Genomic DNA, 57,472 nt, shown 5'->3' with positions numbered 1-57,472 from the left:
TGAGTAAAAGCTTTGCTAAATGATATGAACGACGATCATACTTATCGGCAATAGAAATACAAGATAACGGGAGAGATGAGTAAGATATTGCTGAATAAACCAGACACAAGGCCAAGCATGACTTAAAATAGTCGGCTTAGTGTTTTTGTGTTGGGCTGTGCCCGTGTGTTTACCTTTTTGGACCTTTCTATGCTGCGTTTAACTGATATAAAACTTCCCCTTGAACATCAAGATGCTGACTTAACCCAAGCTGTGCTGAATAAGTTAGGGTGCAAAGAGGAGCAGCTGAAACAGGTATCGGTGTTTAAACGTGGTTTCGATGCCCGAAATAAGTTTGATATACAGCTTATTTATACTCTTGATGTAGAGGTAGATGATCACGAAGCGTTACTGGTCCAGTTTGAAAATGACCCCCATGTGCGTATATCGCCAGATACGCGCTATCAATTTGTTGGTCAGGCGCCGCAGACATTAACGGAGCGCCCCGTGGTGATTGGCTTTGGGCCATGTGGTCTATTTGCGGGTTTGTTGTTGGCCCAAATGGGTTTCAAGCCGATTATTTTGGAGCGCGGTAAAGAAGTGCGAGAGCGCACCAAAGATACCTTTGGCTTCTGGCGTAAAAAACCACTAAATACCGAATCTAATGTGCAGTTTGGGGAAGGCGGCGCTGGTACGTTTTCAGATGGCAAACTGTATAGCCAAGTTAAAGACCGTAAGCATTACGGACGAAAGGTACTCACGGAGTTTGTCGAGGCCGGTGCGCCAGATGAAATCATGTATGTGAGTAAACCCCATATAGGTACGTTTAAGTTAGTGGCTATGGTTGAACGTATGCGTGCGCAAATTATTGCCCTGGGTGGTGAAATTCGCTTTAGCACTCGCGTAGATGATGTACATATTGAAAATGGTCAGTTAACGGGCTTGAGTTTATCTACAGGCGAACGCTTAGATAGCCGACATGTTGTGTTGGCGGTAGGACACAGCGCTCGGGATACATTTAAGATGTTGTACGATCGAAATGTGTATATCGAGGCCAAGCCCTTTTCTGTGGGATTTCGTATTGAACATGAACAGTCGATGATTGACGAGTGTCGTTTTGGGCCAAATGCTGGCCATCCTATTTTGGGTGCCGCAGATTACAAGCTGGTGCACCATTGTAAAAGTGGCCGTACCGTTTACAGCTTTTGTATGTGTCCTGGGGGAACCGTTGTTGCTGCAGCGTCCGAAGAAGGGCGGGTGGTGACCAATGGTATGAGCCAATACTCTCGCCACGAACGCAATGCAAATAGTGCCATTGTGGTAGGTATTGAGCCTGAAAAAGACTTTCCAGGACATCCCTTGGCTGGTATCGACCTACAACGACAGTTAGAAGAACAGGCGTATGCATTAGGCGGCAGTAATTACGATGCACCTGCTCAGCTTATTGGTGACTTTTTAACGGGCATATCGTCATCAACCTTGGGGGATGTGAAACCTTCTTATACACCGGGCATCAAACTAACAGATTTGTCTAACGTGTTACCCGATTATGCCATCCGCGCGATTCGCGAGGCGATTCCTGCGTTTGATAAACAGATCAAAGGCTTTGCCAAACCAGATGGCTTGTTAACGGGTGTTGAAACTCGGACGTCTTCGCCTATATCCATTAAGCGCGGGGCGGATTATCAAAGTGTGAATGTGAATGGGCTATATCCTGCAGGTGAAGGCGCGGGTTACGCCGGTGGTATTTTATCTGCCGGTATTGATGGTATTAAAGTCGCTGAAGCAGTTGCTTTGTCTATGTTAGGCAATTATGAACCTGATATTGACTAAGTATATTGCTTGGTCGATGCTTTATGCATAAAAAAAGCAGCCTTAGCTGCTTTTTTTATGCATATCGAGTGTAGTGATTAACACATCGATTATTTCATCTGCGCCGTTAAGCCTTGATTGATATCGGTAATATCTTCAACAGACAAAGTACCTGCAGCCAATTTAAGATTAAGCACACTGATAACATAACCGTAGCGAGCACTCGATAAGTTTCGACGGGCATCAAACAAATTACGGGTACTGTTTAATACATCGACTATGGTACGTGTACCCACATCAAAACCGGCTTCAGTGGCTTTTAATGCACTTTGCGCTGAAATAACGGCCTGTTCAAACGCTTTAATACGTGAAATGGATGCTTTCACATCGTTATAGTTTGAACGGATGCTGCGAATAACCGAGCGATGAATACGTTCACGATCTTCGCTGGTGGCAACAAATCTGTGTTTCGCAGATTCAACGTTGGCGGTGACGAGGCCACCAGTATACAAAGGTACATCAACGGTCAGTTGTACCCCGTAAGTATTGAAACGGTCACTACCACCCGCATCAGGGTTAGTGGTAAAACCATCAGTATCATTCGTGTTTGCAGTGCCACCTAAACTAACCGTCGGATAATGACCTGCACGGGCACTTTTAATATCGAATTTTGCAATATCAACACTGGCGTTTGACACCAATAGTTCTAAATTCTTTTCTTCTGCCATTTTCAACCAACTGTTCACGTTAGCAGGAGTTGGCATGCTGGCAGAGAATTGTTGGGTGTTAAGTACATTCAAATCAGGGTAATAAAAACCAGTAATTTCTCGAAGTGCTTCGAGATTAGTTTCCACTACGTTTTCAGCACTGATTTCAGCAGCTACCGAAGTATCGTATTGGGCTTGTGCTTCATGCACATCGGTAATAGCGGTTAAACCGACTTCGAAGCGTTGTTTTGTTTGCTCAAGTTGGCGCGCAATTGCACGTTTTTCAGCGCGGGCAAAGGCCAAATCGTCTTGGGCTTGAAGGGTATCGAAATAAGCGCTAACGGTACGTAAAATTAGGTTTTGCATGGTTAATGCAAGGCTTGCGTCAGATTGACTGGCAACCAATTCGGCACGGTCTAAACCAACCCAAAGTGAACGGTCATAAATCGATTGTGTTAGATTCAAGGTTGCGTCGTTGGTTGAGCGGTCTAAATCACCGTAGGTTTCTGCCACATCTAAGGTCAGTGAAATTTGCGGCAATAGACCAGCTCGACTGATTTCTATATCAGAAAAAGCGGCTTCTCTACTGGCTTGAGATTGCAATGTAGCGGGATCGTTTTGCAACGCTTGTTGATATACGCTTAGTAGGTCATCGGCAAGTGCGTGGGTCGATACGCCAAAGCTAATCAATAGCGAAAGAAGTGTTTTTTTCATGTGGTTTCCTTGATGAATTTGCTTGTGGCAGCGATACCGTTATTTTATGTTTATTATTTGTCGCATATTAAGGCGCTAAAGTTTAAAGACATTAGACGCGAACACGAAACATCCAGACGTAAAACTACCGTCTCAAGTGTAACAGAATATTATACTGGCTTTCGACTGATAAATGCTGCTCCACTATATGGTACTAGAGTTTAAAAATTAAAGAGGATTTATGTCTAAAATTCAGCAATTTTCCAGTAAAGACGTCGAAATTACCCGCAAAGAGCCGCTTTATGAGGGCTTTTTTAAAATGGTGAAATATCACTTCAAGCACCGATTATATGACGGCGGTTGGAGTAAAATCGTAGAGCGTGAGATATTTGAACGGGGTCATGCAGTTGCAGTATTGCCTTATGATCCCAAGTTAAAAGAATTCGTTATGATTGAGCAAATTCGTATCGGTGCTTTAGCTACTTCGAATTCACCGTGGTTGTTAGAGATTGTGGCTGGTATCATTGACCCTGGCGAGACAGCCGAAGACGTATGCTATCGCGAAGCTCAGGAAGAGGCCGGGGTCACGATCACGCATTTGATAAAAGCGCTTAGTTATTTGGCGAGCCCAGGCGGCACTACCGAAAGATTGCATATTTATGTCGCTCAAGTTGATGCAAGCCAGGCGAAAGGTGTGCATGGACTAGACTATGAAAGCGAAGATATTTTGGTACACCGAGTACCAGAAGCCCAAGCGATAGAATGGATTAATCAAGGAAAGATCGAGAATGCAGCCACGCTGATTGCGTTGCAATGGTTTGCTATGAATAAACAACGAGTACTTGATGACTGGAAACAATGAACACAACTTAAGACGTAAATATGTACCGCACTTGCCGAGTATTCAGCGAGTGTGCGCGTTGAACTATGTACGCTTGATTAAATTATTACCCGATTGCGACACTGAAGATCTTGAATATCAATTTGAGGTCAATAAAACCCTCAAATACAGCATAAAAATTGTTGAGTGTAGTCGCTACACCAGTACGGTGACCATGGCGCAAGAATCAGTGGTTGGGCCAGATTTTATGCGCCCCGTTGTACGTATTCGTTTATACCACGACGCACAATTGGCTGAGGTGATTGAGTCCCAACATATTGGGGCCTTAAAGCCGAGCTATGAATACCCCAATAGTAAAATGTTTCAAAAAAATGAAAAAGAAATGGTGAATCTATTTTTGAGTGAATGGTTATTGTTTTGCTCGAAACATAAAAATCAACTGCAAACGACGAGCGTTTAACCGTCATGAGATATGTGTGAGTTTTAAGATTGCCCAAATTTCTGATTGCCATCTGTTTGCAGATAAACAGCAAATCGGCTATCAAGAAATTAATCCTTATTTAAGCTTACAGAGTATCTTGAGTGATATTGCACTGAATTGTCCGGATCTTGTGGTGGCCAGTGGTGATATCAGTGCAGATGAAAGTCAAAGCAGTTATAAGCATTTTTCCCAGCTGTGGCGAGACAGCCAGATATCCGTGCCGTTACTTGTGATCCCGGGTAACCACGATCATCTTGCCTATTTAGATAACGTGCTCAATGCATCCGCGGGTTGGCCTGTATCACGCAGCGTTGGGCAGTTTTGGCAAGTGCATGGACTGAATACTAAATCCAAAGGATCTGGGGGGGCGCTTTCAATGATGCAACTCGATTATATCAGTCAGCAAGTAACAGCTAACCCCCACAGTCATCACTTGCTCGTGGTGCATCATCATCCCTATGCATGCGGTGGCTGGATGGACAACCATGCATGGGACAATGGCGACGAATTTTTAGCGCGAGTACGTGAACATAAGCAGATTAAAGCCGTTATTTATGGGCACATTCATCATGCAAGTAAGTTACAAAAAGGTCACAGTTTATATATGTCAGCCCCTTCTACTTGTTGGCAATGGGCCAATAGTGATAGCTTCGCTGCCACTGATGAGGCGCCGGGTTATCGGTTAATCAGCCTTGCTGATAATGGGCATCTCGACAGTAATCTCATCAGAATTTAACGGAAGATTCATGACGCAGAAAATACGCGAAAAAGTGGTTATCTATTTACATGGTTTTTTAAGCTCCCCTCAATCAGTCAAGGCACAGCAAACCAAAGCGTTTGTGACCGAGCATTACCCAGAGCTAATATTTTATATCCCTCAATTAGATAACCATCCTAAACCTGCGGCTAAGATGCTAGATGAGCTGGTTGCCCGTCATCCACATGCCGATTTCGGCTTTATTGGCAGCTCAATGGGTGGCTATTTTTCCAGTTACTTACTTGAGCGTTATGGTGGCAAAGCAGTACTTATTAATCCCGCGGTGCAACCATATAATTTATTGGCAGACTACATGGGTGAGCATATCAACCCCTATACTCAGCATCGTTTTTTTCTGGATGAATCCCATACTCGCGACTTAACGTCGTTTGATACTCCGATATTGGCAAATCCACAAAACTATTGGGTATTATTGCAAACGGCTGATGAAACCTTAGACTATCGTCAAGCACAGCAGAAATATGTGGGGGCGAAATTAACCATCGAACAAGGTGGTGATCATAGCTTTCAAGGATATGAGCGTTTCTTAGCAGATATTTTTCAGTTTCTACTGCACGAGTAAATGAAGATTGGTATAACATGAACCTAACGGCTCAAGCATATCGTCAGATAATTTTCGTAAACAGCCCACAACTATAATAAGAACTATGTCTAATCAATATAACGCAGATGCAATTGAAGTATTAAATGGCCTTGACCCGGTCAAACGTCGTCCTGGTATGTATACAGATACCACGCGACCTAATCACTTGAGTCAGGAAGTCATCGACAACAGTGTGGATGAGGCACTCGGTGGGTTTGCCAGTTCGATAAAAGTGGTTTTGCATGCCGACCAATCATTAGAGGTAACAGATGATGGGCGAGGCATGCCAGTGGATATCCACCCTGAAGAGGGGATCTCTGGTGTTGAATTGATCATGACCAAGCTGCACGCGGGTGGAAAGTTCTCCAATAAAAATTATCAGTTTTCTGGTGGTTTGCATGGGGTGGGAATTTCTGTTGTCAACGCGCTGTCTAATCGAGTGGAAGTCAGTATTCGCCGAGACGGAAACGTCTATCAAATAGCCTTTGAAAATGGCGATAAGGTTGAAGAGCTTAAAGTAATTGATACCTGCGGTAAGCGCAATACGGGTACCCGTGTGCATTTTTGGCCCAATGCGCAATATTTTGATTCGGCAAAATTCTCTGTCACCAAGTTATTACATGTGCTGCGTGCAAAAGCGGTGTTATGTCCTGGATTACGTATTCGTTTTGACGATAAAGTCAGCAAAGAAACCCATGAATGGTATTTTGAAGATGGTTTAAAAGATTATTTATATCAATCAGTTGGTGAAAGTATAACGCTGCCAGTTGAAACACCTTTTGTCGGCGCTGTAAGCGGTAATACTGAGGCGGTTGATTGGGCGGTTATTTGGTTGCCAGAGGGCGGTGAAATGATCACCGAGAGTTACGTCAACCTCATTCCTACTGCTCAAGGTGGTACGCACGTAAATGGTTTGCGCCAAGGTCTGCTTGAAGCGATGCGTGAGTTTTGCGAGTTTCGAAATTTGTTACCTCGTGGGATTAAGCTAACGCCAGAGGATATCTGGGATCGCTGCAGTTACGTTTTGTCGACCAAAATGCAAGATCCCCAATTCGCAGGCCAAATAAAAGAGCGCTTGTCGTCCCGTCAAGCAGCAGCATTTGTGTCAGGTATCGTTAAAGATGCCTTCAGCTTGTGGCTAAATCAGCATACGGATGTCGCAGAGCAACTCGCTGAGATGTGTATAAGCAATGCACAAACACGATTGCGCCAAAGCAAGAAAGTGGCCCGTAAAAAAGTTACCCAAGGCCCAGCGTTACCAGGGAAATTAACGGATTGTTCGACGCAAGATACTGGGCGCTCTGAACTATTCTTAGTAGAAGGAGACTCAGCTGGTGGTTCAGCGAAGCAAGCGCGGGACCGTGAGTTTCAAGCCATTATGCCATTGCGTGGAAAAATCTTAAACAGTTGGGAAGTAGATTCATCTCAGGTACTGGCATCACAAGAGATCCACGATATATCGGTGGCTTTGGGGATTGATCCTGATTCTGACGATTTAAGCGGATTACGCTACAACAAAGTCTGTATTTTGGCCGATGCTGATTCCGATGGACTACATATTGCGACCTTATTATGCGCATTGTTTGTTAGACATTTTAGGGCTTTAGTCGACAATGGCCACGCCTACGTTGCCATGCCCCCACTGTTTCGAATTGATATTGGTAAAGAAGTCTTTTACGCCTTAGATGAAGGCGAAAAGCAGGGCATTTTAGATCGTATTGCCGCTGAGAAAAAACGCGGTAAAGTGAATGTACAACGCTTTAAAGGCTTGGGTGAAATGAATCCGTTACAACTGCGTGAAACGACTATGGATCCGAACACGCGCCGCCTGGTGCAACTGACCATAGAAGATCCAGACGATATGATGGAAACCATGGATATGTTATTGGCCAAAAAACGGGCTGGTGATCGTAAGTCTTGGTTAGAAAGCAAAGGCAATATGGCGGACGTTTAGTTCGCTTTTAACTATTCATTTTTATATCTACAAGGGTTTGTTTTGCCGCGATTTCTGAAAGTTTTATTGCTTATTTTGCTGCTTATAATCGGCTTGATTATGGGGTTGTTTATTGCCAGCGTTGAAGAGCAGCCTTTGGTGGTAGCGACGAGCGCAACACAAGTCAACGACGCTGAATCTGTTAAAGAGCTTATCGAGCAGATAAAGCTAAGTGTAAAAGACCGCACGTTAGACCAGCAAATTCCTTTGAGTGAAAATCAGCTAAATAGCTTAGTTGGCTTCCTGCAACGTGCGAAAGAGCAGTTTCAGGGGCAGGTGAATATCACGCCACTGGCAAGCAGTATCTCTGCTAGTTATCAGTTACCGAATAACCCTGTTGGTCGTTATGTGAATTTCAGCGCCTTGATCCATCCTGGTCAGGGGCTGCAATTGTCGGAAGTGCGCTTGGGTAGCATAGTGTTACCAGGTAGAGAAACATTACGCACGCTAGTCTGGCTAGCTGATTGGTGGACAAATAGTAGTATCGCCAGCCAGTTTGTAGAGCAAATTGATAGTATTCGTATGTTCCAAGGCAATATGATTATTGCAATGCGTCCATTGGATACGTTTCTACGTAATTTGAAAGATCTGAAACGCGAGATTGGAGCAGATACTGATTTAAGTATTGCTACTGCACACTACTTGCGTTTCTTAGCGGATTTAGATGTGGGGAAAGAACAAGTATCTCACTCTCTGGCGCGTTATATTCAACCGTTATTCGCCGAGGCGCTAAGTCGGTCGACATTTGATAATGCAGATGAAGAAAACGAAGCAGCCATTATGGCGTTAGCAACCTACGCTGGGCACCATAGATTTTCCAGTTTTGTGGGAGATGTGCAGCCGCACCCGAAACACATCGCTGCACCGCGCAAAATGCCGACGTTAATGAACCGGGCTGATTTAAGTCAGCACTTTATTTTTTCAGCGGCCATTAAAGTGTTGTCTGAACAAGGTCTCACTGCTGCTATAGGTGAATTTAAGGAGCTAATGGATCGCGGGGAAGGAGGCAGTGGCTATAGCTTTGTAGATTTAGCAGCTGATCATGCAGGCGTGAAGTTTGCTCAGATAGCGACAGATACGAATACTGCATTTGCAATGCAACGTCTCTTAGCACAGTCGGGCAGTGAAGAGCCGTTTTTCCCAGATATGCAGTCACTACCAGAAAATATTGATAAGGCGAGCTTCACGCAACGCTTTAAGCAAGTTGATAGCCCTGAATATAAAATGTTGTTGATCGAAATTGACCGACGCATTGCGCTATTACCTATAAGCCAATTGGAGACTAATCGGTAATAGATTGCGCAAAGAATATTATTCTATGTAAAGTGAAATGATAGGACATCAAAATAGGGTCAGGCTAATGTCCCGTAGTCTTTGAAAAAACATTTATCACTATAACGCCAGCCAGAATAAGCAGTATGCCAAGTATAGCGGCCATGTCAGGTAAGGTTTTTGTCATAACAGCGCTGACTGTCGCGATTAACACAATCCCCATACCTGCCCAAATCGCATAAGCGATACCAACGGGCACGGTTTTAAGCACCAGCGACAAAAAATAAAATGCAGTTACATAACCCACCACGCACACCGTACTGGCGAAAGCATGGTTAAAGCCATCAGAAGCCTTTAACGCTAATGTGGCAATAACTTCAGCAATAATCGCTGCGCCAAGATACCAATACCCCATTCTATAATCCCTTAAACTGTGCGTTGATAAGAGCTTATTAAACTTTAACGCTGACCTGAAACTGATTGAGTGTAGTTAATAGCAATTCAATTTTTTTAACGACTTTTGGTAGGGCCTGTTTTTGCTGTTCAGTTTCGAGCTGACTCAAGTTGGCAATATCCTGAGCAAGTTCTTCTACGTATGGCTTGAAAAAACGACCGCTGGCAGTAAAACCAGAATCGCTAGGGAAAATAGCATTGAACTTGCCTTTTCCTGAGCTTTGAAGCTTGGCAATAATCGCGTCTGCGTCAATTGATTTACGATAAATTAGTTGCGCGTTCTCAGTTAGTTTTTCAATAATAGTTTGCATGTTTATTACTTAATCAGTTGAAGGGTTAAAGTTTTATACGTAGTGGTCGATACACCGAAGAGCGGGCGATTTTGCCTGCTTTTCAACTTTGCTACAAGCAATAGGGGTTCTGGTATGGACATTCAAGGAAGCGCTGCTTCTGGATCATCCGGTGCGACGCTTGAAATAAAATCGTTGCAGATGGCTAAATCCCAGCAGCAACAAGATGGTCAAGCGACGCTTCAGCTTCTCGAATCAGCAGCTGACGTACCATCTTCTTCATCAAATCCTAGCTTAGGTTCTGTGGTAAACACATTTGCCTAATTAGGGATGAAGATTTAAATCAATTGGTGTTTTACCGGGTTGGCCGCCTATCTCACGAACGAGCTTAGGTACCAGAAATCCCGGTAAGCGCTTTATCATTCCCGCCATAATACCTTTGGCTATTTCATCGTCTTGGTCAAAATGTTGTGCCCCTTGCACTTTATCCATCACGTGTAAGTAGTAAGGTAATACACCCGCATCGAATAACCGTTCACTCAACGCCACTTGAATCTCAATATTGTCATTTATGCCTTTCAGTAATACGCCTTGATTAAGCAGCGTAACCCCAGCATCTGACAGCTTTTTCAGGGCATTAGCCAACGGTTGATCAATTTCTTGTGGATGGTTGATATGTAACACCATCACAGGTTTAAGCCGCGTTTTTGTGAACCACTGAATCAGTTCAGGCGTTATACGCGACGGGATCACTACTGGCAATCGAGTGTGAATACGGATCCGTTTTATATGGTCAATATTGGCAATTTCTTGAGTTAACCAAGCCAAAAAGTCATCTTTGGCCATTAGTGGGTCACCGCCGGAATATATGACCTCATTGATATTTGTATCTTGCTTGATGTAATCCAAGGTTTCTTGCCACTCTCGTTTATTCAAATGGTTATCTGAATACGGAAAGTGACGACGAAAACAATAGCGACAATTGATCGCACAGCCACCGCGAACGAGCAACAAAACGCGGCTTTGGTATTTATGTAATACACCCGGTTTGTCGTTATTCTGTTCTTTTAGCGGATCAAGTAGGTAGTTTGGGTCAATTAAAAATTCTTTTTTACTGGGAAATACTTGACGAAAAAGCGCGTCGTTTGCATCGCCTTTTTTCATTCGCCTAGCAAACGGAAGAGGCACGCGCATAGGAAATAAGCGCCGTGCAGCGATATCGTCCTCGAATAGCTTAGGATCTAAATCCAAGTAAGTTAGCAGAGCAAGTGGATCTGAAAAAGCACTTGAAAGTACTTTTTGCCAGTTGTTCTCTACAGCAATGAGTTTTTTAGGTATTATTTGCGTCAACTAGATACTCTACACAGTTAATTGATTACGAGGAAACATGGCTACTATCAGCACTAATGAGTTCAAAGCGGGCGTCAAAATTATGCTCGACGGCGAACCTTGCAACATTCTTGAGAACGAATATGTTAAACCAGGCAAAGGCCAAGCCTTTAACCGCGTTAAGTTAAAAAAGCTCATCTCAGGTAAAAGCCTAGAAAAAACCTTTAAATCAGGTGAGTCGTTTGAAGCTGCAGATGTCATGGATGTTGAGCTGTCATATTTGTATACCGACGGTGAATTTTGGCATTTTATGAATAATGAATCATTTGAGCAAATCGCAGCAGATGAAAAAGCGGTTGGCGATAACATTAAATGGTTAGTTGAAAACGATAGTTGCACCATTACTTTGTGGAATGGTACACCGATTGTGGTTAGTCCTCCTAACTTTGTAGAATTGGAAATAACAGAAACCGATCCCGGCCTTAAAGGTGATACCGCAGGCACTGGCGGTAAACCAGCAACATTGACGACTGGCGCTGTTGTTCGTGTGCCTTTATTTGTACAAACGGGTGAAGTGGTTAAAGTTGATACGCGCAGCGGTGAATACGCTTCCCGCGCGCAGAAATAAGTAAACGCTAGTGTTTAAGAGCTCACGTAAATGTGAGCTTTTTTATGTCTGTAAAGGAAGTCATGATCAATAACAGCTCACACGTAAATTGGCGACCAACAGCCGACATCCAATCTTTACGTCAGCGCGCCGTAATCATTGCAAATATTCGACAATTCTTTGCGTTGCGAAATGTATTGGAGGTAGAGACACCCTGCTTGAGCAATGCCACAGTGAGTGACCTGCACATGCGGGCTTTTTGTACGCAGTTTAATGATCCAATGTCGCCGCAACAGAAGACGCTTTATCTTCAAACGTCGCCGGAATATGCTATGAAACGCTTACTCTGTGCTGGCAGTGGCCCTATATACCAAATTGCGAAGGCTTTTCGTAACGAGGAAGCAGGTAAGTACCACAATCCCGAATTTACCATGTTGGAATGGTATCGACCTGATTTCGATCATGTGCAATTGATGAACGAGCTAAACGAATTGGTGCAACAAATTGTCGGTTGTGAGCCTAGCGATCGAATGACTTATCAGCAGGCTTTTAAGGAGCATTTATCCTTAGACCCGCTAAGCGCGTCATTAGAAGAGCTGCAAACACGAGGATGCGCCTTAGGCTATGAACATATTTGCCGGGACGAGCAAGATAAAGACACTATTTTACAGTTGCTGTTTAGTCATGAAATAGAGCCTAATATTGCCAAGCAACGCCCCTGTTTTATCTATGATTTTCCTGCTAGTCAGGCTGCATTAGCGCGGATTAATTTGCAAGACGAACGGGTTGCCGAGCGGTTTGAGCTGTACTACAAAGGAATTGAGTTAGCCAATGGGTTTCACGAATTAGCCAATGTTAGTGAGCAACGCCAACGATTCGATGCGGACAACGCCCAGCGTCGCGCCTTCGATTTACCGCCAGTCGTCACAGATGAATTTTTTTTAGCCGCCCTTGAATCGGGATTACCTAACTGTGCAGGCGTTGCTGTGGGCATTGATAGATTAATAATGCTAGCGCTAAATAAAACAAAAATAGCTCAAGTCATTGCGTTCAATTATCAAAATGCATAAATTTATGTTTCAACGTACTCGTAAATTGCATATATCGACTATAGTTATTTGAAGGAAGCCGTATAGACGTAGAATTGAACTCGTATGCAGATAGTACCCAGTCCCCCTTCTCATCAAACCAAAGCTTATCAACAAACCTCAGTTGAAAATAATCTAACCTTAGTTTGGTACTTTTCAATTGTGGCTTTAATTGGCTTTGGTGTGCATTTGTTGCATCACTTACGTCTAGGAAATGACGCATTTAGTGAGCAGATGATGCCTTATCTGACGGTTTACGTTTCTAATGTGCTGTATGCATTACTCAATTTGTTTCTGTTGCCTTATGCTCGAGCAATATCTAGAACGTCGTGGCGAGTGACGTTACTCGAATTGATGTACCCAACATTCTTAGCTTTTATGGCGACTGTGCTATCTATTTATACCAGCATTCAAGGGCACGGTCCGGTACCTTTTATCATGGGTATGATGGTCATTGCCATGTTAGTACAAGGCCACTTGGCATTTTTGTTCTGTTTATTATTTCTGTGCTGGGTGACGGTCAGTCTCGGTTTGTTATATGAGCTGCCTATTGAGGATGCCTCGTCACCTATCTTGACTTGTTTTACCTCTATGCTGATTGCTATTTTTATCGCTCGATTAGCTGAGCGCTCTAGGGTCGATCAGTTTGAAATACTGCATGAACTGCACGAAAAAAATAGCTTGTTAGAAGAACTAGCCGTTCAGGACCCGCTAACAAAGTTAAATAACAGGCGTTATTTTGCCAATAAATTAGAATCAGAGACAGCTCGCAGCTTACGCTATCAGCATCCATTGGGGCTGCTGATAGTTGATGTAGATGATTTTAAAAAAATTAACGATAGCGACGGTCATTTGATCGGAGACGAAGTGCTTATCGAGATAGCTCGGCTAATCAGTCAACAGTTGCGTTCAGATGATATCGTTTGTCGGCTTGGCGGTGACGAATTTGTTATCTTATTGGTGGAAGCAGATGTGGAGCAGTCTAAGGAAATTGCGACGCGGATTTGTGATTCAATTAATGAGAATAAATTTGCTCGAACAAGTCACAAAGTCACTGTTAGCATTGGCTACGCTCAATATACAGGTCAGCCCTTGGGGAACTTTATGCAGCAAGCTGATAAAATGATGTACACCTCTAAAAAACGCGGTAAGAACCAAGTGGCGTTTTTTGGTTATGACTTCAATTCCCAATCTATCAAATAGTGAAGCAATGATGGGCCGTTTTATGTTTGGAATTTGATTCTGTGCATCAAAGTTCATACCATAGGCCTGTTATTAACCTCTTAAGATATTGCTATGCAACCAACACTTTGTGCACTTCAACAAGAATGGATCACTCTTCAAAATCAGTACGATAGCTACGAGAAATTTGCCTGTGTTATTAAGCTGGTATGTATTAGCCTTGTAGCGGTAATGCTGTTACTCAGCGCGTCTATCTTATTAGTCGTTGCACTCATCTTCGTTCTTTGGCTGCAAGAAGGGATTTGGAAAACCTTTCAAGCACGTATCGAAGTGCGTTTGTTATCGATCGAACAAGTATTATCCAAGCAAGAAGAGACGCAACACAGCAATCAACTTGCAATGCAATTCAATTCTACGTGGCTGAATACCAGACCCCGTGTGCTTGGATTGCTCAAAGAATACGTAACGTCAGCACTAAGACCAACGGTAGCATTGCACTATATACTGCTGATAGTGATTGTGATATTTGCCAATTTCGGAATGTTTGCGGGGAGCATTTAGCGTGCACCCTCCATTTGTTGGCATACAATCGCGTAGATTCAATTTGCGATTATTAAATGATGCTGACGCAAGTTTTATATTAGGGTTATTAAATGAGCCTGGTTGGTTGAAATATATCGGCGATCGCGGTGTGCATACCCTAGACGATGCTAAAGCATATATTCTTTCAGGGCCTCTAGCCATGATTAAAAAATACGGTTTCGGACTATATTTGGTTGAGCGACAGGAAGACCTTATGCCGGTGGGATTGTGCGGGTTATTGCAACGAGACGGGTTAAATTGGCCTGATATAGGTTTCGCTTATTGTGACCAGTTTCGCCGGCAGGGAATAGCATTTGAAGTTGCCCAAGCAACATTAGAATATGCGCAAAGTGTACTTAGGCTAACAAAAGTCGCTGCACTTACGGCGACAAATAACGAAGCCTCAATAGGACTGTTAAGAAAGCTTGGCTTCGCCTACGAACGTCAAATTGCGCTAAGTGGACAGGCTGAAGCCAGTAACTTGTATCTTAAAGCGTTGTAGTCCGGCTAGACCGGAGGTAAAACAACTACTCGCTTTATCAATACAGGTTTTATCGGAACATCTGCCCATCCCCACGTAGTGTCATAGTCTGTTTCGACTTGAGATATTGCATCAAGTATCTCATTACCTTCAACCACATAACCGAATACGGTATATCCCCAGTCACGACCAGGATCTAAACTGACGTTGTCGTTCATATTAAAAAAGAACTGACGATTCGAAGAGTGGGGGTCTTTTTGGCGGGCCATGGCGATGGTGTACATTTCGTTTTTTAAGCCATTACCTGATTCGTTTATGATATCGGCGAACGACGGTTTCTCCGCAAAATCCACATCATATCCGCCGCCCTGTACAATAAAATCAGCCACTACTCGGTGGAATATGGTGTCTTCATAGCTTCGTTTATCTACGTAGCGTAGAAAGTTGTTGACTGCAACTGGCGCACGAGAGCGGTCTAGCTCAACGGTAACGTCACCCATTGAGGTTTCTATTTTCACCCTAGGGTAAAAGTTATCGGTTTGAATTTGGCTGCCATCGTCTTTTTGTTTTGCAAAGACTGGGGCACTAATAAGAAAAATACTGATAAATAGGGCACGTAACATTATAAGCTCCTGACTACTTCTTGATAGCTGATAAAATACTGAATTTACGATCACTTGCAAGTACCTTGTAATGACCGAATAGTCGTTTAATCGTTTGCGGATAGTCTAAATGTCGATTGCCAACGACGCGCAATTCCCCGCCATGCTTGAGGATACGTTTACTGTCGCGGAACATTTGCAGCGCAATATGATCCGTAATGGTATTTTGTTGATGAAATGGCGGATTACATAAAACTATATCGACCTGCTGAATCTCTTTACCATTATGGCCACCAGAATGGTCACCAGATTGAGGATACTCATCTAAGCAGTTACTGACGATAAACTCACATTGAGATAATTTGTCAGGCATATTTTGTGCGATGTTTAGCTTTGCTGATGCAATAGCCATAAAAGACTCGTCAACAAAAACAACCTGCGCTTGTGGAGATTGCTGCAAAATATGTAGGCCCAAAACGCCATTTCCACATCCTAAATCAACCACCTTTTTATTATTAGCCTCAGGTAAGTGAGCCAACAATACACGTGCACCTATGTCCAGCTGTTGGCGTGAAAATACGTTGGCAAGGTTATTCATTATGAATTCGCTGCCGTCGATTTTCCACTGAGTAGGGTAAGGGCTGCTACTGTTTTTAATACCGTCATATTGGCAAAAAATCAAACGGGCCTTTTTCTTCGCGAGTGAAGTGGTGGTCAGGCCTAAATGCTTCTCAAATAGCGCTAAAGTAGACTTTTGAATGGCATTCGCTTTGCCCGTGGCGATAATTTTTGTGTCTGGGGTGACACATCTTTGTAAATCAATTAATTGCTGTTCCAGTAGCGCTAGGGTCTTTGGGAGTTTAATCAATACTAAATCAGCTTTCACGGCAGGTTGATAAAGGCTGTTGTGCGCGGTGACTTGTTTTTCGGGGACATTATTGCGCTCAAGATTGAGTTCAAGCGCCTTGTGTGCCACATATGAATCGCTTATCCACAACGGTGAACGGTTAGCAAACCAAACGCCAAGTGCACCAAAGTCATCGTTGTATATGAAGATGTTTAAATCTTGGCGATCTGCCATATTGTATTCAGCGTATTCAATTAAGTATTCGTCAGCGGCATCCCATGCTTGCCAACTGATATGTTGATTTTCCGCTGGATAGCGCAATAATTGATAGGTTTGGTCTAAAAGCGTGAATTCTGTTTTCATTTATTTCTTATATATTGGAGTTTACTTGCAACAATCTAGTTTATTTCCTTCGGAAGCATCGACCGAACCAGAAATACTGCCTTTACCTGATGGAAATATCCGCTATTTTAACCATTTTCTATCCACTGAAGAAGCGGACCATTATTGTACTCGACTGCTTGGTTCATTAGCGTGGCGTCAAGATCATATCAAATTGTACGGTAAACAGGTTAAAATCCCACGCTTACAAGCTTGGTACGGTGATAATGATGCGTTGTACCAGTATTCAGGGCTAAATTTACGGCCCAATTCCTGGAATGACGAGCTTAAAGAGTTACGTGAGCGCTGCGAAGCAGTGTGTAACGTTCGTTTTAATTCGGTACTGGCAAATTGCTATCGTGACGGCCAAGACAGTATGGCCTGGCATAGCGACAACGAACCCGAACTCGGGCGTTATCCGGTAATAGCCTCCTTAAGTTTGGGGCAAGTGCGTAATTTTGATTTGAAGCATCGTATAAGTGGCGAGAAACATCGTTTACCGTTAGAGCATGGTAGCTTGTTAATTATGGCGGGGGGCACCCAGCAATTTTGGCTACACAGTTTAGCTAAAACCAAAAAGTCATTGGCCCCACGGATTAACTTAACCTTTCGTTTGGTCACGCCAAATCTAAGGCGATAATCGATTTACGCTATCCATATTTGAACAATGAATGAGGAAAGAAAATGACAGTACAACAGACAATAGAAGATAAATTACAGACTGGTTTTTCACCTTCCCATTTACAGGTTGTGAATGAGAGCTTTATGCACAATGTGCCAAAAGGTTCTGAAAGTCATTTTAAAGTGGTTATTGTTAGTGATGAATTTACTGGTAAGCGTTTAATAGGCCGTCACCGTGCAGTGAATGAAGTATTAGCATATGAATTAGCGAATAGTATTCATGCTTTGGCTATCCATACTTACACTGAGCAAGAGTGGATTACACTACAAGAACAGTCACCAGACTCACCTAATTGTATGGGAGGAGCGAAGTTATAAGTGTCCACATTAAGGGGAAATATGACGAAAACGCAATGTTGATGTATGGTTACTCCGTAATATTCCAAAAAAACAATAAAATATAAGGTTCATTATTATGCAAAAAGTAAATCCATTAAATTTAATATTAGCTATTTTCCTACCGCCGTTAGGAGCCTTGTTACAAGTAGGCCTTAGTGCACATTTTTTCTTAAATATATTACTAACTTTATTTGGTTTTATACCCGGCGTTATCCATGCAGTATGGCTTGTTTTAAAAAATAAATAGTAAGCGTTCATCACCAAATCATCTGTTCAGAGTTGTTTAATCGCTCTGGGCAATTACAATGTACGCCGATCTTTTGATAGGAATAAATGAATATGGTTATTAAGCCAAAGATCCGTGGCTTTATTTGTACAAATGCGCATCCAGACGGTTGTGCCGCGAGTGTTGCCCAGCAGATTGAATATGTAACGTCTCAAGGTGACCTTGGTAATGGTCCGAAGAATGTACTGGTCATCGGTTCATCGACTGGTTATGGCTTGGCATCACGAATTGTTTCTGCCTTTGGCTATGGCGCAAATACGCTAGGGATATGCTTTGAAAAAGCGCCCAGTGAACGTAAAACCGCCACTGCTGGTTGGTATAATACCGCTGCTTTTCATAAACAAGCTAAGACTAAAGGTCTGTTCGCTGAAACGATAAACGGCGATGCGTTCTCTAATGAAATTAAAGCTCAGGCTATCGAAACCATTAAGCGTGAGATGGGACAAGTTGATCTGGTCATATATAGCCTGGCATCCCCTCGTCGAACTGATCCTGAAACAGGTGAAGTTTATAAGTCTACCTTGAAGCCTGTAGGGCAAGCCTATACCACTAAAACCTATGATACAGATAAAGACCGTATCCACGATATATCCCTTGAGCCTGCAAATGATGATGAGATTGCACAAACCATTAAAGTCATGGGTGGGGAAGATTGGGAATTGTGGTTAGCGGCGCTTGCTGATGCTGGTTTACTCGCAGATGGCTGCAAAACTACCGCTTATACTTATATAGGTAAAGAGCTGACTTGGCCTATTTATGGTCAGGCAACTATTGGTAAGGCAAAAGAAGATTTAGACCGAGCTGCAGCCGCCATCGTGAGTAACAATAAAGCTAAGCACGTTGAAGCCTATGTTTCCTCTTTAAAAGCCCTTGTTACGCAAGCAAGTTCTGCAATTCCTGTCATGCCTTTGTATATTTCGTTGATTTATAAAGTGATGAAGGAAGAAGGCACCCATGAAGGGTGTATCGAACAAATCAAAGGTTTATTTACCGAACGTTTGTTTGCTGATTCACCTCAATTGGATGAAATGGGTCGTTTACGCATGGATGGAAAAGAAACCAATGATGCGACCCAGGCAAAAATTAAGGCCTTGTGGGACCGAGTGACCCAAGAGAATTTTCATGAGTTAAGTGACTATGCTGGATATCATCATGAGTTCTTGAAACTCTTTGGTTTCGATATTGAAGGTGTAGATTACGAAGCGGAACAAAATACGTTAGCAGATTGGGAATAATCATCTCTCATATTTTCTAACGATACAAAACCGCCGATATTGGCGGTTTTTTTCTATCATCCCACACAATGTAAATACGAGTTATTCGCATGCATTGTGGCGGTGAATGTTAATATATTGTTGTTTTTTCTAGGTCTAGAGACAAGATGCGGATAATGACGATAAAATACACTAAAAAAATAGTGCTTAAGCACATTTGCCATGGCAGAACCGCTTCGGATAATGTTAAAATTCCGGAGTTAGATGAAGTGAAAATTTCATCACTATTTAATTTTTTCTATCAATAATAATAAAATATCGGGTCTAGCTACGCTTCCAGAGTGAGATGCTCAAGAGAGTCGTTAGGCAATTACATTTACAAAATAACATCCATAATACTCATCACGAATAGGTTTTTTGTCAGCAAGTCACCGCGATTGATGGCATGTAGCTGAAAGGCTAACCGTGATGTGTATTGACTTTAGAGTAGTGCTATTGCGTATGATTAAAATCAAGAAAGGGTTAGATCTTCCGATTACGGGAGCGCCAGAACAAAAAATTCACGATGGTCCAGTGATTACTAAGGTTGCTGTATTAGGTGAAGAATACATTGGTATGCGTCCAACTATGCATGTGCAAGTTGGTGATAAAGTGCAAAAAGGCCAAATGCTGTTCGAAGACAAAAAGAATCTAGGTGTGAAATTTACCGCCCCTGCTTCTGGTACTGTCATCGAAGTTAACCGTGGTGCAAAACGTGTTTTGCAATCAGTGGTTATCCAAGTGGAAGGCGATGACGCGGTAGTTTTCGACAAATATGCCGAATCTGAACTGTCATCTATCGCGGCTGATAAAGTGCAAAATAATCTAGTTGAATCTGGATTATGGACTGCCCTTCGCACACGCCCGTATAGCAAAATACCTGCATTGGATAGCAAACCCCATTCAATTTTCGTCAGCGCAATGGATACAAGTCCACTTGCGGGTGACCCCGCGGTTATTATTGCTCAGCGTAGTGCTGACTTTATCAACGGTTTACGCGTTATTTCGTGTTTGACCGAAGGTAAGGTCTTCGTGAGCAAAGCACCTGGTGCTGATATTCCAGTGGGTGACGTAAAAGTCGATGTAAACGAATTTTCTGGGCCCCATCCAGCAGGTTTGGTCGGCACACATATCCATCATTTGGATACGGTAGGTGTGGGCAAAAAGGTTTGGCATGTTGGCTATCAAGATGTGGCTGCTATCGGTGCTTTATTCACTTCGGGTACACTTAACAGTGAACGTGTTGTGTCATTAGCGGGTCCTGCGGCTAAAAAACCTCGCTTAATCAAAACGGTACTCGGTGCAAGTATCAGTGAACTTATCTCGGGTGAAACTACAGAAGGCGATGTGCGTGCTATTTCGGGTTCGGTTTTACAAGGGAATAATGCCCATGGTGTTCACGGCTATATTGGTCGTTACCATGTGCAAATTTCGTTGATTAAAGAAGGCCGCGAAAAAGAATTTCTAGGCTGGATTAAGCCTGGTGCTAATCAGCATTCAGTTACACGAGCTTATTTAGCACATTTCAGTCCCAAGAAATTATTCAATATGACCACAACGACTAATGGTTCAGACCGTTCTATGGTGCCAATTGGTAACTATGAGCGCGTTATGCCGTTAGACATTTTACCAACTTTATTGTTGCGTGATTTGATTTCTGGTGACACTGATGGTGCTCAAACATTGGGTTGTTTGGAGTTAGACGAAGAAGATTTAGCGCTTTGTACCTATGTTTGCCCAGGTAAATATAACTACGGGCCGATCTTGCGCGAGAGTCTAGACAAGATTGAGAAAGAGGGTTAACTCATGGGTTTAAAAGCATATTTAGAGAAAATTGAACCTAACTTTGAAGCGGGTGGTAAATACGAAAAATGGTATGCGCTTTACGAAGCTGCTGCGACTATTTTTTATACCCCAGGTAAAGTTAATAAAGCGGGTACTCACGTACGTGACAGTATTGATCTAAAACGTATTATGATTTTTGTTTGGGCTGCGACTTTCCCTGCTATGTTCTACGGTATGTACAACATAGGTCAGCAAGCTCATAGCGTTATTCTTAACGCTGGCGCAACAATGCCTGATACGTGGCAAGCAGCGCTATTTACTACGTTGGGCGGTCAAATTGGTCTTGAGTCTACGGGTGGTTTAGCCATGTTCCTTTACGGGGCATGTTTCTTCTTACCCATCTACGCAGTAACCTTCATTGTCGGCGGTTTCTGGGAAGTGCTCTTCGCTTCAGTACGTAAGCATGAAATTAACGAAGGTTTCTTCGTTACCTCTGTGCTGTTCGCATTGACGCTACCTGCCACTATTCCTTTATGGCAAGTAGCATTAGGTATCACCTTCGGTGTGGTAATTGCTAAGGAAGTATTTGGCGGCACTGGACGTAATTTCTTAAACCCAGCTCTTTCTGGTCGTGCATTTTTGTATTTCGCTTATCCTGCTCAAATTTCAGGAGATGCAATTTGGACTGCAGCAGATGGTTTCTCTGGTGCAACTTGGTTAAGCCAAGCCGCAGCCGGTAACGTGTCTGACTGGAGCTTGAATGCTGATTGGTGGGACGCCTTCTTCGGTAACATTCAAGGTTCTGTAGGTGAAGTTTCGACTTTAGCTATCTTACTTGGTGGGTTATTCATTATATATATGCGTATCGCCTCATGGCGCATCGTGTTGGGTGTTTTGTTGGGCGGCGCGGTATTTAGTACCTTGCTTAACGTCATTGGCAGCGACACTAACGCAATGTTTGCTATGCCGTGGTACTGGCACGTGGTTACCGGTGGATTTGCCTTTGGTATGTTCTTTATGGCGACAGACCCTGTATCGGCGTCATTCACCAATACCGCTAAATGGGCCTATGGCTTCTTAATCGGTTTGATGTGCGTATTGATTCGTGTGCTTAACCCTGCTTTCCCTGAAGGCATGATGTTGGCAATCTTGTTCGCGAACTTATGGGCTCCATTATTCGATTATTTCGTCGCTCAAAGCAATATTAAACGGAGGATGGCACGTGTCGGCTAAAAAAGAAACATTAGGCAAAACGGTCGGCGTTGTTATCGCCGTATGTTTAGTTTGCTCAGTTATTGTATCTACGGCGGCCGTTGGTCTTCGTTCACTACAAGAAGCAAACGCTAAACTAGATAAGCAAACAAATATTTTAGAATCAGCAGGTTTGCTTGAACCTGGTCAAAGTAAAGATCAGATCGCTGCTACCTATGCAGAGCGTGTTGAGCAAAAATTCGTAGATTTGGCAACGGGTCAATATGTCGAAAAAGATGCTGATTACGATATGTATAAAGCGGCACGCGACCCAGATAAAAGTATTAAACCAGTACCTGATACAGCGGGTATTCTGCGCCGACCTAATGTGGCAAGCGTATACTTAGTTAAGAATCCCGCTGGTGAAGTTACCCGTATCGTGCTGCCTATTAATGGCAGTGGTTTATGGAACCTAATGTACGCCATGCTTGCAGTGGACTCTGACGGCAACACTGTGCGTGAGCTGGTTTATTACGATCAAAAAGAAACTCCGGGTCTTGGCGGTGAAGTTCAGAACCCTGAATGGAAAGCGAAGTGGGACGGTAAGAAATTGTATAAAGATGGTGAAGTGGCTATCGACGTAACTAAGGGGGCTGATGCAAATGACCCTTACGAAGTTGACGCTTTATCTGGTGCTACGCTAACCAGTAATGGCGTGCAAAATACACTTGATTATTGGCTGGGTGAGAATGGCTTCGGCCCTTACCTTAAAAACCAACCATGGAAATCGTGAGAGACTAGATAATGGCTGATACTAAAGAAATGAAAAAGGTATTGTTTGGGCCAATCCTAGACAATAACCCAATTGCACTACAAATCCTGGGCGTATGTTCAGCATTAGCAGTAACCACTAAGTTAGAAACGGCATTAGTAATGTCACTCGCTCTTACCGCGGTAACGGCATTTTCTAACTTATTTATCTCTATGATCCGTTCACAAATACCGTCTTCGGTACGTATTATCGTACAGATGACGATTATTGCGTCTCTGGTAATCGTAGTGGATCAAATCCTTAAGGCATATTCTTACGAGATATCTAAGCAGCTCTCGGTATTTGTTGGTTTAATTATTACCAACTGTATCGTAATGGGTCGTGCAGAAGCCTTCGCTATGAAGAGCCCGCCTTTTATTAGTTTCCTTGACGGGATTGGTAATGGCTTAGGTTATTCTTTTGTATTGATTGTTATTGGTACAATTAAAGAGTTATTTGGTTTCGGTACTATTCTGGGTTTCGAAATTCTACCTCTTATACAAAACGGCGGTTGGTATCAAGGTAATGGCTTGCTTATTTTGCCATTCAGCTCGTTCTTCTTAATCGGTGGTTTAATTTGGTTCATTAGAACGATTAAACCTGAACAAGTAGAGCCTAAGGAGTAATTTCGTGGAACATTATATTAGTTTATTTATCCGTTCTATCTTCCTAGAGAACATGGCGTTGTTCTACTTCTTAGGGATGTGTACGTTTTTGGCCGTATCTAAAAAAGTGAAAACGGCTATGGGTCTAGGCGTTGCGGTTATCGTGGTATTGACTATCTCGGTTCCGGTAAACCAGTTGGTTTACGCTAATATTCTTGCACCTGGTGCATTGGCTTGGGCGGGTTTCCCTGATACTGACTTAAGCTTCTTGAGCTTTTTGACCTTTATCGGTGTTATCGCCGCGTTGGTTCAAATTTTGGAAATGACTTTAGATAAGTACTTCCCTGCGCTTTACAATGCGCTCGGTATATTCTTACCTTTGATCACTGTTAACTGTGCGATTTTTGGTGGTGTTGCATTTGCCATTCAACGTGACTACACCTTCACCGAAAGTATTTTCTACGGTGCTGGTAGTGGTGCAGGTTGGGCATTGGCGATCACATTGCTTGCAGCAGTGCGTGAGAAACTTAAGTATGCAGATATGCCAGAAGGCGTGCGTGGTTTAGGTTCCGTATTTATGATTGCAGGATTAATGGCATTGGGTTTCCAGTCATTTTCCGGCGTATCAATTTAATCGAAACCGAATAGGAGTATTTAGATGTTAGACATTTATCTTGGCGTAGGAATGTTTATTGCCATCGTTCTAGCTTTGGTTTTGATCATTATGTTTGCCAAATCAAAGTTAGTGCCAGAAGGCGAAGTGACCATTTCTATTAATGGTGACCCAGATAAAGCGATTACCGCTCAACCTGGTGATAAGTTATTAGGTGCCTTAGCAAATTCAGGTATTTTTGTATCATCAGCATGTGGTGGTGGTGGTTCATGTGGTCAGTGTCGCGTGGATATTAAATCAGGCGGTGGCGAAATTTTACCTACAGAACTTGATCACATCAGTAAGCGTGAAGCGAAAGAAGGTTGCCGTCTGTCTTGTCAGGTTTCTATTAAACAAGACATGGATATTGAGCTTCCTGAAGAAATTTTTGGGATCAAAAAGTGGGATTGCGAAGTTATTTCTAACGATAACAAAGCGACCTTCATTAAAGAGCTTAAGCTTCAAATTCCCAATGGTGAAAGTGTGCCTTTCCGTGCCGGTGGTTATATTCAAATTGAAGCACCAGCTCACCATGTTAAGTATAAAGACTTCGATGTTCCTGAAGAATATCGCGGTGATTGGGAACGTTTCGGCTTCTTTAATATTGAGTCTAAAGTGGACGAAGAAACAATTCGTGCATATTCCATGGCTAACTACCCGGAAGAAGAAGGCATTATCATGTTGAACGTGCGTGTGGCTTCACCGCCGCCGAACAACTTGTCTTTACCTGCAGGTAAAATGTCTTCATATATTTGGAGTTTGAAAGAAGGCGATAAAGCGACTATTTCTGGTCCATTTGGTGAGTTCTTCGCTAAGAAGACTGAAGCTGAAATGGTATTTATCGGCGGTGGTGCAGGTATGGCGCCAATGCGTTCTCATATCTTCGACCAACTTCGTCGTCTTAAAACAGATCGTAAAATTTCTTTCTGGTACGGTGCCCGTTCTTTACGCGAGATGTTCTATGTAGAAGATTTCGATATGTTGCAAGAAGAGAACGAGAACTTTAAGTGGCATGTGGCTTTGTCTGATCCCCAACCAGAAGATAACTGGGAAGGTATGACAGGTTTCATTCACCAAGTATTGTTGGAAAACTACTTGAAAGATCACCCAGCTCCAGAAGATTGTGAGTTCTATATGTGTGGTCCGCCTATGATGAACGCAGCTGTTATCAGCATGCTGAAAGACCTAGGTGTTGAAGATGAAAACATCATGCTTGATGACTTCGGTGGTTAATTAAGGTGTATTAGATAACTATCTAAGCCGAGTTAGTACAGCATATAAATAAGGGACTTCGGTCCCTTTTTTAATTTAGGTAATTCTATGAAAATGAGTGAAGGGTACATGGCAAGGTTTATTGGTGTAATTGCCTTTTTGTTGTTACTTTGTAGCTGCAGTCAGGCACCTGTAGAGACCCATTTGACCGGTCATACCATGGGCACAACTTACAACGTTAAATTTGTGAATAGCGGGAAAGTCGACGAACAACAATTGCACGATAATATTGATGCAGCGTTAGTCAAAGTAAATGAACTGATGTCTACCTATGACCCTGATTCAGAGCTATCACGCTTTAATCAATGGAACAGCGAAGCGCCTTTTCCTTTGTCACCAGAAACCCTAACGGTAATGCGCGAAGCTAAGCGTTTAGGCGAGTTAAGTCATGGTGTATTAGATGTGACCGTAGGGCCTCTGGTTAATCTTTGGGGTTTTGGTCCCGATGCCAAACCTGACAAACGACCTTCTGAGCAAGTGGTGGCCCAAGTTAAGGCTCGTACGGGATTAGATAAATTGCATTTATTGGATAATGCGGCAAAAAAAACTGAAAGCGATTTGTATGTCGACTTGTCTACTATTGCTAAGGGGTATGGTGTTGACGTTGTTGCTGACCTACTAGACGAGAGTGGGCTACATGACTACTTGGTAGAAATCGGTGGTGAGATGCGTGTTGCTGGTCATAAAGCCAGTGGCAGAGAATGGCGGATTGCCGTTGAAAAGCCGGTATCAATGGAGCGTGCAATACAAGACATTATTTCTATTGGTACCAACGCGGTGGCAACATCTGGGGACTACCGCAACTACTTCGAAGAAGACGGCGTGCGTTATTCACATTTGATTGATCCGCGTACTGGCGCACCAATCACCCACAACTTAGTGGCAGTAACTGTGGTGCATCCGTCGTCCATGACCGCTGATGGTTTAGCGACAGCCCTAATTATTATGGGTAAAGATGAAGCCCTTAATGTAGCGTTACACAATGATTTAGCGGTATTGATGATCACTCGAGAAAACGGTGAGTTTAAAGAGTATACTACGCCGAAATTCGAGCCATTCATTAATCGCGAATGATCATTAACCGACAATAACCGACTGCGAGGTGATATTTTGAGTACTTTTATTTTAGCATTTGTGTGTTTCTTAGTCGTGGCGATAGCCATGTCGTTAGGCTATTTGGTGCAACGAAAAGCTATTGCGGGTAGTTGTGGCGGTTTAGGTTCGTTAGGCATTGATAAAGCCTGTGATTGTCCAGAACCCTGTGATCGCAAAAAAGCGCGTTTAGAACGCGAAGAAGCACGGCAAACGAAGCTGAACGAATGGAAACAGAACCAAATCCTATAAAGAAATAGGCGTTAGCATGACCGCCAGTGAGATTTACGTTGACTCTGGCGGATAATAACGCAAAATAACTGTTTTTAAATACAGTTGTTTGCAAGATGCGTAAGATCATACACATCGATATGGACTGTTACTATGCAGCAGTCGAAATGCGTGATAATCCCCAATATCGCGCAGTCCCCTTAGCGATAGGTGGCAGCGCCGATCGCCGCGGGGTTATATCAACTTGTAATTACCTTGCTCGAGAATATGGTGTTAGATCTGCAATGGCTACAGCTTATGCCCGTAAGCTCTGTCCTGATTTAGTCTTAGTGCCTGGTCGCATGTCCCTTTACAGTGAAATATCACAGCAAATACGTAAAATATTCCTGCGTTATACCGATAAAATCGAGCCCCTGTCTTTAGATGAAGCATATTTGGATGTGACCGACAGCGATTTGTTTTCCGGCAGTGCTACCTTAATTGCTCAAGATATAAGGCGCGCTATATTTGAAGAAACCCAACTGACCGCATCAGCGGGGGTCGCACCTTGTAAATTTGTAGCTAAAATCGCCAGCGATGAAAATAAGCCTGACGGAATATGTGTTATCACACCTGATACTCAAGATGCATTCGTTAAAAAATTACCGCTAGGTAAAATTCCTGGGGTAGGCAAGGTTACTTTACACAAGCTCAACAATATGGGGTTGTTTACCTGCCAAGACGTCCGAGAGTATCCCTTTGAATCGTTTGTGAAATCATTTGGCAAATTCGGTCCTATTATTTGGGATCGAAGTCATGGCGTAGATGACCGAGAGTTAACGGTTAGCCGCAAACGTAAGTCAGTTGGCGTAGAGCGCACCTTAGCCCAAGATATCACTACAGACGAAGCCTGCTTGGCGATGCTTGAGAGCTTGTATCCCCTGTTGCTTGAACGATTGGAAAAAGCCAGCCCAAAGTATGAAATTCAAAGTCAGGGTGTCAAATTAAAATTTAACGACTTTCAGCAGACGACGGTCGAGCATAGGCACAGCACACTTGATAAGGAGTATTTTAAAAGCTTACTCCATGAAGCGTTGAGTCGAAGGAAGACCCGCGGAATTCGTCTTGTGGGCTTGTCGGTTGGATTACCAGAAAAAATTGATGTGCAACAGCTTGTTTTTGAATTTGAAAATAATCCATCTCTTACCCACAATGACTAGTCAGTAAAGGATCCTCTACTGAGGATTACCTCTGACCAAACGACAAGGTATACTCCATTAATTACGGTATATATAAGGTTATTTATGAGTATTCAAATTGGCAAATATCGCCATTACAAAGGTAACGATTATGAAGTTATCGGTGTGGCAAGGCATTCAGAAGATGAGTCGGAGCTTGTGGTCTATCGCCCTCTGTACGGTGAACGTGGTTTATGGGTTCGCCCTTTATCGATGTTTCTAGAATTTGTTGAAATAGACGGTGAGTCAATCCCGCGGTTTGCGCGTATAACTGACTAGATATTAATTTCAGTTAAAGCCCGGAATTAAGTGAACTGAAATTGCCGTGACTTCGTTCATTTAGATATTACTTATAATAATAGGAAACATGATGACAAATTTGATGATGAAAACGATTGGTTTAACCTGTATCGCTTTTACAGCACTGGCATCCGCTGCTGCGACTGCTGCTGATGATGATAAATACGCTGATGTAAAAATAGCAACGCAAGCACTTAGTGGGTCTGTTTATATGTTGACGGGAGCTGGCGGTAATATAGGTGTGTCAGCGGGTGAGGAAGGTATATTGATTATTGATGATCAGTTCGCTCCTTTAGCGGAAAAAATATCTTCTGCAATTGGCGAAATCGCCAAGCAACCTATGAAATATGTTATCAATACTCATTATCATGGTGATCATACTGGTTCGAATGCTTACTTTAAAGAGGTGCATGACAGCACCATATTTGCACACGACAATGTGCGTAAGCGCTTAGAAGCCAATAGCGATCATGTACATGCAGCGTTACCTGTTGTGACGTACGAACAAGGTCTGACTTTCCACTTTAATGACGACACTATACGCGTTATGTATTTACCTGCAGGCCACACTGATAGCGACAGTGTAGTGTGGTTTGAAAAAGCCAATGTGTTACATGCGGGAGACTTGTTCTTTCAGGGACGCTTTCCGTATATTGATTTAGCAGGCGGCGGAACCGTTAAAGGTTATATTGCGAATGCGACTAAGCTGATTGGTATGCTTGATGATGAAACTAAAATCATCCCAGGGCATGGCGACTTAGCCACTAAGCAAGATTATCAAGCTGCTTTGAATATGATGCAGCAGACCGCAAAATATGTAGCGGATAAAAAATCAGCCGGAGCCAGCTTGTCCACCCTTATTGAACAGGGTTTAGATGATAAATGGCAGGATTGGGCGTGGAATTTTATCACTGAAGAAAAATGGATAACTACCCTATATAACGATCAGTAAGCCATTTTTATTAGCCTCGAACAACTTGTTCGGGGCCAATTAGGCTTAATTTCTCTATTTATATCGGCATTAGTGGTTCTTACTGTCGAAAACTTTTACACCTCCAACCCAAGTTTCAAGCACCTTTGTTTTCCATATATCCTGTGGGGGAATAACAAATATATCTTGGTCGAGCAAAATAAAGTCGGCCCATTTCCCCGGCGTTAACGTGCCCAATATTTTCTCTTGATGAGCAGCATAGGCGGCATTTAGGGTAAAGGCTTTGAAGGCTTGTTCTACACTGACCGCTTCACCTTTTATCCAACCTGCGTCGGGCTTATTTTCTCTGTTCTGGCGAGTGACCGCTGCATGTAGGCCGAAAAAGGGGTTAGCTAATTCAACGGGAAAATCTGAACCAAAAGTCACTATAGAACCTTGCTTCTCAAATGTTTGCCATGCGTACGCACCCTTCAATCGCATTTTGCCGATACGTTCTTGCGCCATATTCATATCGCTTGTTGCGTGGGTAGGCTGCATTGACGGAATGATCTCTAATGATTTGAATCTAGGTATGTCAGATACTTCAATCACCTGTGCATGCTCTATGCGGTTGCGTAAGTGCTGGCCTCCAATACGTGAAAAGGTATCTTCAAACTGATCAAGCGCTAATCTATTCCCACGATCACCAATTTCATGGATGTTAAGCTGAAAACCTCTACCAATAATAAGATCAAATAGTGGCTTGAGTTGCTTTTGTGGTGTTAAAAGAAGCCCTTTATTGTCTTGGTCATCAGAGTATGGGGCAAGCATTGCCGCTCCACGACTGCCTAACGCACCGTCGCCGTAAACTTTAACACTGCGAATTGCTAAATAATCGTATTGGTCGTAGACAGGACCTTTGGCCAGCATTTCAGCTAGCTTGGGATCTTCGGCGGAAATCATGGCGTAAATACGCATGCTTAGGGCCTTCTCTTGGCTGCGCTTAATATAGTATTGATAAGTCTCATAACCGATACCTGCTTCATGAACGCTTGTCACACCCAGTGAAAGTAGATGCTCGCTTGCTGCATCAAGTTTGCGCTTTAACGATTTTTCCGTGTCTTGTGGTAGCTTTTCCCAAAGCATAGTCATAGCGTTATCAATTAAAATGCCGGTAGGAACACCATTATTGTCACGCATAATTTGCCCACCTGGCGGGTCCAATGAATCCTTAGTTATGCCTGCTATCTGCAAGGCTTTACTATTTGCCCAGCCTGCATGCCCATCTACTCTTGATATCCATACGGGGCGGTCTTGAATATACTCATCGAGCATGGCAGCAGTAGGAAACTGCTGTCCAGGCCAAAGTACTTGATTCCATCCACCACCTAAAACCCAGTCAAGGTCGGGATTTTGTTGTGCATAATCACGGACTTTTTCAGCTGATGCTTTCGCGCTGGCAATATCTCTAACATCCACTTCTAATAGGGTTTCTCCTAATCCTAGGATATGTCCGTGAGCATCGATAATACCAGGAAGAAGTATGTGCTGCTGACCATCAATAACTTGTGCATCAGGGTATTGATTGGCTAGGTTACGACTGCCAATAGCTAATACTTTGCCGCTATCAAATATGAAATCTGTAAATTCTATAAGTTTTCCTGCTTCGTCGAGAGTATAGCCTTGAATATTTTTTATATGAGACGGTGCAGCTAAAACGCAAAAGCTAAATATACTGATCAGCAATATGTAGATGTGTTTCATCGTGTAATCCTTGCCTATGTTTCGGGACGCATTCTTGGGCGTCTGCAATAAACTGAACCAAGCATAAAACTTGCCCTAAAAGTGTTAATTATGCAAATTTGGTACACGAAATTAACAATTCACAGATACAAAAAAGCCCCGCTTGTATACACAAGCGGGGCTTTTAACACTAGCTGTAATTAGCGATTACTTCTTAGCGTTACGCTCTTTAGTTTCTGCAATTACTTTTTCAGCTACGTTATTAGGACACGGTGAGTAGTGTGAGAACTCCATAGAGAACTGACCACGACCTGATGTCATAGTACGTAGTGAACCAATGTAGCCAAACATTTCAGCCAAAGGTACGTCAGACTTAATACGTACACCTGTTACACCAGCTTCTTGATCTTTGATCATGCCACGACGACGGTTTAAGTCACCGATAACATCACCAACGTGATCGTCAGGCGTGAACACATCAACGTTCATGATAGGTTCAATCAACTGAGGACCTGCTTTAGGGATCGACTGACGGAACGCACCTTTCGCCGCGATTTCGAACGCGATTGCTGATGAATCCACTGCGTGGAAGCCACCGTCAAGCAATTCAACTTCAACATCAAGCACAGGGAATCCAGCTAATACGCCTTTACCCATCATGCTCTTAAAGCCTTTTTCAATGGCTGGGAAGAATTCTTTAGGAACGTTTCCGCCAACAACTTTAGAGTTAAATGTGAAGCCAGAATTTGCTTCGCCAGGTTTGATTGTGTAATCAATTTTACCGTATTGACCTGAACCACCAGACTGTTTCTTGTGGGTATACGAGTCTTCAACAGATTGTGTGATGGTTTCGCGGTAAGCAACTTGAGGCTCGCCAACAACCAAATCAACACCATAAGTACGCTTAAGGATGTCAACTTTGATATCTAAATGAAGCTCACCCATTCCACGAAGAATAGTTTCACCAGAATCTATATCAGTTTCAACACGGAAAGTAGGATCTTCAGCTACCATCTTACCGATAGCAATACCCATTTTCTCAGAACCGCCTTTGTCTTTCGGTGTTACCGAAATGGAGATTACAGGTTCTGGGAATACCATGGCTTCTAGCGTACAAGGGTGCTTCGGATCACATAAAGTGTGACCTGTTTGTACGTTCTTCATGCCCACGATAGCGATAATATCACCAGCATGTGCAGAACTGATTTCTAGACGCTCATCAGCTTGCATCTCAACCATGCGACCAATACGCTCAGTTTTACCTGTAAAGGAGTTAAGAATGGTGTCGCCTTTGTTCAATTTACCTGAGTAAATACGTATAAAGGTAAGAGCACCAAAACGGTCATCCATAATTTTAAAGGCTAATGCACGAAGTGGTTCATCTACAGATACTGTAGCGTACTCACCGATCGCATTACCTTCTTCATCGGTCAATGGCTGAGGATCAACTTCTGTTGGGCAAGGCAAGTAATCAACAACGGCGTCAAGTACGTTTTGTACGCCTTTGTTTTTAAAGGCTGATCCACAGAATGTTGGGAAGAAAGAAAGATTGATAGTACCTTTACGAATACAACGTTTAATTTCTTCTAGAGAAGGCTCTTCACCTTCCATATAAGCCATTAATAAATCGTCGTCTTGCTCAAGTGCAGTTTCAACCATCATTTCACGGTATTCTTCAACTTTGTCTACCATGTCCGCAGGAACATCAGTGACTTCAAAGTTTTCAGGAAGACCAGTGTCATCCCAAACGTAAGCTTTACGAGTAAGTACGTCTACAACACCAACGAAATCATCTTCGATACCAATTGGTAACGTCATCACCAAAGGATGCGCCGCTAAGACTTTTTTGATTTGACCACAAACGCGGTAGAAATCAGCACCCATACGGTCTAATTTGTTGATGAAAATAACACGAGCTACTTCTGATTCGTTCGCATAGCGCCAGTTAGTTTCTGATTGTGGTTCAACACCACCAGAACCACAGAATACGCCGATACCGCCATCAAGTACTTTAAGCGAACGGTAAACCTCTACAGTGAAGTCAACGTGCCCAGGGGTGTCGATAACGTTAAAACGGTGTTCTTTCCAGAAACAACTTACAGCTGCTGATTGGATAGTAATACCGCGCTCAGCTTCTTGTTCCATAAAGTCAGTGGTAGATTCACCATCATGTACTTCACCGGTTTTGTGGATCTTACCGGTAAGCTTCAAAATTCGTTCTGTTGTGGTAGTTTTACCCGCATCAACGTGGGCGAAAATACCGATGTTTCTGTAATGTGATAAGTCTGTCATTGCTTCAACTTCAGTCTGAGTAAAAATTGCGCGTGATTATACAAGATATTTCCGCGGGATATTGATTTTCTTTTAGCTAAATCTAAATATTCACACTTTTTGTATGTATTTAATGCGAACATTTAAAAGAAGTCGCGGACTTTACATGGTTTCACATGTTGAATAAAGCGCTGTTTTGTTTATTTTATAGGCAAGTTGCACTGTGCTGGTAAGTGCATTTATGATTTGCTTAGATATTGTGTTGTTTTTCGCTCTTTCATCAAACACCAATATATCTCTAGCGCTTAGACATCGGCATTACTCGATTTCGACCAAGGGATTTTGCTTCGTATAATTGTTTATCCGCCGCTTCAATAAGGGCGAGGGGATTCATCCCTTCTTGAATCTCTACTACCCCAAAAGAGGCGCTGATACCTTCGAGTACTTTGGCGCTACGTTTGTCTCTTACGCCGATTTTTTCAATCGAGCGGCGCATGGTTTCGGCGATTTGTCTCGCCATATCAAATTTACAATTAGGCACGATAATAGCGAATTCTTCTCCACCAAAGCGAAATGCCTGTGCGCCATTACGACAAGCTGCTTGAAGCTTTTTAGCGCTGGCTTTTAGTACGAGATCGCCCATCACATGTCCATGGGTATCGTTGATCACTTTAAAGTTGTCTAAATCCACCAAGATTAAACACATGTTCGGGCGCATGGCTTGTGCAGCCAGTTCTTCATCAAAATATCGCCTGTTACACAATCCAGTAAGTGCATCATATAGCGCGGCTTGCTGACTTTTTTCCAGTTGATTTTTTAGCCGGCTAATTTCACGCTCAGCATCCATTAAGGCGGTATTAAATGAGAGAGTTGTGCCGCGAATCTGTTTAGTCTGGGTGACTAACGAGCGGACTAACTCCATGACTTCTTCCATACTTAGCCCTTCACGCTCGACTTTAGCTAAGTCATCCATGCAGGTGTCCATGGTGCTTTTGAACGCACGGGTTTCGCTGCGGGTGTCTTTGACCGATTGAGATAACTCTACAATCATCCTTTCAATCGATTGCCTTAATTCCCATACGTCTACATCTTGATCGTTGGCCACGTGTTTACGATACAACTCTCTCTTTTTGGCGGCAGATAACGGTAGATTGTGCTGTACGGCTTGATCTAAAGTTTCGTTGAGCGTAGCTGACTCGTTACTTACATAGGTATACCAAAGCGCATAATTCAGGGGGATAGGAGGGATCTTATGCTTAAGCAACAATGGAATAGTTTGTTTTAGATGCTTAAATGAATTCTCTAAATCGTTATTAGACACACGTTTTGCTCAGGCAGCCAGATGTTTTTTAAGCTTACCAGACTAATATGGTTCGTCCAGAAATAGTGTTTATGGTATCGAAAGAACAATAATTAAAGCAGCGGCTGAATATTCATACCGCTGCATTATTAGTTACTCGTAGGCGTTAATGTACCCAGTGGTGCTTTTCGGCTTTTTGCTGAATACTGTTATGCGTGGCTTGTGGCATAAATAAATGGTTGTTATTTTCGAAGAAAAAAGCAGGTCGTTTGGTTTTGCTGTCCACTTCGTTCATCGTTGCTGCGTCATATACACGACCATTGATAACGGTGTAGCTTACATACTCGCTGCGACGAATATCTGTTAGTACATCACCGTCTATTATCATCATGTCGGCCAGTTTTCCTGCTTCGATGCTGCCAAGCTGCTTACCCATTCCTAGGTGCGAAGCACCATCTATGGTGCCACCACGTAGGGCTTCCCATGGCGTAAAGCCCCCTTGGGTCATTAACCATAGCTCCCAATGAGCGGCGAGCCCTTCACGCTGTCCATGAGCGCCTATATGTACACTTACTCCTTTGTCACGGAGTGTTTTAGCATATTGTGCTACGTATACATGATTGTATTGATTATCCGGCGCAGTGGGACGACGGATAGAACGCTCATCTAGTAAAAAGCTTGGGGTGTAACGTAGCAAACGCTCGTTCTTCCATACTTCGGTGCGATCATACCAGTATTCTTCGCCCATTAAGCCACCATAAGACACGACAAAGGTTGGGGTATAACCAAAATCAGTTTGTTGCCAAAGTGATGTTAAATCTTGATATCCCTTGGCAATTGGCAATGAGTGCTCTAAACCCGTGTGGCCATCGACTAACATAGAAATATTCTGTTGGTACTTACCGCCACCTTCAGGCACTACCATCAGTTCTAATTCGCGGGCTGCAGCCAAAATCTGTTGACGCTGATCGCGACGTGGCTGGTTATAACTTTTTACTGAAATAGCCCCTGCATCTTTAAGGCGTTTTAAATGCGTTAATGCGTCATCATAGCTGTTGATAATAGCTTTATATCCTAGTGCTTCAGCGCCATAAATAATGGTACCGGTTGAATAAGTGCGCGGAGCTACGCGCTTACCTGCTTTTTGTAACTCAGCAGCGGAAAATATTTCAGACGTATCATTAGATGGGTCGTGAATAGTGGTAACCCCAAATGCCAGTGCTGAGTACATACTCCAGTTTTGATTGGGAATGATTTCGTTACTGCCTTGTGCTCCGTGGGCGTGTGAGTCAATCAAGCCAGGTAGTATTGTCTTGCCACGAGTATCGATTTCTTGGGCACCGCTTGGTATCTCAAGTTCCGAGCGTTTACCAACAGCAAAAATTTTATTGTCTTTGATAATAACGACAGCATCTTCAATTACTTCCTGTTGATTATCAGCATCACGCATGGTGACGACTGTTCCGCCAATGAGTGCTTTATAACCTGATGGTTTGTCGGATTTTTGTTTAAATGATAACGAAATACCTTCGGTAACTGGCTCAGGTAGTTTTTCCGTTGCCTGGGGAACAAATGCAAAAGCATCTTTCAATTCTCGTTCATAGTATGTTGCGGCGTGATACCAGCTCAGTGCTTTACTGTCGCTGCGCCATGTCAGATATTCGCCTGCGCGGTCAGATAGCTGCTTAATAGGAATAGTTGTGCTTGCAGGACCGATGTCCTGACGCTTACCAATTTCTGTAAACGGAGCCACATAGGCCTTGTATTGATACACAAAGGCAATCCATTTTTTGTCTGGCGACAAACGATACTCTGCTATTTTGTCCGCTCCATATAAGTGTTCTCGCTTATCCTCGCCATTTAAATTAACACTAACAAGTTGTTGTTCAGGATAATCAGAGCCCGGCACCGACTGCGTAATGTAAACTCGACTATTGTCACCAGCGAAATGGGGAGCACTACCACTTTTGGCCACACGTTTATGTTGCTTACCTTTAGCTGTCGCAATATAAATACCTGGTTCAACCGAATACTCGGGAGATAATAAATATCCACCGGTTTTCTTGTTATAGGTAATAAGCTTATCGTCAGTGGAGAAGCTAGGCTCTATATAGTGGCCAGGCGCAATCGTAATCACTTTTTCAGAGCGACCTGATGATGATACAGTGCGCACGCTTCCTAAGGTTTGATCATTCCAAGTGGTAAACACGATTCGCTTGCCGTCGTGTGAAAAGCGCGGGTAATACTCATCATGATCATTTTGTTTGGTTAAACGTTTCGTTTTGCCGCTTTCAATATCTTTAACATATAACTTGCCTAATGCCTGAAATATGATGCTTTTACCATCGGGAGATTTTTGTGCCCAACGCGTCATTTTAATATCGAATGTATCGGGGGCAACATCAACGTCAAATCTTAATGCGTCGGCATATCGCACTTTAGATTGGACTCGAACAGGGATATTGCTGAGTGCTTGCGTTTCCACATCTAAACTATGGAATTTCCCTGCCGTCCAAAACACGATCGTCTTTGAATCAGGGGTCCAGTCAAAATAGGGGAAATATCCTTCTGATCCAAAGCCTTCTTGCATGTCTCGTTCGAGCTCTAAATAAAGAGGCGTTTCAGTCCCAGTCTGGATATTTTTGATAAATAGAGCGGTTTTCTCTTTTATTCGACGGATAAAAGCAATGTGTTTGCCATCTGGTGATGGAGTAGGGACAACGGCGCCGCCGGTACCACTGATATAGCGTTCTTCTTCACCAGAGGTTAGGTCGTAGCGCGTAATGGCAAAAATACCCTTTAGCGGGTCACGGTTATAATCAAAAGTACTACCAGAAGAAATATCTTGGGTGTAATAAAGGTATTTTCCATCAGGAGAAAATGCAGGATCAGCGATATTCTTTTGGTCTGAATTGCCATTTACACGTTTTTTAATAACCATACCATCGCCACCTGAATGGTGATAAAGCCAAATTTCCCCAGCGGGGATACTTCGACTAGACATAATTCCTTTATTCGCGACTATATATTGACCGTCAGGACTCCACTTGGGGGAATGAATTAAATTGTTTTTCTCTTGTGTGACCTGCACCATTGCACTGCCATCTATATTCATCACCCAGACATTCGAGAGGCCGTCTCTGTCAGAGATAAATGCCACTTTTTTACCGTCAGGACTAAAGGTTGGCTGTATGTTCCAAGCAAAATCTTGGGTCAGGGATTTCGCATCACCACCATTTATAGAGCTAATGTAAATATCGCCCAGCATGTCAAATACAAATTGTTTGCCGTTTGGCGAAACGTCAAGGCTAGACCAAGTGGTCTCGTCGGTATCTATGTTTACTTCATGCAACTCAAACGGTGGGTTTAATACATCCCATTCCGGTTTGTTGTCTTTTTCTTCACGTTCGACGGTAACTTCACTTTCTTGAATTTCGCTGCGACTGAGTGCTTCGCCCCCGAAAGTTAACATTGCACTGAGTAAAGCCCAGTTAACGACATTTATAGACATACTATTTCCCTGATCGATTATTATTATTAAGACACACCTGAAAGCGCAGATGGAATATACAAAAGTTCACTTTTGAAGACCAGTTTTCCTACTACGAACAGCTTAGTAAATTTATTATTTATGTGAACTTATGTTCACACTATGATTGGATTTGCCTTACCCGCCGGCAAGCATTTGAATTTGCGCTATATCCGTATCACCTTTAATAACTTTAAGAATGCCGTCTTGAATCAGGGTGCGCATACCATCATTCATTGCTTGTGCTTTTAACTGACTTACAGGTGCCGTTTTATACACCAGCGATCGTAACGCTGGCGTCATGCTGAGTAATTCATGTACACCCGTTCGGCCTTTATATCCTGTGTTACCGCAAATCTCACAGCCTTTTGGTTTGTGTAATATCAGTGGTGATGCCAGTTCGAGCTCAGGTAAGTAGTCAGCGCCATACTGGCGTTTAATAAAATCCATATCTGTATCGGTGGCCGGTGTGGCTTCTTTACAACTCTTACATAAGGTGCGAACAAGTCGCTGGGCAAGAATGCCGATGCAAGCATCTGTAAAATTGACCGGGTCTATGCCTAAGTCGAGCAAGCGAGTTATGGTTTCTGGTGCTGAGTTGGTGTGTAGAGTTGAAAATACCAAATGACCTGTTAATGATGCTTCAACGCCAGCATGAGCCGTTTCTTTATCACGCATTTCACCAATTAAGATTATATCGGGGTCTGCACGCAAAAAAGCACGTAGCGCGCTGGCGAAAGTGAAGCCGATCCGCGGGTTTACTTGAACTTGCTGTAAACCAGGTTGAGTGATTTCGACTGGATCCTCGGCGGTCCATATTTTTTTGTCCGGCGTGTTAATGTGACCTAAAACCGCATGTAAGGTCGTTGTTTTCCCAGAGCCAGTGGGTCCAACGACTAATAAAATTCCGTGGGGCTTTTCAATCATCCTTAAAATGGTTTGATGATTAGCAGGGGATAAATTCATTTTCTCCATAGGCAATGCTCCACCCGTAGCAAGAATTCGCATGACGACGCCTTCGCCCGCAACAGTCGGAATAGTCGCTACGCGCACTTCTATTATTTGACCGGATAATTTGAAAGCCAACTTGCCATCTTGGGGCAAACGTTTTTCGGCAATATTAAGATTAGACATGATTTTAATACGCGCGATGACAGCATTGTGATGAGAAGCGGGTACTTGGGTAATATCTCGACAGACACCATCAATACGCATACGTACACGCGTTGGTGCATTTTTTTCTGCATCTATATGTATATCTGATGCTTCGAGCCTTTTAGCATCATGCAATATCCGACTAACAAGGCGCACGACTGCAGGCGTATCGTCAGACATATCATCCATTTGCTCATCGGTCTCCTGACCGCTAGTACCGATTTCATCAAGTATTTCATCCATTGCGCCAGGGCCAGCACCACCTCCATTGGCTTCTCCAAGATATTGCAAAATCGTATTGGGCAGTGCCACGGATATACCATAGCTATCTATCCCCAAAGCACTTTCGATTTCCATCAAAAGACTAGCATTGCTTGGTTGCGCCATAAGTACGGTGGGTCGATCAGTCGAATCAGTGATAACGGCGACAAAATTGCGCTTGAGATAAGACAGATTGAGTTTGCTATCACTTTGATAAAGTCTAAAACGGTCAGGTTTATAACCCATATATGGCACTTGATAGTGAACCGACAGGGCGATACCCATTTCGTCCTCAGGGATACGTTTCTCGGTCATTAAGCGCTGAACAAGTAGTTCGTGCTCAGGATTTGCTTGTACAAATTTATTTAAGGTCGGCTCATCGATTACTTTCCTATGAACAAGATAATCAAAAGGTTGGCTGGTGCCACCGAGTTCATAGCGAAATTTGTTGCCTAGCGTTTGCGCAACTTTGCCGGCGAGTGCCAAATCGGCCGATTGAAAAGCACCGTCATTCTTATTAATAATCTGCATAATGCCCATTAACACACCAGCGTTTAATATAGGAATACAAATTAAATTCTGTGTCCTAAATGCAGAGTGTTTATCGAACTTATCCGCAAATTTCAATCGAGGGTGAATCGCCGATAATTCATCGCTACTATATGGATCATTAATAATGAGGGGGGTTTGACTAAGCGCTACATAACCGGCGATAGAATGGGGGCTAATAGGAACTTTGATTTCCTGTACTTCGTTACCTGTTTTAAAACGAGCCACCAGATCTTGATGTTGCATCCTACGCTGGAAAATACTCATACGTTGCGCTTTAAATAATTTCAGCAACATAGGTTCCAGCGAGTCGTAAACACTTAATAAAGAAGGCGCGTTCGCCAATAGATGCTTAAGGTCTTGTAGAGCAGATTGTTGTTCCATAGGAGTCAGCTTCAGTGTTGTTTTTATTATTTGCTATAGCATCACTATAGCCGAGGGAATATGCGGATAACACCGTTTTGCTAGAACTAAAGCTACCTTAGCTAACTGCGCAGCAACGTTGTAAGCAGTTAAACTCGATTATTTTACAAACCGCTGTTGCAAAAGTAAGCGATACAGGTATAATTCGCGCCCACTTGTCCAGAAGGGCAATGGTTTTTGACTTAAGCTTCGGCATGATGTCATTAAATACAGGACCCTAATTTTGGGTTAGCAGTTTTCATTCATCCCCCTACCTTAAATAGAAAAGGTAGTCGAGGATGGTTTTTTTTGTTCTTTCGATTGGAGCTTAATCGATGCCAAATCAAAGAATTCGTATTCGTTTGAAAGCGTTTGATCACAAGTTGATCGATCAGTCCACGGCTGAAATCGTTGAAACAGCGAAGCGTACCGGTGCTCAGGTTAGTGGACCTATTCCTCTACCTACCCGTAAAGAGCGTTATACAATACTTACTTCGCCTCACGTAAACAAAGATGCACGTGATCAGTATGAAATTCGTACACATAAGCGTTTGGTGGATATCATCGAGCCTACTGATAAAACAGTAGATGCCTTGATGAGATTGGACTTGGCTGCCGGTGTTGATGTTCAAATCAGCCTGGGCTAACAAGAGAGGGTTTTAACAATGGCGATTGGTCTTATCGGTCGTAAAGTTGGTATGACACGCATCTTCACTGAAGACGGCGTATCAATACCAGTGACTGTTATAGAAGCCACCCCGAACCGTGTTACTCAGTTACGCACTGACGAAACCGACGGGTATACAGCGCTTCAAGTAACCGCTGGCGACAAAAAAGCGAACCGCGTTAACAAAGCAGCAGCAGGTCATTTTGCTAAAGCTGGCGTGGAAGCAGGTCGTGGTTTATGGGAATTCCGTTTAGACGGCAACGAAGGCGAAGGCATAGAAGTTGGCAGTGAAATTACTGTTGAAATTTTTGCTGACACCAAAATGGTTGACGTTGTAGGGACTTCTAAAGGTAAAGGTTTCCAAGGTGCTATTAAGCGCTGGAACTTTAGCCACCAACGTAACACACATGGTAACTCATTGTCTCACCGTGCTCCTGGTTCAATTGGCCAAAACCAATCACCAGGTAAAGTCTTCAAAGGCAAAAAAATGGCCGGTCAGATGGGAAATAAACGTGTGACTGTTCAGTCTTTGGATGTAGTACGTGTTGACGCAGAGAACAACCTTCTTCTAGTAAGAGGCAATGTTCCTGGAGCGCCAGGTGGCGACGTCATCATCAAAGCTGCAATTAAAGCGTAACGTCTGGGGAGTTAAGTGATGGAATTAGTATTGAAAGATGCGCAAAGCGCTCTTGAAGTATCCGAAGCAACCTTTGGACGTGAATTTAACGAAGCACTAGTACATCAAGTAGTAGTTGCATTCGGTGCAGGCGCCCGTCAGGGTACTAAAGCACAAAAAACACGCTCTGAAGTTCGTGGTGGTGGTGCCAAACCTTGGCGTCAAAAAGGAACAGGTCGTGCCCGTGCTGGTACAATCCGTAGTCCTATCTGGCGTTCTGGTGGTGTAACATTTGCTGCTAAGCCACAGGATCACAGCCAAAAGGTTAACAAGAAGATGTACCGTGGTGCGATACAAAGCATCCTATCTGAATTGGTACGTCAAGAACGTTTAATCGTGGTTGAAAAGTTTTCAGTTGAAGCGCCTAAAACGAAAGAATTAATTTCTAAGTTAAATGAGCTTGAACTAAGTGATGTACTAATCGTAACGTCTGAAGTTGATGAGAACTTGTTCTTAGCAGCTCGCAACTTATATAAAGTTGACGTACGTGACGTGCAAGGCATTGACCCAGTCAGCCTAATCGCATTCGAAAAAGTGTTGATAACTGCTGATGCAGTAAAAGCATTAGAGGAGGCGTTAGCATGATTAACGAAGAACGTCTTTTAAAAGTGGTTTTAGCACCACATGTTTCTGAAAAAGCAACGCTTGCAGCTGAAGTTAACAACACTGTTGTTTTCAAAGTGCTTAAAGATGCGAACAAAGAAGAAATCAAAGCGGCAGTTGAAAAATTGTTCGAAGTTGAAGTTAACTCTGTTCGTACCGTAAACGTTAAGGGTAAAACCAAGCGTCACGGTTCATCTTTCGGTAAGCGTAAAGACTGGAAAAAAGCGTACGTTGTGCTTAAAGAAGGTCAAGACATCGACTTTGCTGGCAGCGAAGGCTAAGAAGGGGACTAGACATGCCATTATTGAAAGCTAAGCCGACTTCTGCTGGTCGTCGTCACGTAGTTCAGGTTGTAAACCCTGATCTACACAAAGGCGCTCCTTATGCTCCTTTGCTTGAAAAGAACAGCAAATCTGGTGGCCGTAACAATAACGGACGTATTACAGTACGTCACGTTGGTGGTGGCCACAAGCAACACTATCGTGTTATAGATTTCAAACGCAATAAAGATGGCATTCCAGCCAAAATTGAGCGTTTAGAATATGATCCGAACCGCTCTGCTAACATCTGTTTGGTGTTATATGCAGATGGTGAGCGTCGCTATATCTTGGCTCCTAAAGGTGCTAAAGCGGGTGATCAGATTCAATCTGGTTCAGACGCTGCGATCAAAGCTGGTAATACTTTACCTATGCGTAACATCCCAGTAGGTACTACGGTACACGCTATTGAGATGAAACCTGGTAAAGGTGCACAAATTGCTCGTTCTGCTGGTCAATACGCACAGATCCTAGCGCGTGCCGAAGGTTATGTAACTCTTCGTCTACGTTCTGGTGAAGTTCGTCGTGTATTAGCAGACTGCCGTGCCACTATTGGCGAAATCGGTAATGCAGAACACATGCTACGTTCACTTGGTAAAGCCGGTGCAAACCGTTGGCGCGGTATCCGCCCAACAGTTCGTGGTGTTGCCATGAACCCGGTAGATCACCCACATGGTGGTGGTGAAGGACGCACATCAGGCGGCCGTCACCCAGTTTCACCTTGGGGTGTTCCAACTAAGGGTAAGAAAACCCGTAGTAACAAGCGTACCGATAAACTTATCGTACGTCGTCGTAATAAGTAACAGCGAGGATTCACCATGCCACGTTCTCTCAAGAAAGGTCCATTTATAGACCTCCACTTGCTGAAGAAGGTTGAGGCTGCAGTGGAAAAGAACGACAAGAAACCAATCAAAACTTGGTCTCGTCGTTCTATGATCATCCCAGATATGATTGGGTTGACCATTGCGGTCCATAACGGTCGCCAGCACGTTCCAGTTTTCGTCAGTGACGAAATGGTCGGCCATAAGTTGGGCGAATTTGCGCCAACGCGTACTTACCGCGGCCATGTCGCGGATAAGAAAGCTAAGAGATAGGGGATAAAATATGGAAGCATTAGCTACACATCGCCATGCCCGTACCTCGGCTCAAAAGGCACGCTTGGTTGCAGATCAAATTCGCGGTTTACATGTTGAAAAAGCACTTGAGCTTTTGGCTTATAGCCCTAAGAAAAGTGCTGGTCTAATCAAAAAAGTATTAGAATCAGCAATTGCGAACGCCGAACATAACGAAGGCGCAGACATCGATGAATTGACTGTCGCAAAAGTTTTCGTTGATGAAGGCCCAACAATGAAGCGTATCAAGCCAAGAGCCAAAGGCCGTGCTGATCGTATATTTAAGCGTAGCAGTCACATCACCGTTGTTGTGGCTGATAACTAGGAGAAGATAATGGGACAGAAGGTACATCCTACAGGCATACGCCTGGGTATCAGCAAACCATGGACATCTACCTGGTACGCTAATACTGCAGATTATGCAGATAACTTGTTTAATGATCATCAGGTACGTCAGTATCTGACGAAGGCACTTAAAACTGCTTCTCTTTCTAAGATCGTTATTGAACGTCCAGCGAAAAGCATCCGTGTGACTATTCACACTGCTCGCCCTGGCGTCGTAATCGGTAAGAAAGGTGAAGACGTTGAGAAGCTACGTAAGTATGTATCTAAGTTGGCCGGCGTGCCTGCTCAGATTAACATTGCTGAAGTACGCAAGCCTGAATTAGACGGTCAACTGGTTGCTGACAGCATTGCTAGTCAGTTAGAGCGTCGTGTTATGTTCCGTCGTGCTATGAAGCGCGCAGTTCAAAATGCGATGAGAATTGGTGCCAAGGGTATTAAAGTTCAAGTAAGTGGCCGTTTAGGCGGAGCTGAAATTGCACGTGCTGAGTGGTATCGTGAAGGTCGTGTTCCATTACACACTTTCCGTGCTGACATCGACTATGCAACGTCAGAAGCTAACACAACTTACGGTATCATTGGCGTGAAGGTCTGGATCTTCAAAGGTGAAGTATTAGGCGGATTGCCTCTTACCCAAGAGCAACCAGCTCAGCCTAAGAAGAAAGGCCGTTCACCTAAGCGTGAGGGCTAATTATGTTACAACCTAAACGTATGAAGTTCCGTAAAATGCACAAAGGTCGTAACCGTGGCTATGCCGCTGGCGACAGTGTGAGTTTTGGAACGTTCGGACTAAAATCCGTTGGCCGTGGTCGTATGACCGCTCGCCAAATCGAAGCAGCTCGTCGTGCTATGACACGTGCCGTTAAACGTCAAGGTAAAATTTGGATTCGAGTTTTCCCTGATAAGCCAATTACTGAGAAGCCTCTTGAAGTGCGTCAAGGTAAAGGTAAAGGTAACGTTGAATACTGGGTTTGCCAAATTCAACCAGGTCGTGTTTTATATGAGATGGAAGGTGTTCCGGAATCAGTAGCTCGCGAAGCGTTTGAATTGGCCGCGTCAAAACTGCCGTTTAAAACCACCTTTGTAACTCGGACGGTGATGTAATGAAAGCCACAGAACTGAAAGATAAAAGCGTAGAAGAATTGAACACTGAGCTACTTAGTTTGCTTCGTGAACAATTTAACCTACGTATGCAAGCGAGTACTGGTCAGCTTGAAAAAACTGACCAAATTCGTAAAGTACGTCGCAGTATTGCGCGTGTTAAAACCATTCTGACTCAAAAGGCTGCTGCATAATGACTGAACAATCAAGTCGTACAGTACAAGGTCGTGTGGTCAGCAACAAAATGGATAAAACCATTACTGTTGCGGTAGAGCGTAAAGTGAAACACCCCATTTATGGTAAGTTCATTAAACGTACTACTAAGCTACACGCTCATGACGAGACTAACCAATGTAACGAAGGTGACGTAGTAACAGTACGTGAATGTCGTCCTTTGTCTAAATCCAAAAACTGGATGTTGGTAAATATCGTTACTAAAGCTCAATAAGTTTTAGTTACTATGCTAAAAGGCGCGCCTCGTAAGAGTCGCGCCTTTTTTGTATGTGCTGAATTCTGTTTTAGAATTAAAGTGATATTTATCACTGATAATATTCTTTATTACCTGATTATTTAGGTTCAGTTATTACGTGGTTAATTGTGTTCTCAAGAATGATCGCATCGATAATGCTAGACGATGTGCGAATGCGCAGGCCTTGCTCAGAAGAGATTTGAGTACTCAAGCGTTTGGCTGCCGGTTCGACAGGACACTCTCCCGTTTGTATATGATTAACCGCTGCGCTGAGCATTCCTTCGTTGCGATCACCCATCGAGTGCTGAAAATCGTCCTCTACCATACAGCCTTGTACATCCGCGTCGAACAGCGGCACCGGGGTCGGTATAAAGCCGTCTGAGTATTCACCGAAGCCTTTTTGATTACTACCTTGAAACTGAATGGTGAAGTAGGTTGTACCGCAGTTGTCTTGTGGGTAAAAGCCGTAAGGCTTACCGCAAGTGGTATCGCCAATCAATACCACTTCTATATCAATTCCTATTAGTCCGTTTATAAAGGCTTCACTGGCAGAGCAGGTTGCACTGCTTGAAAGTACATATACAGTACTCAAGCCAAGACTGGGTAGTGCATTAGCGGTAAATACACCTTGTTTGTAGTCTATCTCTCTTCCGTAAAATGGCGTGGCTTGTAGGCGTTGTCCGGTGATAGGGTTAAAGGTAGGGTGTTTACCATTAAATTGCAGCTGATTAAATGTAAGCGCGTCGGTTTGAGACGAGCCTGTGACCATAAACGCCAACTGTGAGGCCATGGATAACAATCCGCCGCCGTTATAGCGCATGTCTATTACTAACGCTTGTATATTGTTTTGGCTAAATAAGGTTATCGCTGAAATTAACTGTCTCTGGGCGCTCTGAATATGGCTGTTGAACTGCATATAACCAATCTGGCCAATATCTGTTGTCAGCACTTTACTGTTTTGAACCGGCGATAGGGCGACATCTCGAGCTGACAGTTGATAACGGGTTTGAGCTCCATTTTGTTTTAATAGGGTAAAATTGGCACTTTGACCTGTAGATGATGGAAACAACGCGGCATTAATCGCACTTACATCATCGCTATCTTGAGTATTGATAAAGTCGATTGTGTTTATAAAAAGTAACTCGTCTCCCCTCGTTATGCCTGCCAAATCTGCCGGAGAGTCGGGTTCCGTATAACGAACAATTATGCTTCTTGGAGCCGTAGCTCGTATAAATTCCCAGCTAATACCGTAACCAAAGGTAATGCCTCCTTGCGTACGGGTTAAATATTCTTCTGTGCTTTGGGAAAAATGAAAATTGTCTTTAAATGTCCCTGAGTTTGTACGAAAGTTGGTTTTTAGCTGGTCGAAATAATCGGCGACCGAAAAATCAACGGGATCGTTATCATCGACTTCGTCAAACCAAAGATAGGTATCATTTGTCCATGACCGCAACCAAAGCATTTCGTCAATCGAATTACCCACAATATCGGGGTAGGCTTCGCCTGTAATATTGTCAATGCCGTTTCTAGGCACTTCACAGTTGTCCTTAAGTAATGATTCGTCGTCAAATACTCCTAGTACCCAGCGGTTGTCAATTTGGGGAGTTGGCATGGTAGGTGATATTAAAGCATTACTGGTTTCACCGCTTCCACCACAAGCGATCAGAAATAGAGACATACATGTTACACACGTTAGTTGAAAACTGATTTTGAAATTCACATATCGCTCACTTGTCATCGTATTATTCGTTTTACGTCATTATCTTAAATTTTGTATCGGTTATTTCCTCTTAATCTTGCGAAGAACGTTTAAGTAAAACCGTAAAGTATGTGCCTATTTTAGCAGAGTCAAGCATGTCAGCTGCTATGCCACTATGGTCGAATATCCTAAAGTTCAATGTCTAAAAATGGCTCTTAAGGCTAATATTTTCGTTTCTATCAACACCAATCAACGTTACTTTTTTACGCGGCCTAAAGAGATGTTTTTAACTCACTTACTTCTAGGGCAGTCAGCGCGTATGACTGATGAGCGCTTTTTAAGTTGTATGGTAATGCGACTTCGATTATGCGGTTCACTGAGCCTTGGAGGCACCGAATAATGGCCACTAGAAGAACGAAAGCTAAAGGCTCTACCGCAGAATGTGGAAGTGTCCTTTCGAGTATGCTGTATCTATTACTGGGTGGCATGCTTGCCATCTCGGTTCACTTTACGTTAGATAAAGTCATTCAGGCCCAAGTTAAGGTAGCACATGAGGTAAATATTAGTCATCAGCAACGTATGCTGGTGCAAAGAACAAGTCTATTCGCCACTGCTTATCTGTTCAGTGGCGACAGAGCCGCTAAGCAAACTAGTTTACAAGCACTAGGAAAATTGCAAGCAAACCATCAACAGCTGCTAAATGAACATTATAATGCAATAGATAATAAGCAGAAATCGCCTTTGTCTAATGCATTACAAGCACTTTACCTCACGTCTGATAACAATGTTAATTCTCAGCTAAATTTATTCAGCGAGCAGATTTATCATGCTCTGGATCTACAAGAACAACACGATGATGAGAGCCTCGATGCGAACGTATTAATGGATTTGGTATATACCCCGCTCTTACGTAGTTTAACTAATGTTGCTAGGCAATATGAAACACAAGACTATCAGCGTATAGCGACCTTACGATTGGCTCAGGTTGTTATTTTTTGGTTTATCGTATTTATTTTGTTTATTGGACTTATTGTTATCCTTCTACATGCCAAAAAACAGCGTCAAGAAGCAACCATTTCACATGTTCTAGATATTGATTCGGAGCAATTGAGCCCCATGCTTAATCGGTTTGCTTTTGAGTTATCAGCGTCGAAATTGATTGCTACTGCACGACGACATAATGAATCCATGAGTGTTTTAGCATTTGATATTGACCGGTTTCCCCGTATTTTGGCTAATCATGGGCAAGAAGCCGCTACCAGTGTTTTAACGCGTGTGGCGACAACAATATTGTCAGTTTGTCGAGAATCAGATTATTTAGGGCGAATTGAAGACGAAAAGTTTATCCTGCTTTTGCCCAAAACATCGACCGAACAAGCCGTGTGTTTAGCGAATAAAATTCGCCTTTATTTTCAAGAGGACCAAGGAGATATTCCCTCAAATACGATCTCAATTTCTGTCAGTATCGGCGTGAGTGAACTTAACGATGACGACAACCTACTGCAGCAAATTATTGCTCGAGCTGAGCAGGCCTTAGGGCGTCGAAAAAATGAAGGCTGTGCGAGAGTCTGCATTGCGTAAACAGTTGCAACTGTATATTCACCTGTTTTTAAAAAAGCATTTTCGAAAGTATTTTGACTGTTAGTTTTTAACTATCGCTGCAATATTTATAAAAGCTTAATTGATTCAGCTGATTAAGTGCATCGAATTTTTTCATAGCCCCTTTTTTAAAGAGGCTGCTATTCTAACTTTACGGATTTAATTGCCTATGTCCTTTCGTAGGTAAAGTCAAACCATGTAACAGAGAGATTACCATGACAGATAAGCCTAGATTAACGACCAGTGCAGGTGCTCCCATCCCTTCGAATAGTACCTCTCAGTCAGCAGGTGAAAGAGGGCCATTACTGCTTACCGATTACCAATTAATTGAAAAGCTTGCTCATCAAAACCGTGAGCGTATTCCTGAACGAGCAGTGCATGCAAAAGGGTGGGGCTTGAAAGGGAAATTTACTGTGACGCACGATATCAGCCAATATTCTTGCGCTAAAATATTTTCACAGGTCGGTAAAACAACAGAAGTGCTTAGCCGCTGGTCTACAGTTGCAGGCGAGTCTGGTGCTGCCGATACCGAACGTGACGTGCGTGGTTTTAGTCTCAAGTTTTATACCGAAGAAGGTAATTGGGATATGGTGGGCAATAACACCCCAGTATTCTTTGTGCGTGACGGTTTTAAGTTTCCTGACTTTATCCGCACCCAGAAACGCCATCCCAAGACTAACTTGCGCTCTCCAGAGGCTATGTTTGATTTTTGGGCCGCGCAACCAGAATGTGTACATCAGGTGACTATTCTGATGTCAGACCGTGGGATCCCCGTGAATCCAATGTATATGAACGGCTACGGGAGTCATACTTTTAGTTTGTGGAATAAAGAAGGTGAGCGTTTTTGGGTCAAATTTCACTTTAAAACGCAGCAAGGTCACAAGCATTATACTAACGCCGAAGCAGAAGTATTGACCGGTAAAACTCGTGAGGCTTATCAAGAAGATTTATATAATGCGGTTGAACAGGGTAATTTCCCCAAATGGACGATGTATATTCAGGTTATGCCAGAACTTGATGCTCCAAACCAACCGTTTAATCCATTCGATATCACCAAAATCTGGCCCCATGCTGATTTTCCACTTATTGAAGTGGGTGAGTTAGAAATGAATGAGAACCCTGAAAACTATTTCCAAATGGTAGAAAACGCTGCTTATAGCCCATCCAATGTGGTTCCAGGAATTGGTTTTAGTCCTGACAAAATGTTACAGGCACGGGTATTTTCTTACGCTGATGCCCATCGTTATCGTTTAGGCACGCATTACGAAGCATTGCCAGCCAATGCAGCGAAAGCAGCTAACGTCCAGCATTACCATAAAGATGGTTCGATGCGTTTTTTCACCAATGACTTTGGTAACTCAGATGCCTATTACGAGCCAAATCAACACAACGGTCCTGTTGCAGATGCTAGCGTAGCCGAGCCGCCACTTAGAATTGATGGCGATGCTACCCGTTATGAGCAAGTTGAAAGTGACGCTGATTACGTGCAGCCTAGAGCACTGTATGAGATGTTCGATGATGCACAAAAGCAGCGTCTATATAATAACTACGCTGCGGCAATGGGTCCTTGTTCTTCTTCTGTGAAAGAACGCTGGTATGCGGTACTTGAGAAGGTACATCCCGATTATGCGCAAGGTGTGCGGTTAGCAAATGAAAAGATCGATAGCGATATTAACGCTGTGCCTGTAACGAATAACACGCCAACTTAGTCAACGGCAAAAATAATGATATAAAAAAAGCCGCTAAAGCGGCTTTTTTTATATTAAATCATATGCGTTTTATTACATATGTTGTGGTCGCTAAATGACTGGCTAATAAAGATACCAAACAATACCCAACAAAGTAGAAAAAACCATCTCCTGCGGCGGATAAAGTTTGCGTGCTTATATCAATCGAAATACCAAATCCAAACAAACTGAGTGTTTCACGAGAAAACGTATCTGCATGATTTGTAGATAGAATTGCTAAGAATATAGCCACTACAAATACATCAGCCATGGACCATTTACCAATAGCTGCCACAAACTGTGTAATGTGCAGCTTGAGATTTTCGTTACGGGTAAAGTACGCAAGGCTCATTAAGGCAGTTTTGAGTATTGGAATGCATACTGAGAACACAAAAATCAACACCGCCACTAAAAAGCGCTCACTACTCCACAGGTCTTGAACCGTATTAAGTATCGATAGATCTTTATCGATCAATGTTGAAGTAATCCCTGCGGCATTTAGTAGCGCAGTCATCTCCATATTTAATGCGAACATGGGTAGGGTGATACCAGGAATGAATAAAGCTATGGCGATAATGTTTAAGGCGAATGAGAGATGTCGTTTCAAAAAAAGTCCTAAAAATCTAATTTATTTTTCGAAACGATAAACGACTTTCAAAGAATCATCTACTTCTGATTCTAATAAGTAGCCAATTGCTTGGGGCGTTGTTTTAAGCTCATTAAGCATCTCGTCGTCAGTGTCGAAGCTACTTGGCGGACTTGCGCGGCCTGAAAACAATAGACGGGCCCAGTAAGCATTAATTTTTGCCTCACTCTTGCTCACCAGTTCTTGATAGAATCGCTGTTTTTCAGGACTACCAGCTACCCGGTCAAGGGGTTTTGCCAACACACCGTCTGGGAACGTATTATAGCGACCCATGTAAATATCGATGATTTGCGTTTTGCTTAATGAATCGATGGGATTTTGCTTGCTTACCACCACAACCATAGCCTGTGCGCAAACGGGCAGGCACAGTAATAACATTAAACCCAATACGCTTTTGCTTATAAAATGCATATCAGAATATCCAGTTAAGGTTAAGGCTGGATACTGTTACTTTTTGGCCTGACTCAGGCTCTTCATAAACTCGCCATAACGCGAAACCATTATCTGATATAACACTATAATCGACCTGAAGTTTCGCCACCAGAGAGGGCGATATCTGCCATTTAGCGCCCACGCTAAAAGTGTGTTGTTTAATTCTGTTATTTTCTAATGATTCTTTAATTATGGGACTAAAAGACTGAATAACGGCCACAATCGTCGCGGAAGCGTCAGATGAAATTTCCCCCACATCGTCGCTAAAATTATCCTTAGTCGGATGTATCGCTGAAATGGTCGCGTAATAGGTAATATTGCCGGGTTGATAGCCCAAACTGACGTAACCCGATAGGGTATCTCGCTCTATATCCCATTCGGAGTCAATAAATCCTATCTCTGATTGGACTAACCATAAGTCATTGTCATATTGGTAGCCCAAACCAAAAAATTGTTGTTTTTTGCCAACAAAATCAAACCTATCTAGTAGCTCGGGACCGCCTGGCCAAATAGAAGGAGGGAACAGAGCAATTGCGTCATCAATTACGCTTAAGTCGGCGCCGTACTCATCCACTTTTGTATCCAGAAATGAAGCCCTTATCTGCCAATTGTCTTGTTGATAAGTCATTGATGCTATTAGCATATTACCGAAATTAATATCTACCGCTGAGCCCGTTGTTGCAACTGTCGCGTCGGTTTCCCCATAACCCAATTTAAGTTGTAGAAAACCATTTCCCAATGAATGTTTATATAACAGGTCTGCACCTTCAAATTGGGATACAGATGACACTTTTGCGTAAAACTCAGAGGGAGGTCTAGCCCACAAGTATGCATAACCAACTGATTTATATTCAGATAAAAAATAAATGTCAGTGTTCATGCGCCCAGCGCGAATTTCCCAGTTGTTATTTACGTGATAACGTAAAAAGGCAACATCTAAATAATTAAGCGCTGAATCATCGAGTTTGTCTCGATAAACCGCTTGAACAACCGCATCCCACTGGGCATTCACGTTGATGTTGACCTGCGCTCCAATTAAAGAGTCAGGCGCAAATGAAAAGCTGCGTTGGGCTGGAATTTTGAAGTTAGGATGAAATCCGAGATCATCGCTATCGTTATATATTGCCCCTAGGGTAGCGAAGCCATTGAACTTGAACATGTCATCCGCCGCGTGCGCGATATTAACGCAAAGTACATTTACAAAAAATAGGCAAATTATGGGACGAAGATGTGTTTTTAAGATATTTTTCATGGTCGAATATACACTCGAAATTTTGCGTTTTAGATCGCGGCACAGCTTTTGCTCTGGGTAATAAACGATATCACAGCATCAATTCATTACCTACAAAGCACCTGACATTTTATATTGGGGCAGTGCTTATCGTTTTGACTTTCCTCGTACTGAATGTTTGTGATTATAGACAGCTTTACCATTTAACGAGTATGAAATTACATACCTAGTAATGTGAGTTAATACCCATAATCTGTAAATACAGGCTACATTTACGATTCTAATGAACTTCGGTAGAGATAAAACTTTGCGCATTGTCTTATGTATTTTTATATTCTGCTTTACCTTCAAAGCTTCCGCGGCAGAGTTAAATTGGGTAGAGACATTAAACTGGCTAAAGCAATCATTACCGCAAAGTGCTGATCTCGATTTTAACAAGAAAAGCATTAAATTCGATGGTTGCCACCAACGGGATTATCAGCTCAGCTTTCATCAAGAATTGGGTGAATATATTTTTATCGAAACGCAAATAGGTTATGTAAAAGGTGAGCTAAGTTGGGGAGCGCACAATCAAAAAACAACCTCACGTCAATGGGCCATTTTACCTCGTTACCGCGTCAATCATCAGATTAGTTTAGGCTTGGGTTATGTGAAACAAATGGATACTAATCTTGAAACATCACAAGGTGCTGATATTCAGCTTCCTGCGAGCGATAAATGGCTGCTGAGCTCGCGTTTTACCCTTGATTCTGATCACCAATATGTAGAGGTGGCTCTTTCTAAAGCACTTTGGCAGGCGAACGATGCGACCCAAACATGGTTAGGACAAGGGCGCACCGATAAACATATTAATATTGTCTATGTAGCAAATTTTTAAACTGCGATTTGATAGTTTAATTTTCCTTGAACAGTCTCACTTATGCAAACACCACTGTTTTAGAACGATGAATAATCACCCTGTCCTCTAAATGATAACGAACACCGTTAGCAAGTGCTGTTTTCTCGCAGTTTTTACCTTTTCGAACCATATCCTGAGCGGAGTCGCTATGGGAAATTCGCATGACTTCTTGTTCGATAATCGGTCCCTCATCTAGATCACTGGTAACATAGTGACAGGTAGCGCCGATAAGTTTTACACCTCTATCATATGCTTGTTGATAGGGTTTGGCGCCGGCGAATGAGGGCAAAAAACTGTGGTGAATATTGATAGCGCGGCCAGCTAATTCTTGACACAGGGATTCAGGTAAAATCTGCATAAAGCGCGCAAGTACGGTTAAATCAATGTCGTATTGCTTAATTAACTGACTGATCTGAGCGAAAGCAGCTTCTCTACCCAAGGTTTTAAAGTCAATCCAATGAAAAGGAATGCTGTGCCAATCGGCAAATTGTTTCATTTGTGGATGATTGGCAATAATACAGGGAATATCACAATACAATTCTTTGCTATGCCAGCGGTGTAATAAGTCCATTAAACAATGGGATTCATGACTGGCAAGTAGCGCCATTTTGGGCTTATTCCGAGAATCAACTAGTTTCCAATTCATGGAATACGAGTCGGCTATGGGCATAAATGCTTGTCTAATTTGGTCTATGTCCATGGTTAGTGAGTCGGTACGTATTTCATGGCGCATAAAAAAACGACCTGTTTGCAGATCGGTATGATGGCTCGCTTCTACAATAGTCGCGTTATGTTGAGCCAAAAATTGACTAACACTGGCCACAAGGCCAACTTGATCGGGACAATCTATGACCAATCTTAAGGTTTGTTGCATGAGTAAATCATCACTTCTGAAATTTGCACCTGTTTTACCTCGCTAGCTCCTTAAGGTAAATAGCGAATCGTTATTGATTGACGGAATTGTCGTTAATTTTTGCTTAAAACGAAAAGCTAGGCTGTAAAGACCATTCTAGCAAAGGGCGATACATGACTCCGTGTTCTGTAGAGATAGACTGATATAAGGTCACCTCGCTATTTTTAAATGTAAAACTAGGTTCAATTAATGGTGCTGGAGGGTTTTCGTGACATTTTCTAGCCAGAGTTAGATGAGAAATATAGTCGCGTTTTTGGATGCTTATACCACTATTTATTGCCGCCTTGTGCAATAGAGCTACCAAATCGAGTTGCGGTTTGGGTACATCCGTGTTGCCTATCCATAACGCCTTTGGCTTCGACCAATATCCCAAATAATCTAAGGTTAACGAGAAACACTTAGTCTTTAAGTGGCTGTCAAGGTACCGACTTAAGGTGTCTAGTTGAGATTCAGAGATTTGCCCTAAAAAGGCCAACGTAATATGAAAGTTACTCGCTTTTACTGGGCTCATAAAATGCGGAAAGGCTTTTTCTCGCCACGCTTCGATAGCCAGTTTCGTTGCTGGGGGTGGGGTAAGGGCAAAAAATGCACGCATATAAAACTCCTGAAAATGCCTGAAAATATCACCTCTACAGGATACACTAGTCAATGACCTTATTTGTTGGTCGGTATCGTTAATTTGTATGAGATAAAACCTTGTCGTTTGTAAAAAGCACCCTGCCAGTAGAAACTATTATTCCCCAGCTACACCATGCGCTTGCGCTAAGGGATGTGATCTTAGTTGCCCCACCTGGTGCAGGAAAATCGACGTGTGTGCCCTTGTCACTGTTAAGGCTTGCACAGTTCTCCGAGCAAAAAATAATTATGTTGCAACCTAGGCGCATTGCCGCGCGCAATATAGCCCATTATCTGGCCAAGCAATTAGGTGAAGATGTGGGGCAAACCGTGGGTTATCGCATTCGTGGTGAAAGCCGCAGCAGCAAGGCAACACGTTTAGAAGTTGTGACTGAAGGCATTCTCACTAGGATGCTACAGAGTAATCCGGAATTACCGGGAGTAGGACTCGTTATATTTGACGAGTTTCATGAACGTAGCATACATGCTGATTTCTCGCTGGCCTTGTGTTTGGAAGTTCAGGATGTTCTGCGCGACGATTTACGTCTACTGATTATGTCTGCCACGTTAGATGTGGCCAGTCTCGGTGAGTTGTTGCCAAAGGCCAAACAGATTGCTTGTGAGGGGCGAAGTTATTCCGTTGAAACCTACTACCGCCCTAATTCTACAAGTGCCTCATTGGTCGAAAAAGTCGCAAGTTTAACCGTGCTTGCGGCAGCCGAGCACCAAGGGGATATTCTGGTCTTTCTGCCTGGGCAAGGTGAAATTTTACGCTGCGCGAGATTGTTAGAACAAAAAATAACAAGTGATGTAAAGATCCATTGTCTTTTTTCACAGCAAAACATAGTCACTCAAGAAGCTGCCTTAATCGCTGACCCAGATGGCAAACGAAAGATCATTCTCGCTACTAATATTGCTGAAACAAGTTTGACCATAGAAGGTATAACGATTGTCGTTGATAGCGGTATGCAAAAAAGTGCGGTTTATCAACTAAGTAAGGGCTTAACACAACTTCACAGCCATATGATTTCAAAGTCATCCGCTACGCAACGAATGGGGCGAGCAGGGCGATTGAGTTCCGGTGTGTGTTATCGTTTGTGGAGCAAAGAGCAGCATCAGCGTCTGATTGAACACGGTCAAGCAGAAATTTTAACCAGCGACCTATCCCCTTTTTTATTAGAAGCGAGTGTTTGGGGCGCAAAGATCAACGATTTAGCATTAATTGACACACCCAGTGACGCTCAACTTAAACAGGCACACTCGGTGCTGATGGGATTGCAGGTACTTGATGAACATCATCAGGTTAGCACTCATGGTAAAGCGGTACATGCTTTGGGCGGGCAGGCAAATATCGCAACCATGCTGTTAAAAAGTAAAGCCCTTGGGGCTGGACATCAAAGTTTAGCGTGCGCAATTGCTGTGCTCCTTGAGGATAAGGACCCACTAGGAAATCAAGCAGGTAGCCTTTGTTATGAACGCTTATCATTATTACAACAACAAAAAAGTCATCCATTGTGGCGCGGGATACGCCAGTGGTATAAAAAGTTGGGATGTGGTGATGCATCTTGGCCGCTAGACGACACGGGAATATTGCTCGGGTTTGCCTTCC

General features: G+C 43.1%; 61 protein-coding genes (2 of these 61 running past the window's edge). 43 read left to right on the top strand and 18 right to left on the bottom strand.

Translation table 11 applies throughout. The features are described from left to right. On the bottom strand, window position 1 holds a 1-nt sliver of the coding sequence (fdxA, locus tag GQR89_RS18810) for a ferredoxin FdxA (RefSeq protein ID WP_158771507.1). Its footprint begins 323 nt before the window's first position; a 1-nt sliver of its 324-nt coding sequence is all that appears in the window; only part of the start codon is in view: it crosses the left edge, with 1 base visible at window position 1; its stop codon lies off the left edge, out of view. 188 nt (window positions 2–189) lie between these two features. Between fdxA and GQR89_RS18805 the strand changes: the two genes are divergently transcribed. Then, window positions 190–1,812, top strand: coding sequence for an NAD(P)/FAD-dependent oxidoreductase (locus tag GQR89_RS18805; RefSeq protein ID WP_158771505.1), 1,623 nt, complete (start codon window positions 190–192; stop codon window positions 1,810–1,812). An 89-nt stretch (window positions 1,813–1,901) separates the two neighbouring features. On the opposite strand, the gene tolC is transcribed toward GQR89_RS18805, so the two are convergent. Then, complete coding sequence (gene tolC, locus GQR89_RS18800) at window positions 1,902–3,212, bottom strand: outer membrane channel protein TolC (protein WP_158771503.1); 1,311 nt, start codon at window positions 3,210–3,212, stop codon at window positions 1,902–1,904. A 220-nt stretch (window positions 3,213–3,432) separates the two neighbouring features. Here tolC and nudF point away from each other — a divergent pair, with 220 nt between their 5' ends. The 6 genes from nudF to GQR89_RS18770 all read left to right on the top strand — a co-directional run bounded on the left by nudF (window position 3,433) and on the right by GQR89_RS18770 (window position 9,160). Continuing rightward, window positions 3,433–4,053 carry an ADP-ribose diphosphatase gene (gene nudF, locus GQR89_RS18795; protein ID WP_158771501.1) on the top strand — a complete coding sequence of 207 codons (621 nt, stop codon included), beginning with the start codon at window positions 3,433–3,435 and terminating at the stop codon, window positions 4,051–4,053. Continuing rightward, window positions 4,037–4,492, top strand: a complete 456-nt coding sequence (locus tag GQR89_RS18790; protein ID WP_158771499.1) for a DUF1249 domain-containing protein — start codon at window positions 4,037–4,039, stop codon at window positions 4,490–4,492. The genes nudF and GQR89_RS18790 overlap by 17 nt, the downstream gene beginning before the upstream one ends. Window positions 4,493–4,508: 16 nt before the next feature. Next, a complete protein-coding gene (locus GQR89_RS18785) occupies window positions 4,509–5,249 on the top strand; it encodes a metallophosphoesterase (protein WP_158771497.1) in 741 nt (246 codons plus the stop codon). 10 nt (window positions 5,250–5,259) lie between these two features. Then, window positions 5,260–5,853 carry a YqiA/YcfP family alpha/beta fold hydrolase gene (locus GQR89_RS18780; protein WP_158771495.1) on the top strand — a complete coding sequence of 198 codons (594 nt, stop codon included), beginning with the start codon at window positions 5,260–5,262 and terminating at the stop codon, window positions 5,851–5,853. An 85-nt stretch (window positions 5,854–5,938) separates the two neighbouring features. Next, entirely contained in the window at window positions 5,939–7,828 is a 1,890-nt protein-coding gene (gene parE / locus GQR89_RS18775; RefSeq protein WP_158771493.1) for a DNA topoisomerase IV subunit B, read from the top strand. A gap of 42 nt (window positions 7,829–7,870) precedes the next feature. Then, complete coding sequence (locus GQR89_RS18770; protein WP_158771491.1) at window positions 7,871–9,160, top strand: hypothetical protein; 1,290 nt, start codon at window positions 7,871–7,873, stop codon at window positions 9,158–9,160. A gap of 64 nt (window positions 9,161–9,224) precedes the next feature. On the opposite strand, the gene GQR89_RS18765 is transcribed toward GQR89_RS18770, so the two are convergent. Then, on the bottom strand, window positions 9,225–9,554 hold the full coding sequence (locus GQR89_RS18765; protein ID WP_158771489.1) for a multidrug efflux SMR transporter: 330 nt from the start codon (window positions 9,552–9,554) through the stop codon (window positions 9,225–9,227). 37 nt (window positions 9,555–9,591) lie between these two features. Continuing rightward, window positions 9,592–9,903, bottom strand: coding sequence for a hypothetical protein (locus tag GQR89_RS18760; protein ID WP_158771487.1), 312 nt, complete (start codon window positions 9,901–9,903; stop codon window positions 9,592–9,594). A gap of 114 nt (window positions 9,904–10,017) precedes the next feature. Between GQR89_RS18760 and GQR89_RS18755 the strand changes: the two genes are divergently transcribed. Beyond that, complete coding sequence (locus tag GQR89_RS18755; protein WP_158771485.1) at window positions 10,018–10,206, top strand: hypothetical protein; 189 nt, start codon at window positions 10,018–10,020, stop codon at window positions 10,204–10,206. Here GQR89_RS18755 and epmB read toward each other — a convergent pair whose 3' ends face one another. Then, window positions 10,207–11,232 (bottom strand): EF-P beta-lysylation protein EpmB, encoded by a 1,026-nt coding sequence (gene epmB, locus GQR89_RS18750; RefSeq protein WP_158771484.1) that lies wholly within the window; start codon window positions 11,230–11,232, stop codon window positions 10,207–10,209. Window positions 11,233–11,269: 37 nt separating this feature from the next. On the opposite strand from epmB, the gene efp reads away from it, so the two are divergent. The 5 genes from efp (at window position 11,270) to GQR89_RS18725 (ending at window position 15,172) form a co-directional block, all read left to right on the top strand. Beyond that, a complete protein-coding gene (efp, locus tag GQR89_RS18745; protein ID WP_158771482.1) occupies window positions 11,270–11,839 on the top strand; it encodes an elongation factor P in 570 nt (189 codons plus the stop codon). Between the two features lie 62 nt (window positions 11,840–11,901). Next, complete coding sequence (gene epmA / locus GQR89_RS18740) at window positions 11,902–12,888, top strand: elongation factor P--(R)-beta-lysine ligase (protein WP_158771480.1); 987 nt, start codon at window positions 11,902–11,904, stop codon at window positions 12,886–12,888. Between the two features lie 84 nt (window positions 12,889–12,972). After that, complete coding sequence (locus tag GQR89_RS18735; RefSeq protein ID WP_158771478.1) at window positions 12,973–14,109, top strand: GGDEF domain-containing protein; 1,137 nt, start codon at window positions 12,973–12,975, stop codon at window positions 14,107–14,109. Window positions 14,110–14,202: 93 nt separating this feature from the next. After that, window positions 14,203–14,649, top strand: a complete 447-nt coding sequence (locus tag GQR89_RS18730) for a hypothetical protein (RefSeq protein WP_158771476.1) — start codon at window positions 14,203–14,205, stop codon at window positions 14,647–14,649. A 43-nt stretch (window positions 14,650–14,692) separates the two neighbouring features. Beyond that, the gene (locus GQR89_RS18725) at window positions 14,693–15,172 is read left to right on the top strand and encodes a GNAT family N-acetyltransferase (protein WP_158771475.1); all 480 of its coding nucleotides are present in this window, start codon (window positions 14,693–14,695) and stop codon (window positions 15,170–15,172) included. A gap of 5 nt (window positions 15,173–15,177) precedes the next feature. Here GQR89_RS18725 and GQR89_RS18720 read toward each other — a convergent pair whose 3' ends face one another. Continuing rightward, complete coding sequence (locus GQR89_RS18720; protein WP_158771473.1) at window positions 15,178–15,774, bottom strand: peptidylprolyl isomerase; 597 nt, start codon at window positions 15,772–15,774, stop codon at window positions 15,178–15,180. Between the two features lie 13 nt (window positions 15,775–15,787). Continuing rightward, a complete protein-coding gene (locus tag GQR89_RS18715; RefSeq protein WP_158771471.1) occupies window positions 15,788–16,963 on the bottom strand; it encodes a methyltransferase in 1,176 nt (391 codons plus the stop codon). 25 nt (window positions 16,964–16,988) lie between these two features. On the opposite strand from GQR89_RS18715, the gene GQR89_RS18710 reads away from it, so the two are divergent. The 15 genes from GQR89_RS18710 (at window position 16,989) to GQR89_RS18640 (ending at window position 29,648) form a co-directional block, all read left to right on the top strand. Next, window positions 16,989–17,621 carry an alpha-ketoglutarate-dependent dioxygenase AlkB gene (locus GQR89_RS18710; protein ID WP_158771469.1) on the top strand — a complete coding sequence of 211 codons (633 nt, stop codon included), beginning with the start codon at window positions 16,989–16,991 and terminating at the stop codon, window positions 17,619–17,621. 44 nt (window positions 17,622–17,665) lie between these two features. After that, on the top strand, window positions 17,666–17,980 hold the full coding sequence (bolA, locus tag GQR89_RS18705) for a transcriptional regulator BolA (protein ID WP_158771467.1): 315 nt from the start codon (window positions 17,666–17,668) through the stop codon (window positions 17,978–17,980). Between the two features lie 97 nt (window positions 17,981–18,077). Continuing rightward, complete coding sequence (locus tag GQR89_RS18700) at window positions 18,078–18,248, top strand: YqaE/Pmp3 family membrane protein (RefSeq protein ID WP_158771465.1); 171 nt, start codon at window positions 18,078–18,080, stop codon at window positions 18,246–18,248. A gap of 92 nt (window positions 18,249–18,340) precedes the next feature. Beyond that, window positions 18,341–19,522, top strand: a complete 1,182-nt coding sequence (fabV, locus tag GQR89_RS18695; protein WP_158772324.1) for an enoyl-ACP reductase FabV — start codon at window positions 18,341–18,343, stop codon at window positions 19,520–19,522. Window positions 19,523–20,002: 480 nt separating this feature from the next. Next, complete coding sequence (locus GQR89_RS18690; protein ID WP_199271341.1) at window positions 20,003–21,343, top strand: Na(+)-translocating NADH-quinone reductase subunit A; 1,341 nt, start codon at window positions 20,003–20,005, stop codon at window positions 21,341–21,343. A 3-nt stretch (window positions 21,344–21,346) separates the two neighbouring features. Beyond that, window positions 21,347–22,558, top strand: coding sequence for an NADH:ubiquinone reductase (Na(+)-transporting) subunit B (locus GQR89_RS18685; protein WP_158771461.1), 1,212 nt, complete (start codon window positions 21,347–21,349; stop codon window positions 22,556–22,558). Then, window positions 22,548–23,309: a Na(+)-translocating NADH-quinone reductase subunit C gene (locus GQR89_RS18680; protein ID WP_158771459.1), complete on the top strand. Its 762-nt coding sequence runs from the start codon at window positions 22,548–22,550 to the stop codon at window positions 23,307–23,309. Before GQR89_RS18685 ends, GQR89_RS18680 begins: the two co-directional genes overlap by 11 nt. Window positions 23,310–23,320: 11 nt before the next feature. After that, a complete protein-coding gene (locus GQR89_RS18675; RefSeq protein WP_006992653.1) occupies window positions 23,321–23,953 on the top strand; it encodes an NADH:ubiquinone reductase (Na(+)-transporting) subunit D in 633 nt (210 codons plus the stop codon). Window positions 23,954–23,957: 4 nt separating this feature from the next. Continuing rightward, window positions 23,958–24,566, top strand: coding sequence for an NADH:ubiquinone reductase (Na(+)-transporting) subunit E (gene nqrE / locus GQR89_RS18670; RefSeq protein ID WP_158771457.1), 609 nt, complete (start codon window positions 23,958–23,960; stop codon window positions 24,564–24,566). A gap of 24 nt (window positions 24,567–24,590) precedes the next feature. Then, a complete protein-coding gene (gene nqrF, locus GQR89_RS18665) occupies window positions 24,591–25,817 on the top strand; it encodes an NADH:ubiquinone reductase (Na(+)-transporting) subunit F (RefSeq protein ID WP_158771455.1) in 1,227 nt (408 codons plus the stop codon). A 93-nt stretch (window positions 25,818–25,910) separates the two neighbouring features. Then, window positions 25,911–26,930 carry an FAD:protein FMN transferase gene (locus GQR89_RS18660; RefSeq protein WP_370461087.1) on the top strand — a complete coding sequence of 340 codons (1,020 nt, stop codon included), beginning with the start codon at window positions 25,911–25,913 and terminating at the stop codon, window positions 26,928–26,930. 36 nt (window positions 26,931–26,966) lie between these two features. Beyond that, on the top strand, window positions 26,967–27,200 hold the full coding sequence (nqrM, locus tag GQR89_RS18655) for a (Na+)-NQR maturation NqrM (protein ID WP_158771451.1): 234 nt from the start codon (window positions 26,967–26,969) through the stop codon (window positions 27,198–27,200). 95 nt (window positions 27,201–27,295) lie between these two features. Further along, complete coding sequence (gene dinB / locus GQR89_RS18650) at window positions 27,296–28,378, top strand: DNA polymerase IV (protein ID WP_158771449.1); 1,083 nt, start codon at window positions 27,296–27,298, stop codon at window positions 28,376–28,378. An 84-nt stretch (window positions 28,379–28,462) separates the two neighbouring features. Beyond that, window positions 28,463–28,675 carry a DUF1653 domain-containing protein gene (locus GQR89_RS18645; RefSeq protein ID WP_158771447.1) on the top strand — a complete coding sequence of 71 codons (213 nt, stop codon included), beginning with the start codon at window positions 28,463–28,465 and terminating at the stop codon, window positions 28,673–28,675. A gap of 106 nt (window positions 28,676–28,781) precedes the next feature. Further along, a complete protein-coding gene (locus GQR89_RS18640; protein WP_158772323.1) occupies window positions 28,782–29,648 on the top strand; it encodes an MBL fold metallo-hydrolase in 867 nt (288 codons plus the stop codon). A 69-nt stretch (window positions 29,649–29,717) separates the two neighbouring features. Here GQR89_RS18640 and GQR89_RS18635 read toward each other — a convergent pair whose 3' ends face one another. The 5 genes from GQR89_RS18635 to GQR89_RS18615 form a co-directional block, all read right to left on the bottom strand. Further along, window positions 29,718–31,370 carry an amidohydrolase gene (locus tag GQR89_RS18635; RefSeq protein WP_158771445.1) on the bottom strand — a complete coding sequence of 551 codons (1,653 nt, stop codon included), beginning with the start codon at window positions 31,368–31,370 and terminating at the stop codon, window positions 29,718–29,720. Between the two features lie 186 nt (window positions 31,371–31,556). Beyond that, entirely contained in the window at window positions 31,557–33,641 is a 2,085-nt protein-coding gene (gene fusA, locus GQR89_RS18630; protein WP_158771443.1) for an elongation factor G, read from the bottom strand. A 277-nt stretch (window positions 33,642–33,918) separates the two neighbouring features. Next, window positions 33,919–34,941 (bottom strand): GGDEF domain-containing protein, encoded by a 1,023-nt coding sequence (locus GQR89_RS18625; RefSeq protein WP_158771441.1) that lies wholly within the window; start codon window positions 34,939–34,941, stop codon window positions 33,919–33,921. Between the two features lie 145 nt (window positions 34,942–35,086). Continuing rightward, entirely contained in the window at window positions 35,087–38,431 is a 3,345-nt protein-coding gene (locus GQR89_RS18620; protein ID WP_158771439.1) for an amidohydrolase family protein, read from the bottom strand. Window positions 38,432–38,587: 156 nt separating this feature from the next. Next, complete coding sequence (locus GQR89_RS18615; protein WP_158771437.1) at window positions 38,588–40,798, bottom strand: GspE/PulE family protein; 2,211 nt, start codon at window positions 40,796–40,798, stop codon at window positions 38,588–38,590. 353 nt (window positions 40,799–41,151) lie between these two features. On the opposite strand from GQR89_RS18615, the gene rpsJ reads away from it, so the two are divergent. The 11 genes from rpsJ to rpsQ are packed head-to-tail and all read left to right on the top strand — an operon-like array spanning window position 41,152 to window position 46,082. Further along, window positions 41,152–41,463 (top strand): 30S ribosomal protein S10, encoded by a 312-nt coding sequence (gene rpsJ / locus GQR89_RS18610; RefSeq protein ID WP_006992667.1) that lies wholly within the window; start codon window positions 41,152–41,154, stop codon window positions 41,461–41,463. An 18-nt stretch (window positions 41,464–41,481) separates the two neighbouring features. Further along, window positions 41,482–42,120 carry a 50S ribosomal protein L3 gene (gene rplC, locus GQR89_RS18605; protein WP_158771435.1) on the top strand — a complete coding sequence of 213 codons (639 nt, stop codon included), beginning with the start codon at window positions 41,482–41,484 and terminating at the stop codon, window positions 42,118–42,120. An 18-nt stretch (window positions 42,121–42,138) separates the two neighbouring features. Next, window positions 42,139–42,744 (top strand): 50S ribosomal protein L4, encoded by a 606-nt coding sequence (gene rplD / locus GQR89_RS18600; protein ID WP_158771433.1) that lies wholly within the window; start codon window positions 42,139–42,141, stop codon window positions 42,742–42,744. Continuing rightward, on the top strand, window positions 42,741–43,043 hold the full coding sequence (gene rplW / locus GQR89_RS18595) for a 50S ribosomal protein L23 (protein ID WP_007104264.1): 303 nt from the start codon (window positions 42,741–42,743) through the stop codon (window positions 43,041–43,043). The genes rplD and rplW overlap by 4 nt, the downstream gene beginning before the upstream one ends. Before the next feature lie 14 nt (window positions 43,044–43,057). Continuing rightward, a complete protein-coding gene (rplB, locus tag GQR89_RS18590; protein WP_158771431.1) occupies window positions 43,058–43,882 on the top strand; it encodes a 50S ribosomal protein L2 in 825 nt (274 codons plus the stop codon). Window positions 43,883–43,897: 15 nt separating this feature from the next. After that, window positions 43,898–44,173, top strand: a complete 276-nt coding sequence (gene rpsS / locus GQR89_RS18585; protein WP_011573392.1) for a 30S ribosomal protein S19 — start codon at window positions 43,898–43,900, stop codon at window positions 44,171–44,173. A 10-nt stretch (window positions 44,174–44,183) separates the two neighbouring features. Further along, window positions 44,184–44,516: a 50S ribosomal protein L22 gene (rplV, locus tag GQR89_RS18580; RefSeq protein WP_007104261.1), complete on the top strand. Its 333-nt coding sequence runs from the start codon at window positions 44,184–44,186 to the stop codon at window positions 44,514–44,516. Between the two features lie 9 nt (window positions 44,517–44,525). Beyond that, the gene (gene rpsC / locus GQR89_RS18575; RefSeq protein WP_158771430.1) at window positions 44,526–45,224 is read left to right on the top strand and encodes a 30S ribosomal protein S3; all 699 of its coding nucleotides are present in this window, start codon (window positions 44,526–44,528) and stop codon (window positions 45,222–45,224) included. 2 nt (window positions 45,225–45,226) lie between these two features. After that, window positions 45,227–45,637, top strand: coding sequence for a 50S ribosomal protein L16 (gene rplP, locus GQR89_RS18570; protein ID WP_006992675.1), 411 nt, complete (start codon window positions 45,227–45,229; stop codon window positions 45,635–45,637). Next, window positions 45,637–45,828 carry a 50S ribosomal protein L29 gene (rpmC, locus tag GQR89_RS18565; protein WP_158771429.1) on the top strand — a complete coding sequence of 64 codons (192 nt, stop codon included), beginning with the start codon at window positions 45,637–45,639 and terminating at the stop codon, window positions 45,826–45,828. Before rplP ends, rpmC begins: the two co-directional genes overlap by 1 nt. After that, window positions 45,828–46,082 carry a 30S ribosomal protein S17 gene (rpsQ, locus tag GQR89_RS18560; RefSeq protein ID WP_158771428.1) on the top strand — a complete coding sequence of 85 codons (255 nt, stop codon included), beginning with the start codon at window positions 45,828–45,830 and terminating at the stop codon, window positions 46,080–46,082. The genes rpmC and rpsQ overlap by 1 nt, the downstream gene beginning before the upstream one ends. A gap of 118 nt (window positions 46,083–46,200) precedes the next feature. Here rpsQ and GQR89_RS18555 read toward each other — a convergent pair whose 3' ends face one another. Beyond that, window positions 46,201–47,781 (bottom strand): S41 family peptidase, encoded by a 1,581-nt coding sequence (locus GQR89_RS18555; protein WP_158771427.1) that lies wholly within the window; start codon window positions 47,779–47,781, stop codon window positions 46,201–46,203. A 420-nt stretch (window positions 47,782–48,201) separates the two neighbouring features. Here GQR89_RS18555 and GQR89_RS18550 point away from each other — a divergent pair, with 420 nt between their 5' ends. Together GQR89_RS18550 and GQR89_RS18545 are read left to right on the top strand one after the other, a co-directional pair. Then, window positions 48,202–49,383: a GGDEF domain-containing protein gene (locus GQR89_RS18550; RefSeq protein ID WP_158771426.1), complete on the top strand. Its 1,182-nt coding sequence runs from the start codon at window positions 48,202–48,204 to the stop codon at window positions 49,381–49,383. Between the two features lie 233 nt (window positions 49,384–49,616). Continuing rightward, complete coding sequence (locus GQR89_RS18545) at window positions 49,617–51,110, top strand: catalase (protein ID WP_158771425.1); 1,494 nt, start codon at window positions 49,617–49,619, stop codon at window positions 51,108–51,110. Window positions 51,111–51,168: 58 nt separating this feature from the next. On the opposite strand, the gene GQR89_RS18540 is transcribed toward GQR89_RS18545, so the two are convergent. From GQR89_RS18540 to GQR89_RS18530, 3 genes are read right to left on the bottom strand one after another with little or no spacing between them, the layout of a single operon-like run. Continuing rightward, on the bottom strand, window positions 51,169–51,735 hold the full coding sequence (locus GQR89_RS18540) for a paraquat-inducible protein A (RefSeq protein WP_158771424.1): 567 nt from the start codon (window positions 51,733–51,735) through the stop codon (window positions 51,169–51,171). 21 nt (window positions 51,736–51,756) lie between these two features. Next, entirely contained in the window at window positions 51,757–52,185 is a 429-nt protein-coding gene (locus GQR89_RS18535; protein ID WP_233269020.1) for a hypothetical protein, read from the bottom strand. A 1-nt stretch (window position 52,186) separates the two neighbouring features. Then, the gene (locus GQR89_RS18530) at window positions 52,187–53,365 is read right to left on the bottom strand and encodes a hypothetical protein (RefSeq protein WP_158771423.1); all 1,179 of its coding nucleotides are present in this window, start codon (window positions 53,363–53,365) and stop codon (window positions 52,187–52,189) included. A gap of 355 nt (window positions 53,366–53,720) precedes the next feature. Between GQR89_RS18530 and GQR89_RS18525 the strand changes: the two genes are divergently transcribed. Continuing rightward, window positions 53,721–54,314, top strand: coding sequence for a hypothetical protein (locus GQR89_RS18525; protein ID WP_233269019.1), 594 nt, complete (start codon window positions 53,721–53,723; stop codon window positions 54,312–54,314). 40 nt (window positions 54,315–54,354) lie between these two features. Here the strand turns inward: GQR89_RS18525 and purU are convergent, their stop codons facing one another. Both purU and thpR read right to left on the bottom strand, forming a co-directional pair. Next, the gene (gene purU, locus GQR89_RS18520; protein ID WP_158771422.1) at window positions 54,355–55,209 is read right to left on the bottom strand and encodes a formyltetrahydrofolate deformylase; all 855 of its coding nucleotides are present in this window, start codon (window positions 55,207–55,209) and stop codon (window positions 54,355–54,357) included. A gap of 103 nt (window positions 55,210–55,312) precedes the next feature. After that, window positions 55,313–55,843, bottom strand: a complete 531-nt coding sequence (thpR, locus tag GQR89_RS18515; RefSeq protein WP_158771421.1) for an RNA 2',3'-cyclic phosphodiesterase — start codon at window positions 55,841–55,843, stop codon at window positions 55,313–55,315. A gap of 101 nt (window positions 55,844–55,944) precedes the next feature. Between thpR and hrpB the strand changes: the two genes are divergently transcribed. Beyond that, window positions 55,945–57,472 carry the 5' portion of an ATP-dependent helicase HrpB gene (gene hrpB / locus GQR89_RS18510; protein WP_158771420.1) on the top strand. It continues 953 nt past the right edge of the window, so the window shows 1,528 of its 2,481 coding nt (coding positions 1–1,528); its start codon is at window positions 55,945–55,947; the stop codon falls past the right edge of the window.

The organism is Paraglaciecola sp. L1A13, from assembly GCF_009796745.1.
GTDB lineage: Bacteria > Pseudomonadota > Gammaproteobacteria > Enterobacterales > Alteromonadaceae > Paraglaciecola.
The sequence above is the reverse complement of the archived record's forward strand: the minus strand, read 5'-3'. Positions and strand labels throughout refer to the sequence as shown.

Excerpts from the sequence above, each read along its gene's own strand:
- GQR89_RS18805 (WP_158771505.1), top strand. The coding sequence starts at position 190 with ATGCTGCGTTTAACTGATATAAAACTTCCCCTTGAACATCAAGATGCT.
- tolC (WP_158771503.1), bottom strand. The coding sequence starts at position 3,212 with ATGAAAAAAACACTTCTTTCGCTATTGATTAGCTTTGGCGTATCGACC.
- nudF (WP_158771501.1), top strand. The coding sequence starts at position 3,433 with ATGTCTAAAATTCAGCAATTTTCCAGTAAAGACGTCGAAATTACCCGC.
- GQR89_RS18790 (WP_158771499.1), top strand. The coding sequence starts at position 4,037 with ATGACTGGAAACAATGAACACAACTTAAGACGTAAATATGTACCGCAC.
- GQR89_RS18780 (WP_158771495.1), top strand. The coding sequence starts at position 5,260 with ATGACGCAGAAAATACGCGAAAAAGTGGTTATCTATTTACATGGTTTT.
- parE (WP_158771493.1), top strand. The coding sequence starts at position 5,939 with ATGTCTAATCAATATAACGCAGATGCAATTGAAGTATTAAATGGCCTT.
- GQR89_RS18765 (WP_158771489.1), bottom strand. The coding sequence starts at position 9,554 with ATGGGGTATTGGTATCTTGGCGCAGCGATTATTGCTGAAGTTATTGCC.
- GQR89_RS18760 (WP_158771487.1), bottom strand. The coding sequence starts at position 9,903 with ATGCAAACTATTATTGAAAAACTAACTGAGAACGCGCAACTAATTTAT.
- GQR89_RS18755 (WP_158771485.1), top strand. The coding sequence starts at position 10,018 with ATGGACATTCAAGGAAGCGCTGCTTCTGGATCATCCGGTGCGACGCTT.
- efp (WP_158771482.1), top strand. The coding sequence starts at position 11,270 with ATGGCTACTATCAGCACTAATGAGTTCAAAGCGGGCGTCAAAATTATG.
- epmA (WP_158771480.1), top strand. The coding sequence starts at position 11,902 with ATGATCAATAACAGCTCACACGTAAATTGGCGACCAACAGCCGACATC.
- GQR89_RS18735 (WP_158771478.1), top strand. The coding sequence starts at position 12,973 with ATGCAGATAGTACCCAGTCCCCCTTCTCATCAAACCAAAGCTTATCAA.
- GQR89_RS18730 (WP_158771476.1), top strand. The coding sequence starts at position 14,203 with ATGCAACCAACACTTTGTGCACTTCAACAAGAATGGATCACTCTTCAA.
- GQR89_RS18720 (WP_158771473.1), bottom strand. The coding sequence starts at position 15,774 with ATGTTACGTGCCCTATTTATCAGTATTTTTCTTATTAGTGCCCCAGTC.
- GQR89_RS18715 (WP_158771471.1), bottom strand. The coding sequence starts at position 16,963 with ATGAAAACAGAATTCACGCTTTTAGACCAAACCTATCAATTATTGCGC.
- bolA (WP_158771467.1), top strand. The coding sequence starts at position 17,666 with ATGACAGTACAACAGACAATAGAAGATAAATTACAGACTGGTTTTTCA.
- GQR89_RS18700 (WP_158771465.1), top strand. The coding sequence starts at position 18,078 with ATGCAAAAAGTAAATCCATTAAATTTAATATTAGCTATTTTCCTACCG.
- fabV (WP_158772324.1), top strand. The coding sequence starts at position 18,341 with ATGGTTATTAAGCCAAAGATCCGTGGCTTTATTTGTACAAATGCGCAT.
- GQR89_RS18690 (WP_199271341.1), top strand. The coding sequence starts at position 20,003 with ATGATTAAAATCAAGAAAGGGTTAGATCTTCCGATTACGGGAGCGCCA.
- GQR89_RS18685 (WP_158771461.1), top strand. The coding sequence starts at position 21,347 with ATGGGTTTAAAAGCATATTTAGAGAAAATTGAACCTAACTTTGAAGCG.
- GQR89_RS18675 (WP_006992653.1), top strand. The coding sequence starts at position 23,321 with ATGGCTGATACTAAAGAAATGAAAAAGGTATTGTTTGGGCCAATCCTA.
- nqrF (WP_158771455.1), top strand. The coding sequence starts at position 24,591 with ATGTTAGACATTTATCTTGGCGTAGGAATGTTTATTGCCATCGTTCTA.
- GQR89_RS18660 (WP_370461087.1), top strand. The coding sequence starts at position 25,911 with ATGAGTGAAGGGTACATGGCAAGGTTTATTGGTGTAATTGCCTTTTTG.
- dinB (WP_158771449.1), top strand. The coding sequence starts at position 27,296 with ATGCGTAAGATCATACACATCGATATGGACTGTTACTATGCAGCAGTC.
- GQR89_RS18645 (WP_158771447.1), top strand. The coding sequence starts at position 28,463 with ATGAGTATTCAAATTGGCAAATATCGCCATTACAAAGGTAACGATTAT.
- GQR89_RS18640 (WP_158772323.1), top strand. The coding sequence starts at position 28,782 with ATGAAAACGATTGGTTTAACCTGTATCGCTTTTACAGCACTGGCATCC.
- GQR89_RS18635 (WP_158771445.1), bottom strand. The coding sequence starts at position 31,370 with ATGAAACACATCTACATATTGCTGATCAGTATATTTAGCTTTTGCGTT.
- fusA (WP_158771443.1), bottom strand. The coding sequence starts at position 33,641 with ATGACAGACTTATCACATTACAGAAACATCGGTATTTTCGCCCACGTT.
- GQR89_RS18620 (WP_158771439.1), bottom strand. The coding sequence starts at position 38,431 with ATGTCTATAAATGTCGTTAACTGGGCTTTACTCAGTGCAATGTTAACT.
- GQR89_RS18615 (WP_158771437.1), bottom strand. The coding sequence starts at position 40,798 with ATGGAACAACAATCTGCTCTACAAGACCTTAAGCATCTATTGGCGAAC.
- rpsJ (WP_006992667.1), top strand. The coding sequence starts at position 41,152 with ATGCCAAATCAAAGAATTCGTATTCGTTTGAAAGCGTTTGATCACAAG.
- rplC (WP_158771435.1), top strand. The coding sequence starts at position 41,482 with ATGGCGATTGGTCTTATCGGTCGTAAAGTTGGTATGACACGCATCTTC.
- rplD (WP_158771433.1), top strand. The coding sequence starts at position 42,139 with ATGGAATTAGTATTGAAAGATGCGCAAAGCGCTCTTGAAGTATCCGAA.
- rplW (WP_007104264.1), top strand. The coding sequence starts at position 42,741 with ATGATTAACGAAGAACGTCTTTTAAAAGTGGTTTTAGCACCACATGTT.
- rplB (WP_158771431.1), top strand. The coding sequence starts at position 43,058 with ATGCCATTATTGAAAGCTAAGCCGACTTCTGCTGGTCGTCGTCACGTA.
- rpsS (WP_011573392.1), top strand. The coding sequence starts at position 43,898 with ATGCCACGTTCTCTCAAGAAAGGTCCATTTATAGACCTCCACTTGCTG.
- rplV (WP_007104261.1), top strand. The coding sequence starts at position 44,184 with ATGGAAGCATTAGCTACACATCGCCATGCCCGTACCTCGGCTCAAAAG.
- rpsC (WP_158771430.1), top strand. The coding sequence starts at position 44,526 with ATGGGACAGAAGGTACATCCTACAGGCATACGCCTGGGTATCAGCAAA.
- rplP (WP_006992675.1), top strand. The coding sequence starts at position 45,227 with ATGTTACAACCTAAACGTATGAAGTTCCGTAAAATGCACAAAGGTCGT.
- rpmC (WP_158771429.1), top strand. The coding sequence starts at position 45,637 with ATGAAAGCCACAGAACTGAAAGATAAAAGCGTAGAAGAATTGAACACT.
- rpsQ (WP_158771428.1), top strand. The coding sequence starts at position 45,828 with ATGACTGAACAATCAAGTCGTACAGTACAAGGTCGTGTGGTCAGCAAC.
- GQR89_RS18555 (WP_158771427.1), bottom strand. The coding sequence starts at position 47,781 with ATGTCTCTATTTCTGATCGCTTGTGGTGGAAGCGGTGAAACCAGTAAT.
- GQR89_RS18550 (WP_158771426.1), top strand. The coding sequence starts at position 48,202 with ATGGCCACTAGAAGAACGAAAGCTAAAGGCTCTACCGCAGAATGTGGA.
- GQR89_RS18545 (WP_158771425.1), top strand. The coding sequence starts at position 49,617 with ATGACAGATAAGCCTAGATTAACGACCAGTGCAGGTGCTCCCATCCCT.
- GQR89_RS18535 (WP_233269020.1), bottom strand. The coding sequence starts at position 52,185 with ATGCATTTTATAAGCAAAAGCGTATTGGGTTTAATGTTATTACTGTGC.
- GQR89_RS18530 (WP_158771423.1), bottom strand. The coding sequence starts at position 53,365 with ATGTTCAAGTTCAATGGCTTCGCTACCCTAGGGGCAATATATAACGAT.
- GQR89_RS18525 (WP_233269019.1), top strand. The coding sequence starts at position 53,721 with ATGAACTTCGGTAGAGATAAAACTTTGCGCATTGTCTTATGTATTTTT.
- purU (WP_158771422.1), bottom strand. The coding sequence starts at position 55,209 with ATGCAACAAACCTTAAGATTGGTCATAGATTGTCCCGATCAAGTTGGC.
- thpR (WP_158771421.1), bottom strand. The coding sequence starts at position 55,843 with ATGCGTGCATTTTTTGCCCTTACCCCACCCCCAGCAACGAAACTGGCT.